General features: G+C 70.9%; 52 protein-coding genes and 1 pseudogene (1 of these 53 cut by a window edge). 22 read left to right on the forward strand and 31 right to left on the reverse strand.

All coding sequences use genetic code 11. From position 1 onward, the window contains the following. The first annotated feature begins 144 nt into the window (after positions 1-144). From BUS84_RS38990 to BUS84_RS10810, 4 genes and pseudogenes are all read left to right on the forward strand, one after another. Entirely contained in the window at positions 145-897 is a 753-nt protein-coding gene (locus tag BUS84_RS38990; RefSeq protein WP_074311016.1) for a hypothetical protein, read from the forward strand. Between the two features lie 42 nt (positions 898-939). Further along, positions 940-1,350: a hypothetical protein gene (locus BUS84_RS38995; protein ID WP_074311018.1), complete on the forward strand. Its 411-nt coding sequence runs from the start codon at positions 940-942 to the stop codon at positions 1,348-1,350. Positions 1,351-1,449: 99 nt separating this feature from the next. After that, positions 1,450-1,662 (forward strand): annotated as a pseudogene (locus BUS84_RS10805) (VOC family protein); the annotation flags it as partial. Between the two features lie 171 nt (positions 1,663-1,833). Then, positions 1,834-2,118, forward strand: coding sequence for a DUF6966 domain-containing protein (locus BUS84_RS10810; protein WP_143728319.1), 285 nt, complete (start codon positions 1,834-1,836; stop codon positions 2,116-2,118). A 225-nt stretch (positions 2,119-2,343) separates the two neighbouring features. Here BUS84_RS10810 and BUS84_RS10815 read toward each other — a convergent pair whose 3' ends face one another. The 5 genes from BUS84_RS10815 to BUS84_RS10825 form a co-directional block, all read right to left on the reverse strand. After that, the gene (locus BUS84_RS10815; RefSeq protein WP_074311022.1) at positions 2,344-3,054 is read right to left on the reverse strand and encodes a DinB family protein; all 711 of its coding nucleotides are present in this window, start codon (positions 3,052-3,054) and stop codon (positions 2,344-2,346) included. A gap of 801 nt (positions 3,055-3,855) precedes the next feature. Beyond that, on the reverse strand, positions 3,856-4,167 hold the full coding sequence (locus BUS84_RS39000) for an alpha/beta hydrolase (RefSeq protein ID WP_208869571.1): 312 nt from the start codon (positions 4,165-4,167) through the stop codon (positions 3,856-3,858). A gap of 9 nt (positions 4,168-4,176) precedes the next feature. Then, positions 4,177-4,899: an alpha/beta hydrolase family protein gene (locus tag BUS84_RS39005; RefSeq protein WP_208869572.1), complete on the reverse strand. Its 723-nt coding sequence runs from the start codon at positions 4,897-4,899 to the stop codon at positions 4,177-4,179. 57 nt (positions 4,900-4,956) lie between these two features. Beyond that, a complete protein-coding gene (locus BUS84_RS39010) occupies positions 4,957-5,631 on the reverse strand; it encodes an alpha/beta fold hydrolase (RefSeq protein ID WP_208869573.1) in 675 nt (224 codons plus the stop codon). Positions 5,632-5,742: 111 nt separating this feature from the next. Then, positions 5,743-6,729 carry a LuxR C-terminal-related transcriptional regulator gene (locus BUS84_RS10825; RefSeq protein ID WP_084757334.1) on the reverse strand — a complete coding sequence of 329 codons (987 nt, stop codon included), beginning with the start codon at positions 6,727-6,729 and terminating at the stop codon, positions 5,743-5,745. Between the two features lie 508 nt (positions 6,730-7,237). On the opposite strand from BUS84_RS10825, the gene BUS84_RS10830 reads away from it, so the two are divergent. Beyond that, entirely contained in the window at positions 7,238-8,707 is a 1,470-nt protein-coding gene (locus tag BUS84_RS10830) for an SLC13 family permease (protein WP_280175130.1), read from the forward strand. Beyond that, complete coding sequence (locus tag BUS84_RS10835; RefSeq protein ID WP_074311024.1) at positions 8,704-9,762, forward strand: tartrate dehydrogenase; 1,059 nt, start codon at positions 8,704-8,706, stop codon at positions 9,760-9,762. The genes BUS84_RS10830 and BUS84_RS10835 overlap by 4 nt, the downstream gene beginning before the upstream one ends. Positions 9,763-9,789: 27 nt before the next feature. On the opposite strand, the gene nhaA is transcribed toward BUS84_RS10835, so the two are convergent. From nhaA to BUS84_RS10850, 3 genes are all read right to left on the reverse strand, one after another. Further along, the gene (nhaA, locus tag BUS84_RS10840; RefSeq protein WP_074311026.1) at positions 9,790-11,724 is read right to left on the reverse strand and encodes a Na+/H+ antiporter NhaA; all 1,935 of its coding nucleotides are present in this window, start codon (positions 11,722-11,724) and stop codon (positions 9,790-9,792) included. Between the two features lie 159 nt (positions 11,725-11,883). Beyond that, positions 11,884-12,135, reverse strand: a complete 252-nt coding sequence (locus BUS84_RS10845; protein ID WP_074311028.1) for a hypothetical protein — start codon at positions 12,133-12,135, stop codon at positions 11,884-11,886. Beyond that, on the reverse strand, positions 12,132-12,434 hold the full coding sequence (locus BUS84_RS10850; protein ID WP_074311030.1) for a DivIVA domain-containing protein: 303 nt from the start codon (positions 12,432-12,434) through the stop codon (positions 12,132-12,134). The genes BUS84_RS10845 and BUS84_RS10850 overlap by 4 nt, the downstream gene beginning before the upstream one ends. Before the next feature lie 182 nt (positions 12,435-12,616). Between BUS84_RS10850 and BUS84_RS10855 the strand changes: the two genes are divergently transcribed. Next, a complete protein-coding gene (locus BUS84_RS10855) occupies positions 12,617-13,507 on the forward strand; it encodes a helix-turn-helix domain-containing protein (protein WP_074311031.1) in 891 nt (296 codons plus the stop codon). Then, entirely contained in the window at positions 13,500-13,700 is a 201-nt protein-coding gene (locus BUS84_RS10860) for a DUF397 domain-containing protein (protein ID WP_074311033.1), read from the forward strand. Before BUS84_RS10855 ends, BUS84_RS10860 begins: the two co-directional genes overlap by 8 nt. Positions 13,701-13,803: 103 nt before the next feature. On the opposite strand, the gene BUS84_RS10865 is transcribed toward BUS84_RS10860, so the two are convergent. After that, positions 13,804-14,847 carry a DUF6461 domain-containing protein gene (locus tag BUS84_RS10865; protein WP_143728320.1) on the reverse strand — a complete coding sequence of 348 codons (1,044 nt, stop codon included), beginning with the start codon at positions 14,845-14,847 and terminating at the stop codon, positions 13,804-13,806. Between the two features lie 68 nt (positions 14,848-14,915). Then, on the reverse strand, positions 14,916-15,503 hold the full coding sequence (locus tag BUS84_RS10870; RefSeq protein WP_074311037.1) for a DinB family protein: 588 nt from the start codon (positions 15,501-15,503) through the stop codon (positions 14,916-14,918). A 98-nt stretch (positions 15,504-15,601) separates the two neighbouring features. Here BUS84_RS10870 and BUS84_RS10875 point away from each other — a divergent pair, with 98 nt between their 5' ends. The 3 genes from BUS84_RS10875 to BUS84_RS10885 all read left to right on the forward strand — a co-directional run bounded on the left by BUS84_RS10875 (position 15,602) and on the right by BUS84_RS10885 (position 17,628). Beyond that, positions 15,602-16,105 carry a GNAT family N-acetyltransferase gene (locus BUS84_RS10875; RefSeq protein ID WP_244298468.1) on the forward strand — a complete coding sequence of 168 codons (504 nt, stop codon included), beginning with the start codon at positions 15,602-15,604 and terminating at the stop codon, positions 16,103-16,105. 119 nt (positions 16,106-16,224) lie between these two features. After that, on the forward strand, positions 16,225-16,683 hold the full coding sequence (locus BUS84_RS10880; protein WP_074311039.1) for a GNAT family N-acetyltransferase: 459 nt from the start codon (positions 16,225-16,227) through the stop codon (positions 16,681-16,683). A 540-nt stretch (positions 16,684-17,223) separates the two neighbouring features. Continuing rightward, positions 17,224-17,628, forward strand: a complete 405-nt coding sequence (locus tag BUS84_RS10885) for a hypothetical protein (RefSeq protein ID WP_143728321.1) — start codon at positions 17,224-17,226, stop codon at positions 17,626-17,628. A 43-nt stretch (positions 17,629-17,671) separates the two neighbouring features. Here BUS84_RS10885 and BUS84_RS10890 read toward each other — a convergent pair whose 3' ends face one another. Next, positions 17,672-20,200: an alkaline phosphatase D family protein gene (locus BUS84_RS10890; protein ID WP_074311043.1), complete on the reverse strand. Its 2,529-nt coding sequence runs from the start codon at positions 20,198-20,200 to the stop codon at positions 17,672-17,674. Between the two features lie 171 nt (positions 20,201-20,371). Continuing rightward, a complete protein-coding gene (locus BUS84_RS10895; protein WP_074311045.1) occupies positions 20,372-22,441 on the reverse strand; it encodes a phosphocholine-specific phospholipase C in 2,070 nt (689 codons plus the stop codon). A 248-nt stretch (positions 22,442-22,689) separates the two neighbouring features. On the opposite strand from BUS84_RS10895, the gene BUS84_RS10900 reads away from it, so the two are divergent. After that, positions 22,690-23,739, forward strand: coding sequence for an SEC-C domain-containing protein (locus BUS84_RS10900; protein WP_074311047.1), 1,050 nt, complete (start codon positions 22,690-22,692; stop codon positions 23,737-23,739). Positions 23,740-23,748: 9 nt separating this feature from the next. On the opposite strand, the gene BUS84_RS10905 is transcribed toward BUS84_RS10900, so the two are convergent. After that, positions 23,749-24,354, reverse strand: a complete 606-nt coding sequence (locus BUS84_RS10905) for a CGNR zinc finger domain-containing protein (protein WP_074311049.1) — start codon at positions 24,352-24,354, stop codon at positions 23,749-23,751. 89 nt (positions 24,355-24,443) lie between these two features. Here BUS84_RS10905 and BUS84_RS10910 point away from each other — a divergent pair, with 89 nt between their 5' ends. Then, a complete protein-coding gene (locus BUS84_RS10910; protein WP_074311051.1) occupies positions 24,444-25,190 on the forward strand; it encodes a metallophosphoesterase in 747 nt (248 codons plus the stop codon). Further along, on the forward strand, positions 25,187-25,882 hold the full coding sequence (locus tag BUS84_RS10915; protein WP_074311053.1) for a LysE family translocator: 696 nt from the start codon (positions 25,187-25,189) through the stop codon (positions 25,880-25,882). The genes BUS84_RS10910 and BUS84_RS10915 overlap by 4 nt, the downstream gene beginning before the upstream one ends. 65 nt (positions 25,883-25,947) lie before the next feature. Here BUS84_RS10915 and BUS84_RS10920 read toward each other — a convergent pair whose 3' ends face one another. Further along, positions 25,948-26,610: an HAD family hydrolase gene (locus BUS84_RS10920; RefSeq protein ID WP_074311055.1), complete on the reverse strand. Its 663-nt coding sequence runs from the start codon at positions 26,608-26,610 to the stop codon at positions 25,948-25,950. A 130-nt stretch (positions 26,611-26,740) separates the two neighbouring features. On the opposite strand from BUS84_RS10920, the gene BUS84_RS10925 reads away from it, so the two are divergent. After that, positions 26,741-27,241, forward strand: a complete 501-nt coding sequence (locus tag BUS84_RS10925; protein WP_074311057.1) for a DUF2231 domain-containing protein — start codon at positions 26,741-26,743, stop codon at positions 27,239-27,241. 20 nt (positions 27,242-27,261) lie between these two features. Here BUS84_RS10925 and BUS84_RS10930 read toward each other — a convergent pair whose 3' ends face one another. The 3 genes from BUS84_RS10930 to BUS84_RS10940 form a co-directional block, all read right to left on the reverse strand. Then, positions 27,262-27,702 carry a DUF1801 domain-containing protein gene (locus BUS84_RS10930; protein ID WP_074311059.1) on the reverse strand — a complete coding sequence of 147 codons (441 nt, stop codon included), beginning with the start codon at positions 27,700-27,702 and terminating at the stop codon, positions 27,262-27,264. 56 nt (positions 27,703-27,758) lie between these two features. Continuing rightward, on the reverse strand, positions 27,759-28,427 hold the full coding sequence (locus BUS84_RS10935) for a DUF998 domain-containing protein (protein WP_074311061.1): 669 nt from the start codon (positions 28,425-28,427) through the stop codon (positions 27,759-27,761). Positions 28,428-28,560: 133 nt separating this feature from the next. Then, complete coding sequence (locus tag BUS84_RS10940) at positions 28,561-31,914, reverse strand: S8 family serine peptidase (RefSeq protein WP_143728322.1); 3,354 nt, start codon at positions 31,912-31,914, stop codon at positions 28,561-28,563. Positions 31,915-32,152: 238 nt separating this feature from the next. Here BUS84_RS10940 and BUS84_RS10945 point away from each other — a divergent pair, with 238 nt between their 5' ends. Both BUS84_RS10945 and BUS84_RS10950 read left to right on the forward strand, forming a co-directional pair. After that, complete coding sequence (locus BUS84_RS10945; RefSeq protein ID WP_074311063.1) at positions 32,153-34,033, forward strand: Xaa-Pro dipeptidyl-peptidase; 1,881 nt, start codon at positions 32,153-32,155, stop codon at positions 34,031-34,033. Positions 34,034-34,236: 203 nt separating this feature from the next. Next, complete coding sequence (locus tag BUS84_RS10950; RefSeq protein WP_074311065.1) at positions 34,237-34,665, forward strand: hypothetical protein; 429 nt, start codon at positions 34,237-34,239, stop codon at positions 34,663-34,665. 30 nt (positions 34,666-34,695) lie between these two features. Here BUS84_RS10950 and BUS84_RS10955 read toward each other — a convergent pair whose 3' ends face one another. Further along, on the reverse strand, positions 34,696-35,628 hold the full coding sequence (locus BUS84_RS10955; protein WP_074311067.1) for a diacylglycerol/lipid kinase family protein: 933 nt from the start codon (positions 35,626-35,628) through the stop codon (positions 34,696-34,698). 753 nt (positions 35,629-36,381) lie between these two features. Here BUS84_RS10955 and BUS84_RS10960 point away from each other — a divergent pair. From BUS84_RS10960 to BUS84_RS10975, 4 genes are all read left to right on the forward strand, one after another. Continuing rightward, complete coding sequence (locus BUS84_RS10960) at positions 36,382-37,041, forward strand: C39 family peptidase (RefSeq protein ID WP_074311069.1); 660 nt, start codon at positions 36,382-36,384, stop codon at positions 37,039-37,041. A gap of 155 nt (positions 37,042-37,196) precedes the next feature. Then, positions 37,197-38,309, forward strand: a complete 1,113-nt coding sequence (locus BUS84_RS10965) for an RNA-guided endonuclease InsQ/TnpB family protein (protein ID WP_074311071.1) — start codon at positions 37,197-37,199, stop codon at positions 38,307-38,309. Between the two features lie 324 nt (positions 38,310-38,633). Continuing rightward, positions 38,634-39,527, forward strand: coding sequence for a DUF1996 domain-containing protein (locus BUS84_RS10970; protein WP_074311073.1), 894 nt, complete (start codon positions 38,634-38,636; stop codon positions 39,525-39,527). 71 nt (positions 39,528-39,598) lie between these two features. Beyond that, positions 39,599-40,276, forward strand: a complete 678-nt coding sequence (locus tag BUS84_RS10975; protein ID WP_074311075.1) for a DUF305 domain-containing protein — start codon at positions 39,599-39,601, stop codon at positions 40,274-40,276. On the opposite strand, the gene BUS84_RS10980 is transcribed toward BUS84_RS10975, so the two are convergent. The 12 genes from BUS84_RS10980 to BUS84_RS11035 all read right to left on the reverse strand — a co-directional run bounded on the left by BUS84_RS10980 (position 40,264) and on the right by BUS84_RS11035 (position 54,454). Then, the gene (locus BUS84_RS10980) at positions 40,264-41,085 is read right to left on the reverse strand and encodes an HpcH/HpaI aldolase/citrate lyase family protein (protein ID WP_074311077.1); all 822 of its coding nucleotides are present in this window, start codon (positions 41,083-41,085) and stop codon (positions 40,264-40,266) included. The two genes, BUS84_RS10975 and BUS84_RS10980, sit on opposite strands and share 13 nt — an antisense overlap. Then, entirely contained in the window at positions 41,085-42,272 is a 1,188-nt protein-coding gene (locus BUS84_RS10985) for a CaiB/BaiF CoA transferase family protein (RefSeq protein ID WP_143728323.1), read from the reverse strand. The genes BUS84_RS10980 and BUS84_RS10985 overlap by 1 nt, the downstream gene beginning before the upstream one ends. Further along, positions 42,269-44,239 carry an SUMF1/EgtB/PvdO family nonheme iron enzyme gene (locus BUS84_RS39790; RefSeq protein WP_074311079.1) on the reverse strand — a complete coding sequence of 657 codons (1,971 nt, stop codon included), beginning with the start codon at positions 44,237-44,239 and terminating at the stop codon, positions 42,269-42,271. The genes BUS84_RS10985 and BUS84_RS39790 overlap by 4 nt, the downstream gene beginning before the upstream one ends. Next, complete coding sequence (locus tag BUS84_RS10995) at positions 44,236-45,174, reverse strand: ribokinase (RefSeq protein WP_074311081.1); 939 nt, start codon at positions 45,172-45,174, stop codon at positions 44,236-44,238. Before BUS84_RS10995 ends, BUS84_RS39790 begins: the two co-directional genes overlap by 4 nt. 31 nt (positions 45,175-45,205) lie before the next feature. Further along, complete coding sequence (locus BUS84_RS11000; protein WP_074311083.1) at positions 45,206-46,558, reverse strand: ADP-ribosylglycohydrolase family protein; 1,353 nt, start codon at positions 46,556-46,558, stop codon at positions 45,206-45,208. Beyond that, complete coding sequence (locus BUS84_RS11005; protein ID WP_074311085.1) at positions 46,555-47,739, reverse strand: ADP-ribosylglycohydrolase family protein; 1,185 nt, start codon at positions 47,737-47,739, stop codon at positions 46,555-46,557. The genes BUS84_RS11000 and BUS84_RS11005 overlap by 4 nt, the downstream gene beginning before the upstream one ends. Positions 47,740-47,741: 2 nt before the next feature. Further along, complete coding sequence (locus BUS84_RS11010; protein ID WP_074311087.1) at positions 47,742-49,034, reverse strand: ABC transporter substrate-binding protein; 1,293 nt, start codon at positions 49,032-49,034, stop codon at positions 47,742-47,744. A gap of 35 nt (positions 49,035-49,069) precedes the next feature. Next, positions 49,070-49,909, reverse strand: a complete 840-nt coding sequence (locus tag BUS84_RS11015) for a carbohydrate ABC transporter permease (RefSeq protein ID WP_074311089.1) — start codon at positions 49,907-49,909, stop codon at positions 49,070-49,072. A 1-nt stretch (position 49,910) separates the two neighbouring features. Beyond that, positions 49,911-50,846, reverse strand: a complete 936-nt coding sequence (locus BUS84_RS11020; protein ID WP_074311091.1) for a carbohydrate ABC transporter permease — start codon at positions 50,844-50,846, stop codon at positions 49,911-49,913. Next, positions 50,843-51,934 carry a LacI family DNA-binding transcriptional regulator gene (locus BUS84_RS11025; RefSeq protein ID WP_244298469.1) on the reverse strand — a complete coding sequence of 364 codons (1,092 nt, stop codon included), beginning with the start codon at positions 51,932-51,934 and terminating at the stop codon, positions 50,843-50,845. The genes BUS84_RS11020 and BUS84_RS11025 overlap by 4 nt, the downstream gene beginning before the upstream one ends. A gap of 65 nt (positions 51,935-51,999) precedes the next feature. Continuing rightward, positions 52,000-53,655: an ABC-F family ATP-binding cassette domain-containing protein gene (locus tag BUS84_RS11030; RefSeq protein ID WP_074311093.1), complete on the reverse strand. Its 1,656-nt coding sequence runs from the start codon at positions 53,653-53,655 to the stop codon at positions 52,000-52,002. Positions 53,656-53,848: 193 nt separating this feature from the next. Continuing rightward, a complete protein-coding gene (locus tag BUS84_RS11035) occupies positions 53,849-54,454 on the reverse strand; it encodes a TetR/AcrR family transcriptional regulator (RefSeq protein WP_074311095.1) in 606 nt (201 codons plus the stop codon). A gap of 142 nt (positions 54,455-54,596) precedes the next feature. Here BUS84_RS11035 and BUS84_RS11040 point away from each other — a divergent pair, with 142 nt between their 5' ends. After that, a complete protein-coding gene (locus BUS84_RS11040) occupies positions 54,597-55,700 on the forward strand; it encodes an aldo/keto reductase (RefSeq protein ID WP_074311097.1) in 1,104 nt (367 codons plus the stop codon). Between the two features lie 43 nt (positions 55,701-55,743). On the opposite strand, the gene BUS84_RS11045 is transcribed toward BUS84_RS11040, so the two are convergent. Next, positions 55,744-56,108, reverse strand: the 3' end of a protein-coding gene (locus tag BUS84_RS11045) for an alpha/beta hydrolase (RefSeq protein WP_074311099.1). The gene runs 652 nt beyond the window's last position; only the last 365 of its 1,017 coding nucleotides appear in the window; its start codon lies beyond the right edge, outside the window — the gene reads right to left on this strand; it ends in the stop codon at positions 55,744-55,746.

A 56,108-nucleotide genomic window follows, 5' to 3' on the forward strand; every position in this document is an offset into this window, starting at 1 on the left:
CCCTCGGTCGGGACACCAGCATGCCTGCGGCTCTTCACTTGTGATCGACTTGGCTAGACAACAAGATGATCACTGAGAGCCGCAGGCCACCTCACATCAGGGGTCCACTCTGGATTGCCGGTTACGTCAGCCGAGGAGCCGACGATGGATGACGAGATTGAGCTGATCAGTGACGGCGATGGCCTGGCGGTCATCGGGAACCCGACGGCTGTCGAGCGCTTCCTCGACTCGGTCGGACTGCTGTCATTGTCGAAGGATCTCGGATTGGACAGGCTCGGATCTGTCCTCGGCGCCGGGGCTGGAGTCGCACAGGCAGCCTCCAAGATTGCCGCCAACTCAGGTCGGTACGTGAAGCTGACCAAGGAATCCGCGCAGCTTGTCAATGAGTTCGGGCTGATGAAGACCAAGACGCGAGGCGTCAGCCATGCGATGTTGGGGAAACCGGGCTCGATCAGTAGGTGGCTCCAGATCGAGAACGGGCCGGGATCGTTTGTGACCAACCCGGCGCTTCTTTCTGGTGCCGCGGGGATCATGGCGCAGTTCGCGAGGCAGCATGAGATGAACGAGATCACCCAGCTTCTCACCACGATCGACGAGAAGCTCGACGACGTGCGCCGCGCGCAGAGGGACGCCGTGCTGGCGAAGATGGACGGGGCCGCCTCCGCCATCAAGGAGGCCATGACCATCCGGGAGCATGTGGGCCGGGTCTCCGAGGTCGCGTGGTCGAAGGTGCAGGCCACGTCCGTGACGATCGCAGACACCCAGGCGTACGCGTTGCGTCAACTCGACGCACTCGCGGAGAAAATGGAGAGCAAGACCAAGGTCGGTGATCTCGCTAAGACGGCCAAGGAAACAGAGCGCGAGGTTGGGGTGTGGCTCGCTGTTCTGGCTCGTTGATTCCAACTGCAGGATGAGATTGCAGTCCTGGAACTCGACCGGGTGCTGGACGCAGCTTCGGCTGATCTGGACGGGCATCGCCTCGCACTGAGCGTTGCCCGGCAGGACCGGCGGAAACTCATCTTACTGAAGACCAAGTATCTGATGGACCGCATGGATGCGGCTGCTGGCACCGCCACCTCGAATGTGCTGCTGCACGCCACCACGTCCCGGGCTGTAGTGGACTCTATCAACCATGTCGGAATCGCCGTCGATGACTTCCACGGCCCACTCGGAATCGAGTCCGGTCGAGATTCATTGGAGGCGACCCGATGGTGGGACGCCGCTCGCGATCCGAGGCAGTTGAAGAACGCGGGCGCGGAGGCGGGGCGCATAGCGCTCGTAGGAGCCGTCGGGGTGGGCCTGACGGCCGCGTCGGTCGTGGTGGCGAAGATCGCGGCGAAGAAGCGGTGAGCGAGCATGGGTCATCAGTAGGTCGCGATACGGATCGGTTCTTGGTTCAACAAATGTGGCCCTCAGGTGAATGGGCAAGATGTCCGATTGTTGCGGTATGTGTCCGAGGGCAAGGTTGTCAAGAACCGGGTGCACGTGTGCCTGCAGCCCGCGGACCGGGACCGAGACAGGGAGGTCGAGCGCGTCCTCGCGCTGGGCGCGACCATGCTGGCCGATCACCGCACGCCCGACGGCGACGGCTGGGCCGTGCTGTGCGACCCGGCTGGAAACGAATTCTGCATGACCCGCTCATCTTCAGAGCGGCATTCCTGACGAGGCATCCGCCGCCATCCCCGTACGGCCCTCATCTCGGCAAAGTCGCGCGGTCAGCGGCAGATGAGTGATCCGGTCAAGCCGGCGACCTAACCCATGGGGCGGCAGCGTTGATGCCTACGCGGATCCGTGATGGTGAAGCGATGTCACAACGGCGGATATGGTCATGTCATGACGTCTCCACCTGGCCGCAACATCGATGATCTGCTGGCAGCCTTGACCGAGGCAATCGATCTCCTGCGGGTGCGTGGTGACGATCATTGGGCCGACTGGCTTGAGCGCGATCGCGCGCGAGTGGCTAACGGCGATGCATATGGGCTTATCCATATCAAGCAGGCGTTTGGCGGGATGGGGAGCATAAACGACAGCTACCCAGCAGACGACCCAGAGATCGGGCGGCTTCTCGCAGCCATCTACCGGATCGCGAGCCGGTTGCTTGCAGAGGTGGAGCGGTAGCAGGGACCGCACGGCTGACACAACGGCGGGCTGAATTGAGAGCGTGTCGCGGGCACCCCCACTTCGCGGTGTGACATCAGGTGCGAGGCTACAACGGCGCGAACCGCCGCAAATCGGCACCTATTACAGTCGTGGCAAGCTTCGAGCCCGCCCGCAGGGCGTACGAGCGTTATCCGCGGCATGAGAGTGAATCCTTGCTAGTCGCACGCAACCTCGTGGCGAGGGTCATGATCCGAGTAGATCGAGGTCACGAACGCAGAAACCGTGGTGCGCCCACTCCTCGTCCAGTACCACCTGAACGCACTCCAGCACCGACTTTCCCCTGGCATACGGCGGCCAACCCGGGCCCGCCGGCACTGGCGCGGGCGCCGAGAGCTGATCGGCCGTCACCGTCGACAGCCAACGCTCTAGCTCAGCGCCTTGCACGTCTCGCGCGGCCAGCACCTCGTCGAGACTGGGGGCCGCCGCTCGGTCCAGGCCCTGCTCCTCCTGGTCAGGGACGAACTCGGACGCCAGCCCGATCGCGGTGAACGGCTCGGTCGATCCCAGACAGCAGCGGCGGAACCACGAGTCGTGCACGAACACCAGATGGCGCTGGGTCTCTACCGCCGACCATTCGCCGCCGACGCGCTGCTGCTCCGAACCCCTGGGCATCGCTCGCAGCCGCTCGATCGTCTCCGCCCAGCCGGCCCGCAGCTGCCGGACAGCCTGCAGCAGGTCCGCCGGATCGGCTGAGCGGAGCAGCAGCCGCACCGGATACCGGCGGTCAAGCTCGGCTTCGACGTACGACGTCACCTCGACTCCGTTGACCACCAGATTGGTGACCAGCCCGTCGATCACAGCGTCCTGCATTACCACCCCGATCAGACGAGCGCGGGTCAAGTCACACTCGCGGAACTCGGCATCAGTCAGGTCCTGGTCCTTGAAGCTCGCCATGCCGGGCAGTATCCACCGGCGTACCGACAACCGCGCAGTTACCGCGGGTAGAGGGTGCTGTAGCCGGGCCTGGAGGCTGCCAGCGGAAACACGCCGAGCCGGCGACCTCGCACCATACGAGACGAGGTCAACGTTCGGCTAGGTACACGCGAGCGATCGTCGATGTCCGGATGCGCACGCGGGCGTGCCATAAGCAGGCACTCGCTGAACGTCCTCAATTCGGCAGAAGCGGATACGCCATACGGTCGATGCCGGCTCGCTGGTAACGGAACGTCACGATGGCCGCCCGCCCGTTCCTGTGGGTCGGCTGAATCCGCTGGCCGGCTCGTGGGCGATTGAAGGCTCGGACGTGCCTCCGCCATCTGCACGACGCTGTGCACGTTCAGCTGTACCTGGCTGTGCACGTTGACCCGTACGCCGACACCTCATGACCGCCGAGCAGCGCGCCGCCCACTACGAGGCGTTGTGGATGCTTCCGCCAGCCTGACCAGCGCCGCGATCGTCGGGGCGTTCGGGGTGATCCGAGCACCCCGCCGGTAAAGGCGGTGCCGGTGACGACGCACCCGCCCTGGTCTTCGTCGGCCGCCGACTCCGCAACGGCAGGAGGCCCACCAGCTGACCGAACCCAGGAAACACCCGCACCGGCGGTGACAGCACAAGCCTGGCACCACCGGCGCTGCTCATCGGGGACAGCAACGAGCTGGCGGTGTGCGTACTGAATAGTTGAGCGGCGGAACCCCGGCGGAACAGGCTCACCGAGAGATTTCACAGCGCAGGTCAGGAGCCCGGTCGCTGAAAAGCTCAGAGAGAACCGACATCGGTGCGCAGCATCCGCTTGAGCATGCGGTTCGCGTCCCGCATGTCATCGGTGACCAGGTGGGTCCGGACCGTCCCCTTGCCGGTCAACGTGCCACCCACCTCGAAGACCGCCGTGTCGCCCGGAAGCGGCACCGCCTGGCACCCGGTGTACCGCTCGGCGGGCAGTCGACCGTCCAGCAGGTAGGCGTACACCGGGTCGTCGACGCACGAGGTGTAGTACGGGAAGACCCCGTGGCTGCCCTCGTTGTCGACGCTGATCATCGACGCGCCGGGCAGCTTCTTCGACGCCGCCAACGCACCCTCCTACGCCGTGGCGACGTCGAGCTCGTCCTGCAGCATCAGTACCTGGGGGAACGTCCTACGGTCGGGCTCGGGCATCCGGTTGCTCGTGGGCCAGTACGCGCACGCCGGCGGGTTCTGCAGGTACGGGGCGACCAGCGGCGCGTCCCGGGTGAGCCGCCGGCTGAACGCGTTCCAGTGCGCGACGCTGTCGTTCCACTGCCCGTCCTGGCAGCGGATCACCTCGAAGACGTAGTCGATGTCGTACGTGTACTCGTGGGTGCCCTGGGCCAGCTGGGCCCGGTCACTCTTGACCTTGAGCGCAGTCTCGGCGGTGCGCCGGGACTGCTCGATGTGGGCCAGGTCGTCCGCCGTGATCCCCGGAGCGGCGCGCAGCTTCGCGGTGGCCGCGGCGAGGATCTGCTCCGGCGTCCAGCCGTTCCACTCCTCGTAGTACTGGATCACGGTGTTCACCGCCGCCGCCGCGGTCGGGTAGTTCTGGGTGTCGTACAGGGCGCCGAGGATGAACCAGCCGAACATGAACGGCCCCATACCGATCCGGGTGCCGCCGGCCCGCTCGAACATCTCCCGGATCGCCATCGGGTCGGTGCCCCGGCCGTACAGGTCGTCGTGGCGGGCCATGTACGGCAGAAGCTGCTCCTGGAACGCCCGGTCCCGGGTGAACGGTTGCAGGTCCCAGGTCTCCTGCAGGGTGGGCGAGCCGACCGCGGCCACCGAGTCGAGCACCATCCGGTTGGTGCGGCTCGGGAACGTGGCGGCGTACCACGTGCCCAGCCAGGTGCCTTACGAGTAGCCGAGGTAGTTGAGCTTCCGCTCCCCCAGCAGCACCCGGATGAAGTCCATGTCGTAGGTGGTCTGCTCGGTGGTGATGTACTTCGTCAGCTCGGTGCTGCGGCAGCCGGCCACATTGGCCTGGGTGATCAGGTCGTTGGTGACATCGGTGTCGCGGTAGGTGACCGAGCAGAGCAGCGGGGTGCTCTGGCCGACGCCGCGCGGGTCGAAGCCGATCACGTCGTAGTGCTCGGCGAGGGCGGGCGCGGACCGCGCCACGTACGGCGCCAGCGACAGGCCACTGCCACCGGGGCCGCCCGGGTTGACCAGCAGGATGCCCTTGCGGTCGCTGCCGGACGCCACGGTGCGGCTGATGCGGACCTGGATCGTCCTGCCGTCGCCGGGGTTGTGCCAGTCACGCGGCACGATGACCGTCGCGCAGGCCAACTGCAGCTGCGCCTCGTCCTCGGCGCTGACGTCGGCCAACCCGCACGACTCCCAGGACAGCTGCTGGGTGGCGAGCGACGCGGCCAGGGCTGCGGTGTCCGGCTCGGTCGCCTGGGCCGCGACGGCCGGGGTCGTGGCCGTACCGCTGCTCAGGACGGCCGCGACCAGGGTCGCGGCGAGGATGGCGGCCGGTCGGCGCACGCGGTGTTGGCGGCGCGGCCCGGTCGAGGGGTGAGACATCGTCCCGTCCTCTCATGGATCGATGATCGAATGGCCTCCACCCTGGACCAGGAGTGTTTCGCCGCTACGGTCCCGCGTTGACGAAGACCGGCCATGGCAGGATCCGGCCAGTCACAGCCACCCGCGTCGGCTGGCCTGTACGCCGAGCTGGAACCGGCTGCGTGCGCCGAGCAACTCCTGGAGGCGACTGACCCGGCGGTGCACGGTGCGATTGCTGATGCCGAGGTCACGGGCGATGGCCTCGTCGGTGAGGCCCGCGGTGAGCAGCGCGAGCAGCCGCTGCGTGGCCGCCGTCGGTTCGGCGTCCGGTTGGGCGGCGTCGGTGGTGGCGTGGATCGGCGCACCGAGCCGCCAGAACACCTCGAACAACTCGGAGAGTCCGTCCAGCAGCCGGGAACGGTGCACCAGCAGCGCGTCGGCGTCGTCGCCGCTGCCGCGCGGCAGGATGATGAGGCCACGGTCGGCGTCGGTCAGCATCATCTTCAGGGGAAGCTCCGGGAAGACCCGCGCCTGCTCACCGGCGGTGACCGCGGCGCGCACCGCCGCTAGCATCGCCTCGTCGTGCAGGAGTTCGCCCTCGTAGACGCAGCGGTAGCGCAGGCCACGACGCAGCCCGTCGTACTGGACCTCCTCCGGGACCCGGGTGGTGTCGCGCAGGTACGGCCCGCGCTCCAGGCCCCGTACCTGCGTGCGGGCACCGGACTGCAGCTGGCGGAACAGCTCGCGCGCGGCGTGCTTGCCCTCGATGACCTCGACGAACGCGGCACCGTGGCCGTGCACGGCGGTGTAGAGCCCGGACAACGTCTCCGCCGCCGCACGGGCTCGGGCGGCCTCCATCTCCCGTTGCGCGGCCCAGCTCTCCAGGGCGGTTCGTGGTGGCCGGACGTGCAGCACCCCGGCGGCGTCGCGGTGCACCGCCCCGCTGCTCAGCAGACCGGCGAGCGCCCGGGCGGCCTGCGGTGCCGCTATGGACAGGAACTCCCGCTGCGCTACCGGTGCCACCTTCAGCAGGTCGCGGTAGACGTCCGCGGCGTCCGGCGTGAGTGGGAGCGATCCCAACTCGGGGGCAGAGGCCACGCCGGGGGGCTCGGTCCGCATGCCCGAGATCGTAAAGCGCGTGGGGGCGACGGTCGACAGCCCCGTCCCGAGATCCAGTTGTCCGGCCCGGCGCCCGGGCGGTCGGTGTTGTGAGCGATATACCTCGGAGTCATACCTATGACTCTGAGGTATATCGCCTGTTGGCGACCCATGGCCGGCATCGCCTGTCGGCGGGGATCGGCGCCGATGTCGGCATGGCGGCGGCCGGCGGTGCCAGCGGCGGGTGTCCGGCGGCGCTCCGACCCCCGCCGGATCCGGCGTCCGCTGGCGCTCAGACCTTGTGTGACCCGGCCCACAGTCGGACCATCGACGGATGGCAGAAATCGACGCAGATGGACGTGATTCACGAGCGACCGTGCCTGAGCAACGACGCGACGACCGGGCGGACGACCCGGCTCGGGTCGACGTCGACGAGGCGCTGCTCGGTGGCGCCACCTATCGGGGACTCGCCGAATAGCGGCTCTCCGCGGGTGAGGAGCGGTTCGAGAAACGACGGCGCACGATCGGCCTGGTCCTCGCGCCCGTACTGGCGCTGATCTTCCTCGCTCTGCCGCTCGACATGCCGCCCAGCCAGCAGACCCTCGCCGGAATCCTGATCGGCGTGATCGCGCTGTGGATCACCGAGGCGGTGCCGATCCCGGTCGGCGGTCTGATCGGCGTCGGGGTGATCGTGCTGATGGGGGTCGCCCCGACCGCCGACGTCCTGCAGCCGTTCGGCTCGTCGACCGTGTTCACCTTCATCGGCGCCTTCATCCTCGCCCAGGCCATGCTCAAGCACGGCCTGGCGCAGCGGTTCGCGTTCCGCATCCTGTCGCTGCCCGGCGTCGGCAGGACGACCGGTCGGGTGATCATCGCCTTCGGCGTGATCACCTGCCTGCTGTCGGCGTTCGTCTCCAACACCGCGACGGTGGCGATGCTGCTGCCCACCGCGCTGGGCATCCTCGCGGTCATCGCCAAGCTGCTGCAGAACCGCGGCCTGACCAAGCCGGGCTGGGATCCGACCCGGCTGCGGGTCGGCTTCGCGCTGATGCTGATGCTCGCGTACGGGGCCAGCGTCGGCGGCCTGCTCACGCCCGTGGGCACGCCGCCGAACCTGATCGGCCGCGCTCTCATCGAGGAGGCCACCGGAGAGCGCATCTCGTTCGCGGGCTGGATGGCCACGGCGTTCCCCATCTGCCTGATCATGTTCCTGGCCCTGGCGACCATCCTGCTGCTGCTCAACAAGCCGGAGATCCGCCGGATCGAGGGCGTGGAGGAGTACGTGGCCGCCGAGCGGGCCCGGCTGGGCAAGCTGTCCCGGGCCGAGAAGAACACCCTCATCGCCTTCGCGGTGACGGTGACACTGTGGATTTTTCCGGGCATCGTCGCCCTGATCGCGGGCACCGAGTCCAGCGTCTACGAGACGGTCAGCGGCCGGCTCAACGAGGGCATCGTCGCCGTGCTCGGCGCGTCCCTGCTCTTCCTGCTGCCCACCAACTGGCGCAACCGGGAGTACACGCTCAACTGGAGCGACGCCGCCCGCATCGACTGGGGCACCATCCTGCTCTTCGGCACCGGCATCATCTTCGGGGCCCTGCTCGACGACACCGGCCTGGCCAAGACCATCGGCAACGCCAGCTCCGACTGGCTCGGCCTGACCAACGTCTTCGCGATCACCGCCTTCGCCGTGCTGCTCGCGATCATCATCTCCGAGACGACCAGCAACACCGCCTCCGCCGCGGTCGTCGTACCGATCATCATTCCGGTCGCCGTGGCTGCCGGCGTGGATCCGTTCGTGCCCGCGCTCGCGGCCACCTTCGCGGCGTCCTTCGGCTTCATGCTGCCCGTGTCGACGCCGCAGAACGCGGTGGTCTACGGCTCCGGCACCGTACCGATCACCCGGATGATCCGCTCCGGCGCCTCGTTCGACGTCATCGGGGCGATCGTCATCCTGCTCCTTCTGCCGCTGATGCTCGCTGTCACCGGGGTGGGCCGATGAGCCAGCGGATCGCCGTCATCCCCGGCGACGGCATCGGCTGCGAGGTCACCGCGGCCGCGCGCACCGTGCTCGACACCGTCTGCCGGCGGCACGGCATCGAGCTCAGCTACGACGAGTACGACTGGTCGTGCGAGCGCTACCTGCGCGCGGGCGCGATGATGCCGGCCGACGGGCTGGACGTGCTGCGGCCGTACGACGCGATCCTGCTCGGCGCGGTCGGCGCGCCCGGCGTGCCCGACCACGTCTCGCTGTGGGGCCTGCTGATCCCGATCCGGCGTGCGTTCCGGCAGTACGTCAACGTGCGGCCGGTGCGGGTGTTCGAGGGCGTCGACAGCCCGGTGCGGGGCGCCCGGGCCGGCGAGGTCGATTTCGTCGTCGTACGGGAGAACGTCGAGGGCGAGTACAGCGAGATCGGCGGCCGGCTCGGTCGCGGCCACCCCGAGGAGATGGCGGTGCAGGAGTCGGTGTTCACCCGGGCCGGGGTCAGCCGGATCGCCGACTACGCCTTCGAGCTCGCGCGCACCCGCCGCCGCCACGTCACCTCCGCGACCAAGTCGAACGGCATCGTGCACACCATGCCGTTCTGGGACGAGGTGGTGACCGAACGGGCGGCGGCCTTCCCCGACGTGCGGTGGCGCAGCGAGCACATCGACGCCGTGGCCGCGAAATTCGTGCTGCAACCGGGCAGCTTCGACGTGGTGGTGGCGTCCAACCTGTTCGGCGACATCCTCAGCGACCTCGCCGCGGCGGTGGCCGGCTCGATCGGGATCGCCCCCTCCGGCAACCTCGACCCGACCGGCGCCCACCCGTCCATGTTCGAACCGGTACACGGATCGGCGCCGGACATCGCCGGCAAGGGCGTGGCCAACCCGATCGGGGCGGTGTGGTCGGCGGCGATGATGCTCGAGCACCTCGGCCATGCGGCGGCGGCGCGGGGCGTTCTGGCCGCGATGGAGGCGACTCTCCGCGAGCCGGGCACCCGTACCCGCGATCTCGGCGGCACCGCCGACACAGCGGAGGTGACCGCCGCCCTCGTCGACCACGTGGCCGGGTGACGACAACGCGCGCGGTGCGTTCGGCGTTCAGCTCGCTGGTTCGCCCTCGCCGCGGCGCCCGGGGTCGCGGCGGTACTCGGGGCGAAGCTTCGCGCTGGCGAACGCCGCCTTCACCGCCGCCGAGAGCGCGGTGATGTCGTACGCGCCGTGGTGGCGCCGGCCGTTGATGAAGAAGGTCGGGGTGCCGGTGACACCGCTGAGGTCGGCGGAGTCGATGTCCTCGGCGATCCGGTCGACGCCCTTGAGCTTGACCATGTGCTCCCGGAACTGGTCGAGGTCCAGGCCGATCTGTTCGGCATAGCCGAGCACGTCGGTGGGATTGAGGGCGTCCTGGTGCATGAGCAGCAGGTCGTGCATCTCCCAGAACGCGTCCTGCTCGCCCGCCGCCTCGGCCGCCTCGGCGGCGAGTTGGGCATGCGGGTGGACGTCGGTCAGCGGCAGGTGCCGCCAGACGTACCGGACGTTGGCGAAGTCGGCCAGCAGTTCCCGGACCACCGGCTCGGCCTGCCCGCAGTAGGGGCATTCGAAGTCGCCGTACTCCACGACCGTCACCGGTGCCTCGCGCGATCCGCGCACGTGGTCGCGCTCCGGATCGACCGGCGGCATCAGGTCGACGATGCCCTCGGCGACGCCCAGCAGCGCGCGGGCACGCCGCGCCGGTGAGAGCCGGGCAGCAGAGCGGAACACCAGCCAGGTGACGACGGACGCACCGATCGTCGCGACGAGGATGCCGAGCTTCGCCTCTTCCAGGGCCGTGCCGCTCAGCGCATGGGTGGCGATCAGCAGGGCGACGGTGAACCCGATGCCGGAGACCGTGCCGACCCCGGCGACGGCGAGCCAGCCGACCGGTGGCCGGAACCGGTTGTGGCTCAGCCTGGCCACCAGCCACGAGGTGGCCACGATGCCGGCCGGCTTGCCGACAACGTACGCCGCCACGACGCCGAGCGTGACCGGCGAGGTCACGGCCCTGACCAGGAGCTCGCCGTCGATCACGATCCCGACGTTCGCCAGCGCGAAGAGCGGCACGACCACGTAGCTCGCCCACGGATGGTAGAGAGTCTGCAACCGCTCGTTCGGCGATAGCGCCGAGGTGAGCCCGGCCCGGGCCATACGGGCGAGCTGCGGGGTGGGCTGTTCCCGGAAGAGGCGGAACTGGTCACTCGCCCGCTGCAGTTCGCTGCGGCCGGGGGCGTAGGCGTAGGTCAGCAACCCCATGACCAGACCCACCACGACCGGGTCGACACCGGACTCCGAGACCGCGACCCAGGCCGCGACCCCCAGCAGCGCGTAGACCGACCCGAACCGCACGCCGCAGGCCCGGACGAGCAGGACGAGGGCGAAGATCGCCGCCGCGGCGATCAGCGCCCTCACCGAAGGATGTTTCGGATAGGCGATCGCCAGCACCGCGATCGCGACCAGGTCGTCGATGACGGAGACCGTCAGCAGGAAACCTCGCAACCGATCCGAGAAGCGCGGCCCGAAGACGGCCAACGCGCCGAGCGCGAGCGCGGTGTCCGTGGCCATCACCGCACCCCAGCCCGCGGCGGTGGTGCGCCCGGCGTTGAACGCGAGGTAGATCACGATCGGCAGGATCATGCCGCCGAGACCGGCCAGCATCGGCAGGGCCAGCCGACGTCGCTCCCGCAGTTCGCCGATGTCGAACTCGCGGCGCAGCTCCAGCCCGGCGACCAGGAAGAAGAACGTCATGAGGCCGCTGTTGACCCAGGTACGCAGGTCGTGTGACACGCGCCAGTCGCCGAGCTGGACGGAGAAGGATGTGCTCCAGAGCGACTCGTACGACGAGACGTGCAGGTTGGCCCACAGGAGAGCCACTACCGCGGCGACCAGCACCACCCGTGCGCCGCCGGTCTCGGTGCGCAGGAACGAGCGCAGCGGAGCGTTGAGCTGGCCGACCCAGGCGGTCCGGGCGGACCAGCCCCGGTGAGGGTCGTTGCTCGTCACGTCGACAATCCTCCTCGACCTGATCGCCACGTGGTCCGGATTCGGGCACAAGGCGACCGCTGGTCAGGGTGACGTGCGGCCCGCGCCGGAGCACCTTGTCGATCTTGTAGTGCGCCGGCAGCGGCCCCTCGGTGAGGGCTGACACGAGAAAGATTCCGGTCAGCGGCGCAGGCGGCGGGAGCAGTCGCCGTCGTGGCCGTCGCGGAGCAGGCAGCGCCGCCCGCCAGGCAGCCGTAGGTCGCAGAAGACCCGGTGGCGGAGGAACTGCTGATCCTCTTCGGAGACGGTGGTCTCCCCCGGATCGGCCATCGGCAGCACCAGCATCCAGCGGCCGATGACCCGGGCCAGGCGTTGCGCGGCCGACAGGTCGGTGGCGACGACGGGCAGGTGGATGACGTACCGCCGGGTCATCGGACCTGGCCTCGCCCGCGGCCGGTCGGGGGGTGGTCGAACCGGCACCGATGGAGCATGACCTCGATCCGGGCGGCCTCCCTGCGACTTTCCGCGAGGGCCACGTGCAGGGCAGCCATGTCGACCGCGACCCGGTCGAGGAAGGCATACACGCCGTCGGGGTCGAGACCCCGGCGTCCGAACCGGGCGGGCGGGAATCGGCGCTCGGCCACCTGCCAGGGCAGCAGACTCGGGTACGCCCCGGAGCGGCCGCTGTGGTCGCCGTTCGCCGGGGCCGGTCTCTGGCTGCGGACGCTCATGCCTGCCTGCCTTCCTGGGTCGGGGGTGATCCAGCTGTGGTCATCCTGCGACGCTCCGGAGTGGAGACGCAACGTTTCATAGCGCAATTTCGCTGTTATGCATTGACTTTCTTTGCCGGAACCCGTAGGAGCTGCAAGAGCGAATCACGCAGTGTTACGCGATGGAACCAGGGAGTGTGCGGATGGCCGAAGACATCGGATCGACCGTGCCGCGCCGGCAACTCGGCCGGCTGCTGCGCCAGTTCCGCAACGAGGCCGGGGTGACCCTCGACGCCGCCGCCGAGGCCCTCGAATACAGCCGGCAGAAGACCTGGCGCCTCGAGTGCGGCATGGGCTCAGTCCGGGTGCTCGACGTCAAGGCGATGTGCGAGCTGTACGGGGTGTCGCCGGAGATGACCGAGGCGATGCGCGGGCTGGCTGCGGACACGAAGTCGAAGGGCTGGTGGCACGCGTACGGCGACGCGGTGCCCAACTGGTTCGAGCTGTACGTAGGCCTGGAATCCGCCGCCGCCCACCTCCGCGAGTATGAGGAAACGCTGATCCCCGGCCTGCTACAGACACGGGAGTATGCGCTTGGCCTCGCTCGACTGGACCAACCGTCTGATAGTGAAGAGGATCGCGAGCGTTCCGTGGAGGTGCGGCTGCAACGACAGGGGTTGCTGACTCGCCGGCTGCCGCAGCCGCCCCGGTTGGATGCCGTGATCTCAGAGGCGGTGCTGCGTCGGGTTGTCAGCAGCCGGGGCGTCATGATCGAGCAGCTCACTCGCCTCTTGGAGGCCGGAGAAATGTCGAACCTGTCCGTGCGGGTGCTGCCCTTCGGCGCCGGGGCGCACTGCGGCGCGGTCGCGGGCTCGTTCGTGATCCTCGACTTCCCGGCCACCAACGGCGGGCGGACGCCCCCGGAGCCCTCGTTGGCGTACAGCGAATCACTGACCGGCGCGCTCTACCTCGACAAGCCTGACGAACTGGCTGCCTACCGGGGGGTGTGGCGCGGTCTGGAGCGCCTCGCGCTCGATGAGGCACAATCGACAGACATGATCAAGACCACGATCGCGGAGATGCGACATGACTGACCTGACCGGCACCGTCTGGCGTAAGAGCACCCGCAGCGGCGGCAACGGCGGCAACTGCGTCGAGGTCGCCACGAACCTTCTCCGCATCGTGGCCGTTCGAGACTCCAAGGACCGGCCGGGCCCCGTCCTCACCTTCCGGCCGCACGCCTGGAGTGAGTTCATCAAGGCCGTCGATCGCAACGCGTTCCGCTGAGTCCCGTCCCCCCACCACCGGCGACATCGAGAACACCGCATTGGACCTGGTGTGGCCGCTCGTCGACGGTGTGCTCGTTGCGCCGGACGCTGTAGCGGCGGCACTACAGCGTGCTGCGTTGGTGCCGTGCCCGCCGCCACAGTTCGGCGCGGATGGCGGGCCATCGCTCCTGAAGCGCCTGTTGGGCGTACCAGAGCGTGTCCAGTGGCTTCGACCGGTCGTTGGGGTCGATGACCGTCGCGGCGAAGGCTTGACCAGCGCGCATGCGGTAGTACCGTCGCCAGCGTTCAGGCGACATTCCCGGGCTGTTGTTGACTTCTTCGCTCAGTCGGATATTCATGGCGTGAGACTCCTGCCCCAGGTCCTTGCTGGCGGGCCAGTCGTGCGTCAACGTGTCGAGCACCGCGTTGACCAGTGGCTCGCCACGCAGGTCCTGCTCGTCGGCGAGCAGGTCGAGCACCCAGCGCAGTGCGGCGCGGTGTGTCGGCTCGTCGGCCATGAGGAGCATGGCCGCCAGGTCCGTGTCTGTTGCGGCGAAGCTGCCCGGTGGGCGTGGGTCGTCCGGGATCGGCTTGCGCAGCACGACTGTCGGGTGCGGCTGGTCCAACCAGGCGGCGTCCAGCCGGACCCCGGTGCGCCGCTCCACCAGGGCCAGCTGCGCCGGGTAGTCCAGGTCTGGATCGTCGGTGAGCCCGCGCAGCGCGGCGCGATCTTCGTCGAGGGCCTCGGGCTGCTCGCCGCCCGGCCGGTCGTCATCGAGATGCTGCAACTGGGTCATCAACCGGCCGAAGGCGGCGTAGCACAGGAAACTGCGTCCGTTGCCGGAACCCCACCACGAGCTGTGCACGACGGCGCCGTCGGACAGCCACCGCAGCACCTCCTCGCGGATGCCCTCGGCGTCCATCACCTCCGCCATGACCACGGCCGGACCGACCTGGTTGAGGTGCACCACCGATGTCGGGGCATCGGGGTCCCATCCGGTCCGGTGCTCGATCTCCGCTGGGTCCCCACCGAGCCGGCGCACCACCTCGGCCACCGTGACCGGCTTGGTCAACGGCTGGATGACTGTCCAGCACGGCACCTCATCGATCAGTTCGGGCTTCACTTCGAGCAGCCGCTGATACCACGCCACATCATCGTCGGCCATCGAGCTGAGCCTCTCCATCCATCGTCAACCAGCACTCAACGACGACCACCGGCTTACGAACACCCCCCTCAGGCAACCGCTGAATCGGCAGCCTTGGCGGCCCGCTCGATCTGCGCGCGCCTGGCTTCCCAGAAGGCCGCGTCGCGCTGGGCGTTGGTGTCCCAGGCTGCTGTCCCTGTCAATCCGTCGAGCTGTTCGCGCAGGATGTCGGCGTGTCCGGCGTGCCGGCTCGTCTCGGTGAGCACGTGGACCAGGATGGTGAACAGCGTGATCTGTGGGCGCGGCCACCAGGGCACGTAGCCGGGTGCATCGATGGCCAGGGCGGTGATCGTCGCGTCTGAGTGTTTCCACACGCGACGGTAACGGTCGATGATCTCCTCGCGCGTCTCGTGCTCTGTCGCCCACATGTCGCTGTCACCCGCCTCGGCGTCGTCCCAGCGGGCCAGGGGTTCGGGGAACGGCCGACCGAAGACCTCGCCGAAGTATCTGGCCTCGGAGGCCGACAGGTGCTTGACCAGGCCGAGAAGGTTCGTGCCAGTCGCGGTCAGGGGGCGGCGGATGTCGTACTCGCCGAGCCCGTCGAGCTTCCAGAGGATCGCCTCGCGAACCTCCCGCAGATCGCGGTGCAGGGACGTCTTCGCGAAGTCATCGATCATGGGGCATGAGCCTGCCACGTGCTCCCGGCGACCTCAACCCGCGACGCCACAAGGGGCCGACGCGTCAGAACCTCCTCGCCCTCGAAATGAGGTGCTTGATGATCCTGAAGCCTGCCAGGCTGCGCTGCATGGACGTTCGTCTTGAGCCTTGGTCGGAATCCGCGCTCGACCTTCTGCGCCGGATCAACACTCGGCAGATGCGTCGACATGTCGGCGGTCCCGAGCCGGAGGATCAGCTGCTCGCCCGGCACCGCCGATACCTTGCCATGCCGGCAACTGGCTGCGGCTGCATGTTCGCCGTACTGCTTGGCGACGAGATGGTCGGCAGCATCGCCTACCACCAGCGTGACTGGCAGGGCGAGCAGATCTACGAGACGGGCTGGAACGTCCTACCGCCCTACCAGGGCCGAGGCATTGCCATCGCAGCCGGTACCGCCCTGATCACCATCGTCCGCGAGGTTGCCCGCCATCCCGACGCGCCCCACAGCCTGCACGCGTTCCCCTCAGTCGAGAACGCCCCCTCCAACGCACTCTGCCACCGCCTTGGCTTCACTCTCCTCGGCCGCTGCAATTTCGAGTACCCGCCGGGCAGTGCTCCCTGATGCGCAGCAATGACTGGCGCATCGACCTCGCCAACTCCGGCCGGCCTGCCGTCACGGCGCGGCACGACCGCCTGTGATCAACGAGAGCGGGATGAGCCTGGCGCGGTAGCCTGCCGATCATGGCGGACTGGAGGATTCGGCCGGCTTCGGTGGCGGACGTCGAGGCGGTGGCTGAGTTGCGGGCCGTGGTACTGCGGGCGGATCTGGAGCGGCTCGGGCGGTACGACGAGCAGCGGGTACGGCAGCGACTGCGGGACGGGTTCGCGCCAGCGCACACCTGGGTGATCGAGGTGGGCCGCGCGTTCGCCGGCTGCGTGTCGCTGCGGCCGGTCGAGGACGCCTCCTGGCTGGAGCACTTTTACCTGGCCCCGCACCTGCAGGGCAGCGGCATCGGTGCGGCTGTGCTGCGCGGGCTGCTGGAGCAGTGCGACCGCGATGGCACCCTGGTCCGGCTGAACGTGCTGCAGGGCAGTCCGGCCCGGCGGCTGTACGAGCGGCACGGATTCACGCTCGACACCGAGGATCCAGTGGACGTGTTCATGGTGCGCGAGGCGGCCTTGGCCGTGCGTGACAAATGATCATCTGGCGGGTTCGCGGTGCCGGAGGATCAGGGATGCCATGACGAGTCCGGCGTGGCAGCCTGCCCCAAATCCCGTCTGCCTGCCAGCGGGCGAACCTCATAGATGGCCTGCCATGGTCCGTACCGTTCGGGGAGATCACGAATCCATTCGCTTTCACGCCGCGTCCGTCAACTCACCTCGACCCGTCAGAAGATCAATTAGCAGACCGGCCCCAGCCCGAGTCAGATCCGCGTCATCCCACCCACTTCCGTCGCCATGCCGGCCCGGCCGCGCCGTCGCACTGACCGCAACGCCGACCGGCGTTTCTTGATCGCGGCGGCCGGCCCGACGGCACCGCCGGGTCGGTCGGTGGATAGGGAAACGCCCGATTCCCCGCCCGGGGATACGGCATAGCGTCGATGCGTCGGGCCGGCTGTCGGCTGCGCCAGGCCAAGGCGGCACAGCGGTAGGCAGGTGACGAATGGGATAGCGGCGGTCTGAAACAGCGGCCATGAATGAACACTTGTTGCAGCAGCGGCATGATCGGAGAAGTCACGAATGAACAGGGTGAGGCTCCTCGCGTTGGCCTGTCTGTCGGCCATGACGCTCACCGCCTGCGGAGGCGGCACCGCCAGCACCACCGGCTCGCCGTCGGCCGGCCCGAGTGCCGAGGCGAGCGCCGCACCGGCCGCGTCCGCCACCACCGGTGCGGGCTCCGGGTCGGGTGGGGTCACGGCGAGCGCCCTCTGTGACTACCTGCGGGATGAGCTGCCCGCGCTGCGCAAGGCACCCGGCGAGATCGAGGTGATGGCGCGGCTCGCCACGGGGCTCAGCGGGTGGTACGACCAGCGGGGCGGGGTGCCCGACGGCACCGAGATCGACACGCTCACCAAGGAGCAGTGCGCGGACGTCCGCACCGAGGTGCTCGAGCTGGCCGGGGTGCAGAGCTTCCTACAGTTGTAGTGATGTGGGCGGGCGGCTTGCCGCCGCCCGCCCACATCAGCCGTCAGAGCTGGCCGAGCACCGCGAACGGGTCGGTGCCGGGGCCGCTGTCGATGGCGACTATCCGGCGCCGAAGCGTGAATGTCCCGCCCGGGGCGAGGGTCACCTGGCGCTGGCTCATCACCCAGTTGTACGCGGCGTACGCGACGAAGCCGGCGTCCTCGTAGAGCAGGCCGTAGGTCTGCCGGTCGGAGCCGGTCATGCCGATCCACGGCGCGGCGGGCGGGTAGTCGGCCGGGGTGCTGCTGGTGATGGTGCCGTGCCCGGGGATCCCGCTGCGCTGGCCGGCGCCGTCGTGGTCGAGCGCGTCGCCGGTCCAGAACGTGCGCGGCACCGTGCCGAGGTTGGTGAAGACGCTCTCCGCCAGCACCCACGGTTCGTTCGGCCGGATGGTGTACGTGGTGACGACCTGGAGGTCGGCGACCGCCGTGCTGACGCCGGTGGCGCGGACGGACGCCAGCGGGCCGGTCGCGGAGAGCACCTCGACGGCGCTGGAGCGAACGGTCCGCTGCTGCCACGCATTGGTGCCACGGGGCTGCGTCGCCGAGGCGTACGGCAGGTTGATCCAGTCGAGCTGGTCGAGGCGTCCGACCGCGGCCAGGTCCAGGGGCTTGCCGACGGTGACCCCGGCCAGTTGCGGGTCGTCGGTGCCGGCCGAGACGGCCAGGGCCACCAGGTCGTTGCCGAGGACCAGGTCGGACGTCGTCGCCTCGGCCTGTGGCCCGGGGATGACGCGGTCGGCGCCGGCTCTGGTCGCCGCCCGGGTCAGCCGTAGGTCGAGCTTCGTCGGCGTGCCCTGAGCGACCGTCACCTGACGGCTCACCGGCTCGTAGCCGACACCGTTCACGGCGACGGTGTAACTGCCCGGCGGCGCGAAGGCGAGGACCTCGCCCGACGGGTCGGTCGTGCTCGCCACCAGTCGGCTGCCGTCCGCCCGGACCACGGTCACCTGCACGTTCGGCAGGGCGGCGCCGGTGGCCGCGTCGGTGACCCGACCGACGATGCCGTCCCCGGCGTCGATCCGGTACGCCCCTGGTTCGCCATCGCGCACCTCGAACGCCGCGATCGTGTACGCCGGTGAGAGGGCGTCCCGCGCGTCCAGCACGATGCGCAGGTCGGCACGCCAGCGCCGCTCGGTGACGTCGCAGATCACGTAGCCGCGGTAGCTGCCGTTGTAGAACCTGACGTGCGGGTTGGCGGCGAGTCCGGCCCGGACATCGGCATCCCAGCCCGCGCCGGAGGAGATCGACGTGCCGACGAACTCGGTGGCGATCGTCTTCGCGGCGGGGTCGGTGAAGTCGGTCTTGAGGTCGTTCACCCAGTGGGTGTGCCAGTCTCCACCGAGGACGACGGGGTTCGACACCCGGTGCGTGGCGATGAAGTCGAGGATGCGGGAGCGGGCCGGCGGGTACCCGTCCCACTGGTCGAGGTTGACGATCCGCCCCGGCCCCAGGTCGTAGTCGAAGGCGGCCATGATGGTCTGCTGCGCGATGACGTTCCAGCGGGCCTTCGACCGGCGCAGCCCGTCGAGCAGCCAGCGCTCCTGCTCGGGGCCGGTCATCGTGCGGGTCGGGTCGAAGACCTCGCCGGTTGGTTCCTTGCGCCCGTCGCCGAGCGCCTGGTCACTGCGGTACTGCCGGGTGTCGAGAACGCTGAACTGGGCCAGCCGGCCGAAGTCGACCCGCCGGTACATGAGCATGTCCGGCCCAGTGGGACGCTGCTCGGGCCGGAGCGGCAGGTGCTCGTAGTAGGCCTGGTAGCCGTTGGCGCGCCGCTCCAGGAAGGGCCGGCCGTCGCCCGTCCCGGACGGCACCGCACCGGCGTAGTTGTTCTGCACCTCGTGGTCGTCCCAGGTCATGATGAACGGGAACCGGGCGTGCGCGGCACGCAGGTCGGGCGAGGTCTTGTAGAGCGCGTGCAGCCGGCGAAACTCGGTCAGGCTGCCGTTCGTGGTCTCGTAGATGTAGTCGCCCAGGTGCACGACGAAGTCGAGGTCCTGTTCGGCCAGGTCCCGGTAGGCGGGGTAGGGACCGCCCGCCCAGGACTGGCAGGAGACGAACGCGAAACGCATGTGGTCGGCCTTCGCGCCGGGCGGCGGCATGGTCCGGGTACGCCCCGTGCGGCTGGACACCCCGTCGGCGGAGAAGCGGTACCAGTACCAGCAGTCGGGGGCCAGGTCGTCCACGAGCACGTGCACGGTGTGCGCGGCCGTCGGCGTGGCCGTCACCTCGCCGGAGCGGACGACGTGGCGGAACTGTGGGTCGCGGGCCACTTCCCACCGCACCTGGACGGGCTCGGGCGGCATACCGCCGTCCGCCGCGTTGAGCGGGTCTCGGGCCAGGCGTGTCCACAGCACGACGCTGGTGTGGTCCGGCTCGCCGGAGGCGACGCCGAGGGTGAACGGCGCCGGGTCCAGGTCGTCGGCGTACGCCGCGGGGAGCTCGGCGACCAGCTGGCTCACCGCGATCACGCCGGCGGTACCGCCCGCGATGGTCAGGAACCGTCGACGGCTGATGGTGAATGGGTCGGGCACTGCCACACCTGCCTTGATCGAGACGAGATCGTCCCGACAGCCTCGGCAGTCCGTCCGCCCGATTCTTGAAGATCATGTGAAGGGCGGAGGTACGGCGGTGGAAAGCTGTCACTCGGCATCCGGGCACGGCGGGGTCGAAGGACGGACGTTGTCCCTCGACCCCGGAACCGCCTAGACGAGCCCGCCGAGGGACGGGTCGCTGATGCTGTCCTTGCCGTTCTCGACGTGGCCGGCGTAGCGGTACGCGAAGCCGGCGTCATCCGCGACGGTGACGGTCAGGTCGTACCAGCCGTGCGTGCGGGCGAGCGTCCACTGTGCTCGCTCGGACTCCCCCGGGCGCAGCGACACCGTGACCGGACGGGAGTTGTACCCGTCCCGGACGGTCACCTCGACCCGCTTCGAGGCGCGGTTCTTGAGCGTGAGGACCGCCTTGTAGTCCCGCTGGTCGTAGGAGGCGGTGATGTCGAGATTCGACCGGCCGCTTGTGAACCGGCGGAAGAAGCCGTTCGGCCCGTGGACCGCCAGGTCGTGGCCGGACCCGACCTCCCAGGTGTCCGTCAGGTGCTTGCCCGGTTCCACGGTGTAGCTGCGGGGCACGTCCGCGCTGCCGGCCTCGCGTACCTGGAAGACCGCGCCGGCGCTGCCGGCGTTGCGGAAGTCGATCCGGAACGAGCCGTCACCGGCACGACCGTCGGCGTGCAGGGTGTACGGGATCGCCCGCGCGGGCCGCACCCCGCGCTCCTGCTTCGGCAGCCGCTGGTCGACCGGCGGGACCGGCACCTCGTCGGGGTGCCGCACCAGGTCCTCGGGCTTGAAGTCGTCGGTGTCGGGCAGCGTGACCTGGTGCGACCGGTTCGGGTGCCGGAAGTCGAAGGCCGTGGTCAGGTCACCGACGACGGCGCGCCGCCACGGGGTGATGTTCGATTCGATCAGGTCCTTGCGGCCGTGCCCGAACCGCGCCTCGAGGAACTTGATCAGCGAGGTGTGGTCGAACACCTGGGAGTTGACCCAGCCGCCGCGCGTCCACGGCGAGACGATGACCATCGGTACCCGGATGCCGAGGCCGTACGGGCCGGCCGGGTGATCGCCGTCGCCGGGGAAGATCTCGTTGGTGGTCGGTACGGTCGACAACCCGTGGGCACGCGTCTGCGGGGGCGTCGGCGGGACCACGTGGTCGAAGAACCCGCCCTCCTCGTCGTACGTGATGAAGAGCGCCATCTTGCTCCACACCTCGGGGTTCGACGCGAGGATGTCGATGACCTGCGAGATGTACCAGGCGCCGTAGGCCGGCTCCCAGTTCGGGTGCTCGGTGTAGGCCTCCGGCGCGGTGATCCACGAGACCTCCGGCAGGCGGCCAGCCTCGACGTCGGCCCGGAAGTCGGCGAGCAACGCGTCGGGGCTGCGGCCCTGGGTCCTGATCTCGGTGCCGGTCTTGGCCTTGTCCGCCAGGGGCGTTCCGGGCTGCGCGTTCTGGTACTGGTGGAAGTAGAGCAGCGAGTTGTCGCCGTAGTTGCCGATGTACGGGTCGTTGGTCCAGCCCCAGGAGCCGGCGGCGTTGAGACCGGCGCCGATGTCCTGGTAGATCTTCCAGGAGATGCCGTTGCGCTCCAGCCGCTCCGGGTAGGTCGACCAGTCGTAGCCCGCCTCGGCGTTGGTGATGACCGGTCCCCCGGCCTTGCCGTCGTTGCCGACCCAGCCGCTCCACATGTGGTAGCGGTTGGGGTCCGTCGGCCCCATCAGCGAGCAGTGGTAGTTGTCGCAGACCGTGAAGGCGTCGGCGAGCGCGAAGTGGTAGGGCAGGTCCTGGCGCGTGTGGTAGGTCATCGCGGTGACGCCCTTGTTGGGCACCCACTGGTCGAACCGACCGTCGTTCCAGGCCGCGTGCCCGTCGTTCCAGCCGTGCGGCGGGTCCGGTAGGAAGGTCTGGCCGAGGTCTTTCACCTCGGGGCGGAACGGCAGCAGCTCGTCGGCCCCGTCGGCCTGGTGCCACACGTCCTTACCGGACGGCAGCGTCGCCGGATGCGGGTCCCCGAAACCGCGCACACCCTGCAGCGTGCCGAAGTAGTGGTCGAAGGAGCGGTTCTCCTGCATCAGGATGATGACGTGCTCGACGTCGTTGATCGAGCCCGTCTTGTTGTTCGCCGGGATGGCGAGCGCCTTGCTGAGGTCCAGCGGAAGCGCCGCGCCGATCGCCGGGACGCCCATCGCCTTGAGAAATGTACGCCGATCCACCATGCCCATAGCTCACCCTTTGTGCGGTGTTCCGAGTAACTGGCGACCGGACGCTACCGACGACGGGTTGACGGCAGATGACCATGATTGGTTGATCTTGCGACCTCTCGACGACGGGCGTCGGGCCCAACGGTCCGCCGAGGGTCAGCGGGACCCTGGCCGCAGCAATGAACATCATGTTCACCGGGAGCGGCGTGAGAGGGGCGTTACAGCTGATCTGCCGGCACACCGGGAGCACCCCGACGTAGCGTGAGATCGTGCCGACGAAAGACATACTCACCAAGGCCGACCTCGCCGAACTTCGCCGCTCGGCGCTCGGGATGGCCAACCCGCTCGGTGTCGCCGCCGAGATCGCCGAGGCGGTGGAGCAGGACCGGCTGGATGATCCGGACGACGCCGGGGACGTGCTGACCCTGGCCGCCGAGATCGCCGAGATCCGGGGAAGATCAGATGCCGCGCTCCGGTACGCGGAACGTGCCCTGGCGGCGTACCCGTCGGGGGACGACCCCCGGGCCGGGTTCGCCCGAGCGTTGCGGGCCCGGACCCTGTTCCAGGCCGCCGGCCGGGAGGACGAGGCGATGGCGGAGCTGACCGCGCTTCGCCCGCTCCTGCTCGTTCAGCCCGACGCCCCCGCGTACGTGAGCGCGGCGCTGGACTCCGGTGGTCGTTCGGCGATCGCGGAGAGGTGGTTGAGCGAGGCGGTCGACACCCTGCTCGGCGAGCGCGCCGCCGCCGCCGGAGCACCGGCGCAGGCCATCACCGCCGTCGAGCCCGCGGTCGAGGTCGGCCCGCCGGAATCGCCCGGTGTCCTCTTCTTCCTGCTGCAACAGCGACACCGGGTACGCCGGGACCTCAACCTGCCGCACGACCGCCACGACGATCTGGCGGACCGGCTGGAGTCGCAGCTCGTCCGTCGGGCGGCGCAGCGGGAGGGTGACCAGTCGGACCTGCTCTTCTGGCCCAGGGCCGAGTTCGACCGCCTACTGGCCGAACACCCCGACCTGACCGAGGTGTACGGGCCGGACTGGGACGCGCACCGGGCCCGGCTGGAGAAGGCGCTGGTCCGGCTGGCGAACGCCGGCGGGACCGGTCTGGGCGTACTCACCGCGACGGTGGCCGGCCTGGACGCCCATGCCAACCGACGCAACGGCGATCCGACCGACCCGCAGACCCGGGCCGGCTACGCCGGCGAGCTCGCGGCCCGACCCGAGGCGCGAATTCCCTGGCCACCGGAGCGCAACGACCCCTGTTGGTGCGGGTCGGGCCTGAAGTACAAGAAGGACTGCCTGCCACGCTCCCGTAGCTGATCGCGGCAGCTATCGACCTGTGGCGTGCCGCTGGTAGTGGCGGGCGACGCGGGCACGGTTGCCGCACGAGGGCTTGCACCATTCCTGACGCGGGTGGTCCTTGACGAAGTAGCGTACGCAGCGTGGCGCGGGGCAGGCCCGCAACAGGCCGCGGGCCGGACCGGCGATGAACTCGATGGCGGCACGTGCCAGCCCCGCGGTGATCGCCAGCCGCGTGTCAGCCGCTTCGCCGCGCCAGGCGAGGGACGGCGTGTCCTCCTCCGCCCAGCTCAGCAACGGCCGGACCGGCAACGCCCCGGCGGCCTGGTTGAGCCGGGCGACCGCCTCCTGTGGAGGCAGCAGCGAGGCGGAGTCGGCGCGGCTCGGCGGGCCCGGGCGGACCGCCACCGCGAAGAGGGTACGCGCGGCGCGGCGCACCGCCACCACGTCGCGCCGGGTCCGCTCGTCGACCACGCCGCCACGAATCTCGAACCCGCCCACGTACTCCCGCAGTGGCTCGGCCTGCTCATTGAGCCAGGCAGTCAAGCCGGCGAGGTCGGCGAGGTCATCGGCGACGCCGCCGTTGCCGTCGTGTCGAATCGTGCTGACCAGGGCGAGCGCGAGCTGGGCTGACATCGGTCCCCTCCTGTTCTGGCTTGTGTGGCCGGCGCCGCCCAGTGTAGCTTCCCTAATGCCTTTTCCGTCGGTAACCATTAGGGGTCGTCGTGTTGGTCATCGCGCACGTCAGTGACACTCACATCGACCATCACCCCCGATCGGCCGAACGGACCGCACGGGTGATGGACCACCTGCACGCCCTGCCACGACCGGTCGACGCGATCCTGATCACCGGGGACATCGCCGACCATGGCGAGGTGGCCGAATACGAGACCGCCGCGAGGCTCTTCGACTCCCCGCTTCCGGTCATGATCTGTCCCGGCAACCACGATGTGCGCGACGCGTACCGCAAGGGTCTGCTCGGCGACGGCGGTGGCTGCACCGGCCCGATCAACACCCGGTACGACGTGGCCGGCGCGGTCTTCCTCCTCGCCGACTCCTCCGTGCCCGGCCAGGACGACGGCCACCTGGACGAGGAGACCGTGACGTGGCTCGCCGACGAACTGGGCTCGGTGCCGGCCGAGACGCCGACGTTCATCGCCTTCCATCACCCGCCGGTCGTGCTGCGCCACCCGGTCATCGACCCGATGCGGCTACTGCCCGCCGACCCCCTGGCCGACCTGGTCAACGCCCACCCGCAGGTCGTCGCCGTGCTCACCGGGCATTTCCACACCGCCGCCGCGAGCACCTTCGCCGGCCGCCCGGTGCGGATCGCGCCGGGCGTGGTCTCCACCCTTCGGATGCCCTGGGAGGGCGAGGGACCGTTGACCACCCAGACCCAGCCGCCCGGCATCGCATTCCACGTGTACGACGACAGTGGACTGCTCACGACCCACTACCGGGTGGTGGTATGAGCACGCACGGGGTCGCGGTGCTCGGCTTCCTGGCCGCCGTCGCGCCGATCACCACCACGCCGGGAACGAGCATGACGCTGGTCGTCTCACGGGTGGCTACCGGCGGGCGGCGGCAGGGGTGGTGGGTGATCCTGGGTACGGTCACCGGGATCTACGTGCATGCCACCCTGGCCGCCGCCGGCCTGGCCGCGCTGTTGCTTCGCTCGTCGCAGGTGTTCTGGGTCGTCAAGCTGGTCGGTGCCGCCTACCTGATCGGGCTCGGGCTCTGGCTTCTCTGGTCCGCGACCTACCGCCGCACGGCGACCAGTTCAGGGGCGTCGGACGTGGCCGCGGCGGAGGCGACGCCGACGGCCGCGGCGGGCCGGCCGGCTCCGGTCCGCGCCCGGAGGCTGCCGTGGCGCGTGCACCATCCCTACCTTCAGGGACTGCTGGGCAATGTCCTGAATCCCAAGGCGGCCGCCGTCTACCTCACCCTCGCACCGCAGTTCCTCGAACCGGGCCGACCGGTGCTGGTGCCGATGTTGCTTCTCGCCACGACGCACGCCGCGCTGCACACCTGCTGGCTCGCGGGATGGACCGCCGTCTCCGGTGCCGCCGCCCGGCTGCTCCGCACGGCCAGCATTCGACGCATGCTCGATCGGCTGACCGGCGTGATCCTGCTCGGCCTCGGTGTGCGGTCCGTGGTGACCTGAGCCGAGTGCCCGCCGACTGAGCACCGGCGTCGCGCCGGCCACGACTGTTGCCGACCGGACGGGCGCTATCGGAGGATCTCGGCCAGCTCGGACAGGTCGGCGATCTCGTACGCGACCGGGACATCGCGCGGCGCGGTCTGCCCCCGGTGGTTGACCCACACGGACCGGATGCCCGCCGCGTGCGCCCCACCCACGTCGGCGGTGAGCGAGTCACCGACGTGCAGCACCTCGTGCGCCTCCAGCTCAAGCGCGGCGAGCGCCCGGCGGAACATGGCCCGGTCCGGCTTGTACGCGCGGGCGGCCTCGCTGGTCACGACCGCCGTGAAGGCCAGGCCGTGATGCGCCACCGCTGCCTCCAGATCGTCGCCGTCGACATCGGACACCAGGCAGATCGGCACGGTGACGCGGGACAGGAACTCGCGGGTGCCGGGCCGCAGCGGTGGCGATCGCCAGTACCTGAACTGCGCCGCGCACAGATGCGCCGGGTCACCGACGCAGCCGACCTCGGCCATCACCGAGGCGAGGCTGGACATCGCGCTGTCCCGCAACGAGCGGAACCGCGGCCCGGAGGCGACAGCCTCGAACTCCGCTCCCCAGGCCGTGACGACATCGCGGCCGGAGACCGGCACCGATGCGCGAGCGGCCACCTGGTCGGCGATCTCGGCCATCATGGCGTCGTCGTCCTCGACCACCGTGCCGTAGAAGTCGAGCAGCAGGCCCTTGAGCACCGTCGCACCCTACCCGTCGCCGCTGACCGCCGAAGCGCTCGCGGACCGGGGGCTGACACGCCCGGCCGGTACCGATAGCGTCCATCCCTGGACGATCACGGTCCGCCCGCCATCGCCGGAGGAGACGCCGATGTTCGAGGAGTTCATGGGCATCCCCGCTCATCCTCTCGTGCTGCACGCCGCGGTCGTGTTCGTGCCGCTACTGGCCCTCCTGGCGGTCGCCTACGCGCTCGTCGCGCCGGTGCGGCCGCACACCCGCTGGGTGCTGGGGCTGCTCGCCCTGGGCGCACCGCTCGCCGCGCTGCTGGCGAAGCTCTCCGGTGACGCCTTCTTCGAGCGCATGCGGGCCGCGAACCGGGTCACCCCAGAGTTCGTCCCAACGATCGAGGCCCACCAGCAGTTCGGCGACATCACGCTCTGGGCCACCATCGGGCTGGCGATCGTGGCACTGGCACTGCTCTGGTTCGTCCCGCCCCGTGCAGCCGAGGCGAGCGCGACCGGAGGCGGCGGAACCAGCCGGGCGCTGACCCTGTCGTTGCAGGTGTTGTCGCTGGTGGCCGCGGGCGTCGCCCTGTACTACGTGGTCCGCACCGGCGACTCCGGCGCGAAGGCGGTCTGGACCGGTCAGTGACCGGACCAGGCGGTGCAGGGTCAGCGTCGGCTGGCCCGGTCGACGCCCTGGTGCACCCGCGCGGTGCGCTCGATCAGCTCGCGCAGCGCGCTCTCGTCGACGGTGTCGAGCCGCTTCAGGTAGAGGCATCCCTTTCCGGCGCGGTGTGGGCCGAGCCGTTCGAGGATCCGGCCGTACCGATCCTCGAACCCGCCCATCAGGTAGACGACGAGGTGCTGTTTGCGCGGTGAGAAACTCACCAGTGGGGCGTCGCCCGTACGCCCGCTGTCGTAGGTGTAGTGGTAGCTGCCGAAGCCGACGATGCTCGGACCCCACAGCACCGCCGGCTCGCCGGTCACCTCGCCCATGATCGCGCGGAGCCGCCCAGCGTCGGCCCGCCGACGCTCATCGGGAACCGCGGCCAGGAAATCGTCGACGCTGACCTCGGTCGGGACCGTAACCGGCTCTTTCGGAGTCGCCATGACGGGATGCTCTCACGCCAGTACGACGAGGAGGCGCCACGCCGGTCCCGCCCTGATCAGGCCAGATCCGCACGCGCTCGCCAGGAGAGGGCGACGAGCCAACCCGAGATGAGCACCGCTCCGACGGCGAAGCGGATGCTCACGCTCTCCTCGCTCCAGGGCAGGGCGGTGAGCACGAACGCGACGGCACCGCTGGCGGCGCTGTAGATCGCCCAGCCCCGCCGCCCCTGCCCGGCGAACCGCCGGGCGAACAGCAGACCGGCCGCTATCAGCGACAGGAACGCCGCGGCGCCGCAGACCGTGTGCAGGATGCTGCCCGTGCTGGCCTGCGCGGGAAGCCCCGCCGGGGCACCCGACGGCCAGCCGAACGCGGGGTCGGGCACGAAGATGCCGCCACCGACCATCGCCACCCCGTAGACGGCGACCAGCACCGGCCCGACCGTGCCGGCCCGGCCCGGGCGCAGCGCCCGCCACAGGCCGACCGCGAAGGCGACGGCCAGCAGGCCGGTGCCCACGAACGCGACGACCTGCAACCAGCCGAGGTCACCGAGGGTGAGTGAGCTCAGCGCGTGGCGGCGCAGGTCGAACCCGGATCTGGTGAAGGCCTGCCCGAACGACAGGGCCGGAAAGAGAACACCGGCGACCGTGCCGCACAGCAGCAGGTACCGGGTTCGGTGCGGTCGGATTGACGTTGCCCCCTCGGGGACGGTGGTCAGGGACGTCATGGGCGTGCCTCTCGTGTCGGCGTCACGTTCTACCGTCACGACGAACGAGGCACGGCGGGATCGACACCAGCGGCCGGTCGGGGATGCTGGTGCGGCCCGGCGGAGGGCCGGGCCGCACCAGCTCCGGTGACGATCAGCCGGCGTTGTACGCCCGGATGATGGTCTGGTCGATACCACTACCGCCGTTCGCGGCAGCCGTCACCCGCAGCGAGACGGGCTTCCCGGCGGCGGCGGTCGGCAGTTCGGCCCGGTAGCTGTCCCCGGCGCTGGTGACCCGGGCCGTCTTCCAGGTGGCACCGTCGTCCGTCGAGGTCCAGACCTGGAACGAGGTCACCCTCTGCGGCTTGACGCCGTGCGCCTGACGAACGGCGAACTCCGCCGTTCCCCCGGTGGCGTGGTTGTTGGTGTCCATCGGCAGGGCGTAGTCGACCGCGAGCAACGGCAACGGCACGCTTGCGGTCCCGTCCGGCCCGGCGGACCGGAACGTCCACGAGGTGTTGACCTTGGTCGAGATCGGCAGGATCAGGCTCGTGTCGACATCGAGGGTCAGCCGGTAGTCCGCCATCTGCTGCGGGACGGTGAAGTCGGCGAGCGGGCGGTCCCGCTCCTCGACCAGCTTGCCGTTGCGGTACAGCGACAGCGTGCGCTTCACGCCGATCGCGCTGCCCTGGAGGCAGTCGGCGCGCTGGTGCTGGTCGACGAGCGACGCCAGGTCGACGTGCAGGTTGCCCCGCGTCCGCGACGGTGGGGTGGCACAGCTCCAATCGGCGCCGGCCGGATCGTCGTACCAGCCGGAGTGCAGGGGCTGCCGCGCCCAGATCTTGGACTGCCGGCTGCCCGGCTGGTAGCTGCGGGGCGCCTCCTGGGCCGACAGGCCACCGTAGACGCCCTCGTCGGCCCAGACAATGCCGGGCGAGAGGTAGTCGGTGCGGTACGGCGGCAGGTTCCCCTCGTGGGTCTGGGTCACGCCCACCCCGTCGGGAGTGAGGCCGGTGCGGACCAACTGGGTGACCATCCCCGGCGAGTCCATCTGGTGGAACCGCTCGTCGATCCGGGCCAGCTTCGCCTGCTCCGCAACGGTCACCCGGTACGCGGGATCGGCCGGCACGCCGTTCGCGTACTCGTGAACCAGGTTGTAGCGGTACGGCTCGGCCGTGCCGGCCGGCGAGTCCAGGTTGACGGCCGCCCAGGTGCGCCGCGATCCGATGCCGGGCTTCGGCAGTGGAGAGGTGCGGACGGTCGTCGCGCCCCCGTACCCGCTGATCTGGTTCCACCAGGACAGGCCGTTCGGCGCGGTCTGGAGACTGGTGAGGTCGACCCGGGTGGGCTCGGTGGCGACTCCGTCGACCGTCGCCGTCACCGGCCTGGCTCGCGCCGGGTCGAGCGTCACGCTCCGCGCGCCGTTCACGTTCAGGTCGGTCTCACCGACGAGCGTCGTCTCCAGCACGTCACTGTCGACGTAGTAGGCGACGGAGGAGCCGAGGATCGCGTACCGGCCGGCCGGTACCCGCGTGGTGAAGGTGTCTCCGGGCGCACCGCCGAGGCCACCGTAGTAGATCACCGGGTCGGTGAGGTTGGTGATCAGGATGTTGATCCAGCTCTCCGCGCCCTCCTTCAGGCCGGCCAGGGGCTTCGTGCGGATCGTCAGGTCGTAGCTGGGCACCTCGACGTAGAAGCTCACCGGAGTGGTCGTGACCAGCTTGCGGCCGGGGGCGCGGGCGGTGACGGTGGCCAGGTAGAAGCCCGGCCGGCTTGCCAGCGCCGCGTGGTTGAACCGGAGCGTCGCTCCTGCGGTTGTGCCCCGCTTCAGCGTCAGCCGGGTCGTCGAGAGCGACACCGCGCCACGCGGTACCGACTGCCCGTCGTGGTTGACCACCGTCAGGTCGAGGTCGAGGATGGTCGTCGCCGAGGTCGGCGCGCCGGTCCAGCTCAGCTTCGTCTCGCTGGTGCCGCCCTGCGGGTACGCGAAGGTGCCGAGGTTGACCACCGGCTGGTTGCTGACCGGGCCGCCCAGCGCCCGGGCCGCGTTGAGCCGACCGGCCCCGACGGCGTACGGGTCGACGCCGGTCAGCGGGTCGGCGGCACCGACGAGCGCGGCCTTGAGCTGCTCACCGGTCCAGTCCGGGTGCCGCTGGGCGAGCAGCGCGGCGGCACCGGCCACGTGTGGCGCGGCCATCGAGGTGCCGGTCGAGCCCTCGTAGTACTGGTCGATCGGGTCCTGCAGGTTGGTGCCGGCGGCCCGGGCGGCGACGATGTCGACACCGGGCGCGACCAGTTCGGGCTTGGCCACGTTGCTGGTGACCAGTGGTCCACGGCTGGAGAAGTCGGCGAGCTTGTCGTTGCGGTCGACGGCGCCGACGGTCAGTGCGCTGGCTGCGGAGCCGGGCGAGGAGATAGCGCCGCCGCTGTTGCCGGCGGAGATGACGAAGAGCGCTCCGGTCTGCTTGCTCAGCCCGTCGACGGCGAGTGAGAGCGGGTTGGTGCCGTCGTCCGGATCGCTGCCGCCGAGGCTCATGTTGATGACATCGGCCCGGCTGGCAGCCCACTCCATGCCGGCGATGATTCCGGAGTCCGCACCGGAGCCGTGGTCGTCGAGGACCTTCCCGATCACCAGCTGGGCGTCCGGCGCAACGCCGCGACGCTGGCCGCGAGCGGCAGCGCCGGTGCCGGCGATGGTCGACGCGACGTGCGTACCGTGGCCGTTGTGGTCGACGGCGTCGCCACCCTCGGCGGTGAAGTCGGCCCGTTCGACGACCCGGCCGACCAGGTCAGGGTGGGTGAAGTCGGCGCCGGTGTCGAGCACCGCGACGCGGACCCCCTTGCCGGTGTACCCGGCCTTCCAGGCGTCGGGCGCGGCGATCTGGCCCAGGTTGCGGTCCAGGTCACCATGCTGGGCGCCGCCGGTCAGCGCGGTGGCGCGGACCTTGCGGTCGAGCCAGACCTTCCTGGCACCGGCGAGCAGCGAGTTCGTCGCCAGCTTGGCGGTGGCCGGGCTCTTCTTGGGTACGTGGCCGGCGACGGCGCCGATGCTGGGCAGCGTGAGCACGTCACTGAGCGCGGCCACCCGGGCGGAGGCGGTGGCGGGCTGCACGATGACCGGCAGCTGCGAGGTGTTCTCGTCGTCGTAGCCGTCCGCGATCAGCGTGGTGACGTCGAAGAGGTCGGGGTCGAGGATCGAGCCGATCTGGGACGCGACGCGCGCGGGGACGACATGCAGGTGGCCGTCCGGACCGCAGGTCTGTCGGATCACCGCGTTCGGGTCTGCCGGTTGCACCGTGGCCTGCGGGCATCCCGTTCCGGTGCTTCGTACGGTCACCACGTCGCCGGTCAGCAGGGTGACGGTGTGCGTCTTGTCGTCGAGCGAGCCGCCGGGGGCGGCCGTCAGGGTGGCACCGCTGGGGCCGGCCGTGGCGGAACCGCCCGGCACGGCGGTCAGTGCCGTGGCCGTGACGGCGACGGCCAGCAGCCACCGCGTTTTCCTGAGCATCTTGCTCCTTGTTTGGTGTGGACGGACGCGCCCGTGGCGCGGCCTGACCGCAAGATCATATGTGTGTATGCGCGGTTTTCGCGGTCTCCGGCGGCGCTTTCACCGCAGGCGGAGAGGCTCACATCCCTACTCGCAGGGATCGACGTAACGTCGGCCCGGACCTAGCATGTGCAGAATGGATCTTCCGGATCCACCTCGGCCGACCCCCGGCGACCAGCCCGACCGAAGGGAAACGCGCATGCGTCGAACCCCCTTGGCACTACTCGGCGTCGGTGTGTCCGGCGCACTGCTGTTGAGCGCAGCACCGGCGGCGGCGGCGGCTCCGCCCGCGGCGCCCGCACCGACCGGCATCGTGGTCAGCGACGGCATGACCCAACCGGTGTTCTCACTCGCCGACGCGATCGAGGAGCGGGTCTTCGTCCAGACCCCGGTGGACACCGACCACGACGGTCACCTCGACCGGGTGGCGATCGACATCTCCCGGCCCCGGGAGACCGCCACCCAGGGCTTCAAGGTGCCGGTCATCTTCGAGCACAGCCCGTACCGCAAGGGCACCTGGGGCGACGTGCCCTACCCGAGCGTGCTGGTCGACGACCTGCCGCAGAACGGCTTGACCGACCGCTCCGGGCGCCGGGCGCTCGACGCGGAAGCGCAGCGGGCGCAGGCGAAGGCGAATCTGCCCGGCTCGCTGGACGACTACTACGTGCCGCGGGGGTACGCGGTGGTGCTCGGTCAGAGCGTCGGCACCGGCGACTCGGACGGCTGCCCGACCAGCGGCGACCAGGCCGAGACGCTCGGCACCAAGGCGGTCATCGACTGGCTGAACGGCCGGGCGAAGGGGTACGACGCGAACGGCGCCCCGGTCACCGCCGGCTGGACCACCGGCGCGGTCGGTATGACCGGCGTCTCCTACAACGGGACGCTGCCCAACCAGGTGGCCACCACCGGCGTCCGGGGCCTCAAGACCATCGTGCCGGTCTCCGCGATCAGCAGCTGGTACGACTACTACCGGGCCAACGGCCTGGTCGTCGCCCCCGGGACGTTCCAGGGCGAGGACACCGACATCCTGGCCCAGTACACGGCCGGGCAGGCACGGGCCGAGGGGCCCTGCGCCGACGAGATCGCGAAGATCACCGAGGAGCAGGACCGGGTCACCGGCGACTACTCGAAGTTCTGGCAGGACCGCGACTACCTCGACGCCCGGGACGTGGAGGCGAGCGTCTTCGTCGTGCACGGCCTCAACGACTGGAACGTGAAGACCGAGCACTTCGCCGGCTGGTGGGACGAGCTCGCCAAGCGCGACGTACCGCGCAAGATCTGGCTGCACCAGGGCGGGCACGGTGGCCCGGGCAGCAGCGCGTCGGTGACCCTGCCGGACGGTCGGACGTGGACGTACAAGCAGACCGAGAACCGCTGGTTCGACTTCTGGCTGTGGAACGTGCGCAACGGAATCATGGACGAGCCGACCGCGGTGCTGCAGCGGGAGGACCGGGCCTACACCACGTACGCCAACTGGCCGGACCCGGCCGCCCGTACGGTCGGGCTGAGGTTCGCCGCCACCGACGCGACCTCCCCGGGGGCGCTCACCACGGGTAAGCCGCCGAAGGCCCGGGTCCAGCAGGGCTTCGTCGACGAGGGCCGAACCATCCACCCGGACACCCTGGTGGCCAATCCGGACACCGCCAGCCCGAACCGACTCGCCTACCGCTCCCCCGTGCTGACCCAGAACGTCCGCATCTCCGGGCGCCCGGAAATGCGGCTGCGGATGGCGATCGACAACAAGCCGGACGCGAACCTCACCGCGTACCTGGTCGACTACGGTCCGGCCGGCTCGACCGCCGCGCCGACCGTGGTGACCCGGGGCTGGATGGACCCGCAGAACCGCAAGGGCCCGGCCCGCACCGAGCCGGTGAAGCAGGGCAAGCTGTACGACTACCGGTGGACCCTGGAGCCGAAGGACTACATCTTCCCGACGGGCCACCGGATCGGCGTGGTCGTCTTCTCCAGCGATCAGGAGTACACCCTGCTGCCGCTGGGTGGCACCGAGCTGCGGGTCGCGCCGAACGACAGCGAACTGCGGCTGCCGGTGGTCGGGGGTCGCGCCGTACTCGGGTTCTGAGCCACTGTTCCCACGCGGGTGGGGCGGTCCGACGTTTCGGGCCGCCCCACCCGCGCGTTCCGGCCGCCCCTGGCCCCTCCCCTTCCGTCCGGGGTTTGGCGGGCGGGGGCGCGGGAAGACCTCGCCGATCGGGCCGGGCGGCCCGCCGACACCTGCCGCCCGGCAGTGCTGGCGACGCCGGCGTTACCCGAGGAGGAGCGAGGATGACACGCAAGACGATCACCCCGGCGCGCAGGTCGGCCGGGCCGGCCAAGGCCACCGAGGCGAAGACGATGCCGCCGAGCCGGAAGGTCGCGGCGAAGAAGGTCGCCACCGCCACGAAGCGGGCCACCGGCGCGAGCGCGGCCAAGGCGGCCGGCGAGAAGCCCAAGACCACCACGCCCCGCGTCGCGCAAAAGAAGGACACCTCCGCCACCACGGCGACGCCCACCCGCAGGCCGACGGCGAAGGCGGCCACCGCCAAGAACGCTCCGCCGAAGAAGGCGCCCGCGACGAGGGCCGCGTACAAGAAGGCGCCCGCGAAGAAGGCCGCGTCGGCCCGGGCCCGCACCACGTCCGCCACCAAGGCGCCGGCCAAGAAGGCGACCACCATGGAGTCGTTCGGCAACCGGCGTACGCCCCGGAAGACCTGACCGCCGCTCAGACGCGTCGGTCCCGGTCGGTCAGGCGGGCGGATCGGGGCAGCAGACGGTGAGCGCGCCGGGCACCGAGCGCACCTTGAGCTTCCCGACCGCGGTACGCGCGCCACCGTCGAGCTCGTACATCCGCGGCGCCGCGAAGCGGACACGCACCCGGCGGCCCCGGGTGATCCGGACAAAGGGCGAGTCCGTCGAGCGGCCGGCGGCCATCCGGCCGAGGGTGCGGGCCCAGTCGATCGCCCCGCTCGCGGTTGACACGCCCACCTCCAGGCAGCCGTCGTCCGGGCGGGCGTCGTCGAAGGCCGGGATGCCGCCGGTGATCGTGCCGACATTGCCGAAGAGCACGCAGCTCGCCTCGCCGTCGAACCAGGTGACCCCGTCCACCCGGATCCGCGTGTGCACCAGCTCGCCCCGAACGTGCCGCAGCCCCGTCCAGACGTACGCCAGCCGGCCGAGCCGGCTCTTGAGGTCCCGGTCCGCCTCGCGGATCAGGTCGCCGTCGAACCCGGCGCCGGCCATCACCGCGAAGTGCTCGCCGTTGAGTCGGCCAAGGTCCAGCCGGCGCCGCCGGCCGTGCAGACCAATTCGCACCGCCTCCGCCAGGTCCTCCGGGATGCCGAGGTTGGCGGCGAAGAGGTTCGCGGTGCCGGCGGGCAGGATGGCCATCGGGGTCCCCGAGCTGGCCAGCGTGTCCGCGCAGCGCTGCACCATGCCGTCCCCACCCCACACGAACACCAATCCAGCGCCCTTCTTCAGCGCCTTGCGGATCTTCTTCGGCGCCTTGCGGCTCTTCGGCACCTCGTACCAGAGCAGGTCATCGACGCCGGCACCGGCGAGGGTCGCCCGCAATTCGTCGAGCCCGCCACCGAGGCTCTTGCGGCGGTGGGCGACCACCGCGACCGTGCCCGGCCGGGCGGCGGCCACGGGCGTGGCGGGGGCTGCGGCGCTCATGCTCATGGCCGCCGGTGTTACCCAGCCGGCCGATTCGCTACGCCTCGGCACCGCACCGCACGGTGTCGACCGGTCGTAGCATGTCGGCGCGGGCCATACGCGGATGGACTTTGATTTCCGGTTCGCCCGGATGCGTGCCGCACCCCGCCGTCGCTGGCCGCCGCCTGGCCGAAGGTCTGCGCTGAGCCGGTCACGGGCGGCACCCGCACCAGGGAGCTTCATACCTCAGAGTCATATTGATGCCTCAGAGGTATCAAGCTCCATGCCACCGAAGATGCGGTATCACGCACGGGGCTGACCGCACTTTCCCCGCGCCCGCGCGCGCAGTCGGCGTTCCCCGCCGCGCAACTTCCGGGAAAGTGTGGCCTCGCCGCGTCGGGAGGCGGCGGTTTCCCGGAAAGTGCGCGGATCTGGGGCTGGTCGGTCTGGGACGTAAAGGACTTGGTGTCCGATTCGCGAGCGACGCGGCTGGGCGCGGTGTCCGATACCGGGGCAGCCGTCCCGTGGGCGGGGCCACCCTGAGCGTGGAATCGGGGGCGGGCCGGGGTCGTTATACCCGGCAGACCACCGCGGCTTCACCGCCGTAGTGCACGGCAGCCGCCGGGAACACCCCGCCGGCCGCCGCGGTTACATCCCCCCGGACACCCGAGCAGGTCCCCCCGGATCGCCGGGCCGTCTCCCCTTTGAACTTCTTCGCGCGCGGCACACGCCCCCTTGTGTGTGTCGTGTGTATCCCCCAATGCAGAGGAGCACGCCATCATGCGTACCGATCTGATTCGTAAGACCGCTCTGACCGCTGCTGGGCTCGCGTTCACCGGCGGCGCCATCGCCGGCCCCGTCACCGCCGCCTACGCCGCATCCGAGGCGAAGCCCCCCACGCAGACCCACACCGACCGCAAGGGTCACGGCGAGCGGGAGCTCGGCGTGCGCTACGAGGCGCAGCCGAACTTCTACTACTGCGGCCCCGCCGCGGCCCGTAACGCCCTGTCCGTGCAGGGCAAGGACATCAGCGTCGACGCCATGGCCAAGGAGATGGGCACCACCGAGGCCGGCACCAACTCCATCAACGACATCACCCCGGTCCTGAACAAGGAAACCGGCAAGAAGAACGCCTACCACTCCGTCGAGATCAGCGGCTCGAACGCTGACGACAAGCAGACCGACAAGCTGCGCGCCGACGTCGTGCGCACCGTGGACGACGGTCGGGCCGTGGTCGCGAACATCGCCGGCACCACCACCGACACCGACGGCGGCGTGCACTCCTTCGAGGGTGGGCACTACATCAGCGTCGTGGGCTACCGCGACGGCGGGAACGTGGTGAAGATCGCCGACTCCGCCGACCCGAACATGGCCTCCTACGAGGTCACCGTCGAGCACCTCGCCGACTGGATCGCCACCCGCGGCTACGCCACCTCCTGACACACCCACCAACGACAAGGGCCGACCCCAACCGGGGTCGGCCCTTCGGCGTCGTCATCGATGTCGCGGCGTGGATACCTCCGCCTTCAGGCGGGGGAGGAAACGCCGCTCCCCTCAGGGATGGGCTTACGTGAACTACTGGTAAAAAGTGAGGTATGGGTGAGGTGGTGAAGCGTGCGTACAAGTACCGCTTCTATCCGACCCCGCAGCAGGCTGATCAGTTGAACCGCACCTTCGGGTGCGTGCGCAAGGTGTACAACCTGGCCTTGGAGGCGCGCACCCGCGCGTGGGCGGTTGACCGGCAGCGCAGCACCTACGTTCAGTCGTCGGCGTGGCTGACCGAGTGGAAGCGCACCGAGGATCTGGCGTTCCTTAACGAGGTCAGCTCCGTGCCGTTGCAGCAGGCGCTGCGGCACCTGCAAGCCGGGTTCGCCGCGTTCTGGGGCAAGCGGTCGCGTTACCCGCGTTTCAAGTCCATGCGTAAGTCTCGGGCGACGGCGGAATACACTCGCTCGGCGTTCCGCTGGCGTGACGGGCAGCTCACCCTGGCCAAGATGGAGACCCCGCTGGCCATCGTGTGGTCCCGGCCTCTGCCCGAGGGCGCGCAACCGTCCACGGTTACGGTGTCCCGCGACGCGGCCGGCCGCTGGTTCGTGTCCATGCTGGTGGAAGACCCGTCCGTCGGGGCCCTGCCGCCGGTGGGCGCCGTGGTGGGGATCGACGCGGGCATTACCAGTCTGCTCACCCTGTCCACCGGGGAGAAGATCACCAACCCGCGGCACGAGCGCGCTGACCGGCGCAAGCTGGCCAAGGCGCAACGCACCATGGCCCGCAAGGCCAAGGACTCCGCCAACCAGGCCAAAGCCCGCCTCGCGGTGGCCCGCATCCATGCCCGCATCGCCGACCGGCGGCGGGACCACCTGCACAAGCTGTCGACTCGACTCGTCCGCGAGAACCAAACGGTCGTGATCGAAGACCTCAGCGTGCGCAACATGCTGCGCAACCACTCGCTGGCCCGCGCCATCTCTGACGCGGCGTGGACACAACTGCGCAACATGATCGAGTACAAGGCCGCCTGGTACGGGCGGACCGTGATCGCCGTCGACCGCTGGCATCCGAGCACGAAGACCTGCTCGGCGTGCGGTCGGATCAACACCGCCATGACTCTCGGCGTCCGCGCCTGGACGTGCCCCGGCTGCGATGCCGTGCACGACCGGGACGTCAACGCCGCCCGCAACATCCTCGCCGCCGGGCTGGCGGAGAGGTGAAACGCCTGTGGAGGGCCGGTGAGACCCGACCCGCGCAAGCGGTGAAGGCGCGGCCCGGTGAAGCAGGAACCCCCTCGGGTGACCGAGGGAATCCCCGCCCTTCAGGGCGGTGGAGGATGTCAATTCCACCAACTGCGGCACACACACACACACACAACACACACGTATTGACAAGCGTCGACATCGGGGTGAGGCTGGGACGTGAGAGCGCTCTCTCGTTCCCGGGCTCAACAGACCACCACCAGTCTGGCCAGGGCAAACTCCGATGTCTTCGGCGGCGGCGCCGGAGCTGCCCCTGACCCCGCCCCCGACAGGAGTCACGAGATGGACAGGGCCGCACCCCTCTCCGGCATCCACCGCCGGCTGCGCCTCGCCACGGCGATCGGCGCCCTGCTGGCGCTACTCGGCACGTACATCGCTTCCACCACCGGCCGGGCCGATGCCGCCCCGGGCGTCAACGTCATCCGGGTCGCCGAGTTCCCCGCCGACTGCACGTACAGCCACCGGCTGCCGGACGACCCGATCATCTTCCCCGGCCTGCCCGGGGCCTCGCACATGCACAGCTTCTTCGGCAGCACGGTGACGAACGCCCACACCACGCTCCCCGACCTGGTCAACTCTCCGACCACGTGCAATCCGCGGACGGACGTCTCGTCATACTGGGTGCCCACCCTGTACAACAACAACGTGCCGGTCGAGCCGGCCATCTCCACGTTCTACTACCTGGGTGAGGGCGTACGCGCCGACGTCGTCGCGGCCACCCAGCCCATCCCGCAGGGACTGCGGATCGTGGCGGGCAACGCCAAGGCGACCGGGCCGAACGAGAGCATCGCCCGCTGGTCCTGCCTGCACGCGGGGCAGGTGCCGCCGTCGAAGAACTTCGTCACCTGCCCGGCCGGGACGATGCTGGAGTCGTACCTGGACTTTCCGCAGTGCTGGAACGGCCGCGACCTGGATTCGCCCGACCACAAGAGCCACATGGCGTACCCGGTGAATCAGGCCTGCCCGTCGACGCACCCGGTGCACGTGCCGAAGCTGCGGCAGGTGCTGCGGTACCCGGTCAACGGCAACCCGGCGCAGTTCCGGCTGGCCTCGGGTCCGGGCTACACGATGCACGGTGACTTCTTCAACGCCTGGCCGGTGGCGGAGATGGCACGCCGCGTCCAGGACTGCATCCGTCCGGTCATCAAGTGCGGGCACGACGGCCGGCCGATCTGAGCCGACTCGTTCGCACCCGAGGGCGGGCCCGGTCACGCCGGGCCCGCCGCCCCGGGCGGAAAGGAGGCCGGATGCGGGCTCTCGTCGCCGCACCGTCCGCTCTGCTCGTCGCGGTCCTGTTCGTCGCCGGCTGCGCTGCCGGGTCACCAGACGCCGCTGGCACCACCCCGCCGTCCGCGACGGCGCCACCGGCAGCCACACGGCCGAGCGCCGCCGCGTCACCCACGGGTACGGCCGGTCCGTTCAGCGCCACCGACATCGCCTGGCTCCAGCTGACCGTGGCCATGGCCGATCGGCTGCTGCCGGTGCTCGATCTGATGCCGGCCCGGACCACCGACCCGGCGTGGCGGCGTCTGGCCGCCCAGGTCGAGGCCACCCACCGCGCCGACCTGACCCGGTCCCGCCGGCTGCTGGGCGAATCCGGCGGGCCGGTGACCAACCCGCACGAGGGCCACGACATGCCGGGCATGATCACGGCCGAGGAGCTGGCCGCGCTGCGGGCTGCCACCGGGAAGCCGTTTCACCGGCTGCTCGCCGGGCACCTGCGTGCGCACCTGACGCAGTCGGTCCGGATCGCCGCCGCGGAGCAGCGGGGCGGGGTCCACCCTGCGACCACCGCGTTGGCCGCGGCCGTGGTCCGAGGCGGCACCGCCGAACTCGCGCGGCTCGGCCGGCTCGTCCCGCCGCCGACGGTCACCCCGGCGGCGCAACCGCCAGCGGGCATTGCCGGCGACGCTCAGGCGGCGTAGCGGGCGGCCAGGTCCACGGTGCGCCGGGCTGCGGCGACCATCGCCCGGTCGGCGAAGCGGCCGTCGGGCAGCACCACGGTGCCCGAATCCCGCCGTTGCGCCTCGGCCACCGCGGCCAGCAGCTCCGCGGCCCGGGCCACCTCCCGGTCGGCCGGCCGGAACGCCTCGACGATCACCGGAAGCTGGCGCGGGTGGATCGCCGTGCGGCCGAGGAAGCCGAGCCGTCGACCCACCGCGCAGGAGGCGGCCAGCCCGGCGACGTCGGCGACGTTCGCGTACACCGACATCGCCGGCGGGACCAGGCCGGCGGCGCGGGCCGCCACCACCACCCGGCCGCGCGCCCAGAGCAATCCGTCGTCGTCGCTCACTCCGAGGTCCGAGCGGAGGTCGGCCTCACCGAGCCCGATCGACGCCACCGCGGGGTGGGCGGACGCGATCGGGTACGCGGCCTCCAGCCCGAGCGCCGACTCGACCAGCGGGTGCAGCGGCACGTCGACCCGGTCGGCGAGCGCCGCCACCGTCGCCGCCGACTCCACCTTCGGCAGCCGCAGCCCCGCCAGCCCGCGACGACCGGACACCGCCGCCAGGTCGGCATCGACGTCCGGCCCGGTCAGCTCGTTGACCCGGACCTGCACCGGTACCGGGTGCGCCTCGGAGAGGAACTCGGCGACCGCGTCCCGGGCGTACGCCTTGCGCCCGGCGACGACGGCGTCCTCTAGGTCGAGGATGACGGCGTCGGCACCGGAGGCGACCGCCTTGGCGAACCGGTCCGGGCGGTCACCGGGCACGTAGAGCCAGCTGAGCAGCATCAGAGCACTCCCCGCTCGCGCAACGCGGCCAGCTCGTCGGCGCTGAGGCCGAGCGCGCCGAAGACCGCGTCGGTGTCCTGGCCGTGCCGCCGGCCGGCGTGGCGGATCTCCCCCGGGGTGTCCGTGAGCCGGAACGGCACGTTCTGCATCCGCACCTCGCCCAACTCCTCGTCCGGGACGCTGCGCACGGTGCCCAGCGCCGCGTACTGCGGGTCGGCGAGGATGTCCCGCACGTCGTAGACCGGCGCGACCGCCGCCTGGGCCGCTTCGAACGCGGCCACCACCTCGTCCCGGTCCCGCTTCGCCACCCAGGCGCTCACTGCGGCGTCCAACTCGTCGGCGTGCGCGGCCCGGCCGCTGCCGGTGGCGAACCACGGCTCGTCGATCAGCTCGGGTCGGCCGATCAGCCGCAGTACCCGCTCGGCGATGCTCTGCGCGCTGGTGGAGACGGCCACCCAGCGCCCGTCCGCGCACCGGTACGTGTTGCGCGGGGCGTTGTTGTTGGATCGGTTGCCCAGCCGGGGCTGGATGTAGCCGAGCTGGTCGTACCAGGTGATCTGTGGGCCGAGCATCGCCATGATCGGCTCGATGATGGCCAGGTCCACCACCTGCCCGGCGCCGGTGGCGTCCCGGGCCCGCAGGGCGAGCATCACCGCGTACGCGGCGGCGAGCGCGGTCACCGAGTCGGCCAGCCCGAACGGGGGCAGGGTCGGTGGGCCGTCCGGTTCCCCGGTGGCCGCGGCGAAGCCGCTCATCGCCTCGGCGAGGGTGCCGAAGCCGGGCCGGCGGGCGTACGGGCCGACCTGCCCGAATCCGCTGATCCGGGTGATCACCAACCGGGGGTTGACCTCGTGCAGCTCGGCCGGGCCGAGGCCCCACCGCTCCAGCGTGCCGGGGCGGAAGTTCTCCACCAGCACGTCGGCGTCGGTGAGCAGCCGGCGTAGCAGCGCGGCGCCGTCCGGATCGGACAGGTTGAGGGTGACCGTCCGCTTGTTGCGGCCGAGCACCTTCCACCAGAGCCCGACGCCGTCCCTGGCCGGACCGTGGCCCCGGGACGGGTCCGGCTTGGCCGGGTGCTCCACCTTGACCACGTCGGCGCCGAAGTCGCCGAGGAACGCCGCAGCGAGCGGCCCGGCGAAGAGGGTGGCCAAGTCGACGACCTTGATCCCGTCCAGGGGTGCGGTCACCGGGTCACCTCCGCCGCCGCATCCGGGTCGGACACCAGGTCCGCGGCGCAGCGGAAGCCCACCTGGTCGGAGCGGGTGAGCCCGGCACCGGTCAGCAGCAGCTTCACCGAGACGTCCGCCGGCTGTGGGCCGCCGTCGAGGTACCAGTCGGAGCCGTCCGCACGGTAGTCCGCGCCGCCCTTGAGGATGGCGAACCGGGTACGACCGTCGGAGTGCTCGCTCTCGGTCAGGTTCCAAACCAGCGGTTCGCGGCGGACGAGCAGCCCCGCCTCGGCGGCCACCTGCCACTCGTCCTCGGTGGGCAGCCGCAGCCCGGCCCACGCCGCGTACGCCCGGGCGTCGGCCAGCTCCACCCCGGTGACCGGCGCGCCGGCCGGCCCGCGCCCCGCGGTGAACCGTTCGGGGCGCACCGGGCGGTAGCCGGTGGCTCGCAGGAACTCGGCGTACTCGCCGTGGGTGACCTCGTGGGTCGCGATGGCGAACCGGCCGAGCCGGACGTTGCGGCGCAGCGTGCCGGTGTGGTGCAGCCGGGGCGGCAGCGGCTTCCACTCGTCGACGTAGGGCGCCTCGCCGTACAGCCCGCTCTCCCGTACCCGGTGCCGGACCGCCAGGTTCCGCCGGCCGGCCTCGACGGCTGCCATGCCTCGCGGCAGCTGCGGCCGGGGCGCCCACGGGGTCCGGACGCGCACCGCGGCGCGGGCCGGGAAGGACGGGTCGCCGGTCGGTGGCTCGTGCCGCTGTACGACGGCGTCGGTCACCACCACGGCGGCGATGGCGCCGGCCGGCAGCGGGCCGCCCACCGCCAGTCGACCGTCACCGGTCTCGGTGACGCTCAGCTCGGCGCCGGTGACCAGGTCGACGAAGCGTCGGCCGGCCCGGACGTCGGTGACCAGCCACGGCCCGTCGTGGTCCGCGCCCCGGTTCACCACCGTCCACAGTGGCTCGTTCTCGTGCGTCCAGCGCGACGCGTACACCTGGCCCGCGCCGGGGTGGTCGGCGAGAGGAACCCAGTCCTCGGCGCGCAACCACGCGGCGTGGCTGGTCTGCACCCGGCGCATCGCCCGCAGCACCGCCCGGTCCCGGTCGTTCCAGCCGACCCAGACGCCGAAGACGCTCTCCCACACCAGCATCCCGACGCCGTTGAGCCAGGCGGAGTGCAACTCGTCGAGGTGGTCGCGGTGCCAGCGGCGGGTGTGGTGCAGCACGTGTCGCCGCTCGAACCACTTCGCCCGCAGCACACCGGGGACCTCGGAGTCGGCGAACCACTGCGCCCAGGACATCGCGTGGTCGGCGATCCGGGCCAGCGGGACGCGGCTCTCGCCTTCGAGGACCATGCCGGGGCGAATTGCGTCCAGCGCGGCGCGCAGTTCGCCGGCGCCCTCCTTCAGGGTGTCCAGGAAGACCCCGTCGACGCCGAGCTTGCCGGCCAGGGCCGCGACCTCCTCGGCGTCGCTACCCGCCTCCCGGCGGGTGCCGGTGTCCCAGGGGTTGTAGTCGATGAAGACCCGCACCCCCCGCTCCTGGAACGCCCGCACCACCTCGGGCAGCTCCGGCACGTCCCGGTACCAGTCGAACTGGTTGCGGTCGTCCAGGCCGATCACGGGGTACGCGTGCCAGAGCACCACCCCGTCGAAGCCCCCGAAGTCCCGTCCGGCCGCGTCGAGGAACTCGTCGACGGTGAAGACGCCGCGCTCGTGGTCGTAGAGCGCCTCGTCCCAGAGCCACGCCAGGCACACGTTGAAGCAGTCGCCGGCGATCTCGTCGTAGTGGGCGCCGGTGTAGCCGATGCGCTCGCGGGCGTCGGTCCGCCAGCGGGTGAGCTGCTCCCGCCAGGCCGGCCAGTCGGCCGGCTGTGCCGGTGCGGCGAAGATCTTCGCCTCGTCCAGGGTGGTCAGGTCGGCGTGCCCGCCGAGCGGCACCTCGGTCGGCCGGTCGATCGGTCGCGGGACGTACGGATTGAAGCTCACGGGGTACCTCGGTAGGTCGCGTCGTAGAGGGCGTCGATGGCGGACCGCTCGGGCAGGGCGGTGGACGCGCCGGGCCGCTGGGCGCAGGCCGCGCCGGCGGCGCACGCCCAGCGCAGGCTCGCCATGACGGTGTCTTCGGTGGTGGCGCCGCCGCGCTCGGCCCAGCCGACGGCGAGCGCCCCGGTGAAGGCGTCGCCCGCGGCGGTGGTGTCCACCGCGTCGATGCGCGGGGCCGGGACCGCCAGGCGCAGACCACGCCGGTCGGCGTACGCGGCACCGCGCGCGCCGCGGGTCAGCACCACCCGGGGCACCAGCTCCAGCAGGGCGTCGAGCAGCACCGACGGGTCGTCGGAGAAGACCCCGGCCACGACCGCCGCCTCGTGTTCGTTGACCACCAGCACGTCGACCAGGTCGAGCAGCTCCGTCGGCAGGATCGCGGCCGGTGCGGCGTTCAACACGACGGTCGTCCCCTCGGCCCGGGCCCAGTCGGCCGCCCGGACCACGGCGGCCAGCGGCACCTCCAACTGGAGCAGCAGCACGTCCGCCGCGGCGATCGTCGCCCGGTTGTCGGCGTCCAGCTCGGTCAACGTGCCGTTGGCGCCGGGCGCGACGACGATGAAGTTCTCCGCGTCCCGGTCGACGGCGATCAGCGCGATGCCGGAGGGACCGGCGACGGTCCGCAGGCCGCGAACGTCCACCCCCGCGCCGGCCAGGCTCGCCCGCATCTGCGTACCGAACTCGTCGTCGCCGACCGCGCCCACGAAGTCGCAGGCGGCACCGGCCCGTGCGGCGGCGACCGCCTGGTTGGCGCCCTTGCCGCCGGGCACGGTCCGGAAGTTCTCGCCGAGCACCGTCTCGCCGGGGCGGGGCAGCCGCGACGCCGTCACCACCAGGTCCAGGTTGCTGCTGCCCACCACCGCCACTCGCGCGCTCATGCCGTGCTCCCTTCCGTCCCCCCGTGCTGCGTCATGACCCGCTCCCCGCCTGGGCCAGGGCCCGGGTCCGCTCCGCCAGCTCGTCGAAGCCGATCCCGTCGAAACCGGCGATGCTGCTGGCCAGCCGGTTGCGCAGCGGGGCGACCCACCGCGCCGGCAGCCCGCACGCCCCGGTGAGCGCCCCGGTCACCGCACCGACCGTCGCGCCGGTCGAATCGGTGTCCCAACCGCCGCTGACCACCGCGGTGATGGACCGCTCCAGGTCGCCGCGGCCGTACGCCAGCGCGGCGGCCACCAGCGCGGCGTTGTTGCGCACGTGCACCCAGTGCAGGTGACCGTGCCGGGCGTAGAGCTCGTCGACCACGCGTTCCCAGTCGTCGGCTCCCGCGCCGAGGGCGCGCGCTTCACGGACCGTGGCCGCGAACCGACTGCGCGGCGGCAGCACCGCCTCGGCCGCGTCCAGCACCTCGTCGACGGTGTCCGCGACCGGCGCGGCGGCGGCCAGGGCGGCGGCCCAGAGCGCGCCGTGCACGCCACCCCGGACGTGGCTGACGGCGGCGTCCCTGAGGGCCAGCTCGGCGGCCCGGTCCGGCCGGCCGGGGTTGACCCAGCCGTACACGTCGGTGCGGATCTGCGCACCGATCCATTCCCGGAACGGGTTGTGCCGGCGGGCGCTCTGCGGTGGCGCGAGCCCGAGCAGCAGGTTCCGGTACGCCACCCGTTCGGCGGTGAAGACCCGCCCACCGGGCAGCCAGTCCAGCCAGGCCTGCGCCACGTCGGCGCTGGTGAAGCCCCGCCCGTGGGTCTCCAGCACCCGCAGGGCCAGCAGCGCGTAGTTCAGGTCGTCGTCCTCCGGCATGCCGTCGATGTTCTCGGCGAGGCTGGTCGGCGCGCTGCGCCGGTTCCACGGCCAGCGGGCGGCGACGTCGGCCGGCAGCCCCTTCGCGGTGAACCAGTCGTGCAACGGCCACCGGCCGGTGGCGGTGAGGATCTCCCGGATCCCCTCCCGGGGGATCTTCTCCACCGGCTTGCCGAGCAGGCAGCCGACCGCCCGGCCGAGCCACGCGCCGTGCAGCCGGTCGTGCGTCACGTTCGTCGGCAGCGACCAGGTCGCCGGCCACTCGGCCCGGAGCGCGGGCAGGTCGTCCGGCTCGTCCTCGGTGGCGACGGCGGGCAGCGCGTCGGCGGCGTCCAGCAGCTCCGCCGCGAGCGCCCGCAGCGCGGGCGAGGCCGGGGTCGGCGACGCTCCGCTGACCGGTGGGGTCGGGTCCCCGCCGGCCTCCGCCCACCGCCGGGCGAGGGCCGCCACGTCGCGGCCCTCGTCCCGGCTGGCCGCCAACTCGTGGGGCAGCAGGTCCTCCGGCTGGACCCAGGTGATCCTCACCGGGCCGACTCCCCGTCCGCTGCGTCCGGCACGCCCCGCACCGCGCCACCGGCCAGGCCGGCGAAGCGCTCCGCGCGTCGGGTGAACCGGGCCTGGTCCCGCTCGAAGACCTCGCCGGCCACCGCCGCGAGGACCCGCGCCGGCTCCACCAGGTCGGTCCTGGAGGCGGTGGCGACCACCTCGGACCACTCCGCGGGCACCGCGGCGGCGCCGCCGAGCGCCCCGGCGATGGCGGCGGCCATGGTCGCGGTCGAGTCGGCGTCGCGGCCGTAGTTCACCGCGCCGAGCACCGCCGGGCGGAACTCGCCGCCGGCCACCACGAGCATGCCGATGGCCACCGGCAGCTCCTCGATGGCGTGCAGCCGGCTGGGCCGCCGCGCACCGAGGCCCGGACTCCGGTACTCCTCCCCCACCGTGTCGTAGGCGGCGACCGCCGCGCGCAGCGCCGGGATCGCCTGCTTCCAGTCGTGGTGGCTCCGGGCCTCCTTGACCACCGCGTCGATGGCCGCCCGGGTACCGTCGCGGGCCAGGTCCAGCGCCGCGGTGACGACATCCTCGACGCCCGCGCCGGGGGTGGCCGCCGCGGCGACCGCCGCCGCGAAGACGGCGGCGGCCTCCCGCCCGTAGCTGTGCTGGTGCGCCCCGGCGATCTCCACCGCCTCGGCGTACGCCCCGGCCGGATCGCCCGCGTTGACGATGCCGACCGGGGCCATGTACATGGCCGCGCCACAGTTGACGATGTTGCCGACCCCGGCCTCGCGCGGGTCCGCGTGGGCGTGGTGCAGGCGGGTGACCAGCCACCGCTCGGCGGCCGCGAGCCGGTGGAAGGTCACCCCCTCCCGCTCCAGGTCGGGGATGTAGACCACCCGCTCGATCAGATCGGGGACCAGCAGCTCCACCACGTCGTACGCGTCGAGGTGGTCGCGTTTGGCCGCGTAGGCGCGGACCAGGGCGTGGGTCATCAACGTGTCGTCGGTGATGTGCCCGTCGCCCTTGTGGTACGGCGCGAGCGGTCGCGCGGTGGCCCAGTCGGCGTGGTACGGGGGCACGATGCCCTCGACCCAGCCGCCGAAGCGCGCACGGATCTGCTCCGGTAGTGCCGTCTCGGTGGCGCCGCCGAGGGCGTCTCCGACCGCGGCGCCGACCAGGCAGCCGACCGATGTGTCGAGCAAGAGTGACATGTCTACCTCAGAACCTGCTTGCCACCGTCGACCAGCTGCGTACCGAGCTGATCGAGGGTGATCTTGTTGGCGAAGTACTGCTGGAGAGCCGGGGTGGCGTACTTGGTCTTCCACTCCGGGTAGCCGTCGGCCTGCTGGAACGGGGCGACGGTCAGGTCCGCGGCGCTGGCCGCGGCGACGTCCCAGCCCTGCTTGCCGGCGGTGAGCTTGACCAGTTCCTCGTTGGCCTGCTTGCCGGTCGGGACCAGCCAGTCACCCTTGGCCAGCGCGGCCATGTTCGTCGGGTTCAGGAAGTACTCGAGGAACTGCGCGGCCTGCTTCTTGTGCTTGCTGTCCTCGGAGACCGAGAGCGTCTGCGGGTTCGCGGCCTGCTTGGCGGAGAGGCCCTTGACCGGCGGCAGGGTGACCCACTCGAAGCCGGCCGGCGCCTGCTCGACCATCTGCTGACGCAGCGACACCGAGCCGGGCAGCATGGCGTACTTGCCACCGAAGAAGCCGGGCAGGGTGTCCGCGCCGCTCATGCCGAGCGCCTCCGGGGACGCGGACTTCGCGGTGTAGATCATGTCGTGGATCCGCTTCGGGATCTCCTTCTCGGCGTCACCGACCTTGACCTCGGTGCGCCCGCCGTCGGTGTAGAAGAACTTCCCGTCGTAGTTGAGCGCCAGGTTGAGCACCCGGTTGGTCGGCGACTTCAGCGCCCAGGCCACCCCGTACTGGCCGGGCTTGGTGAGCTTCTGCGCGTGGCCCTGGAACTCGTCCCAGGTCCAGCCGCCGTTGGCTGGCGGCACCGCGACGCCGGCGGCGTCGAGCATCTTCTTGTTGGCGATGACGACCTGCGACTCCAGCAGGAACGGCACGCCGGCGACCTTGCCGTCGAAGGTGGCGGTGTCCCAGACGCCCTGGTCGATCTGGCCCTTCAGGTCGCTTGAGACGAGCCCGGAGAGGTCGGCCAGGTAGCCCTGCTTGCTGAACTCGCCGATCGCGGACGCCTCGTAGTGCAGGATGTCCGGTGCGTCGCCGCCCTCGAAGGAGGTCAGCAGCTGGTCGTGCACCGAGTTCCAGTCACCCTGGACGTACTCGACCTGGATGTCGGGGTGCTCGGCGTTCCACTTGGCGACGAGGTCCTTGTTGACCTGCAGCGACTCCTTCTGCCAGGCGAGGCTGAGGAAACGCAGTTTGACCGGGCCGGACGTGGCCTCGTCGCCGCCGCCGTCACCGCACGCGGCGAGCGCGCCGAGGCCGACGACCGCGACCGCGGTGGCCGCGGCCAGTCGACGGAATCGGGTACGGAGCATTGGGGGTACCTCCTTGGTGGTGGTTGGGGGACGGTTCAGCCCTTGACCGCGCCGGCGAGCGACCCGGACGAGAGCCGGCGCTGCATGAACGCGAAGAAGATCAGGCTGGGCAGCGTGGCCAGCAGCGAGCCGGCGGCCAGCGGCCCGAGTCGGGCGGTGCCCTCGATGCCGACGAACCGGGCCAGCGCCACCGGCAGGGTGGCCAGCTCCGGGGTCTTGATCAGCACCAGCGCGAAGAAGAACTCGTTCCAGGCCGAGATGAAGGAGAAGAGCGCGGTCGCGACCAGGCCCGGGGCGAGCAGCGGGAAGACCACCCGGCGCAGGACCTGCACCCGGCTCGCCCCGTCCACCGACGCGGCCTCCTCCAGCTCGCGAGGAATGTTGCGGACGAAGCCCTGCAGCATCCACAGCGCGAACGGCAGCGCCCAGACCACGTAGATCAGCACCAGCCCGGCGTGCGTGTTGGCCAGGCCGATCTGCCGCAGCACCAGGAAGATCGGGATGATCAGCAGCACGAACGGGAAGAGCTGCGACAGCAGCACCCAGCCCAGCGCCGCGGTGCCGAGCTTGGAACGGAACCGGGCCAGCGCGTACGAGGCCGGCATGGCGACCAGCACGGTCAGCACCGCCGAGGCGAGCGAGACCTGGAGGCTGTTCAGCGCCGCCCGGCCCAGCTCCTGCTCGGTGAAGGCCTGGACGAAGTTCTGCACGGTCGGGTCGCTCGGGATCAGCGTGGGGTGCAGCCGCACCAGCTCCCGCGGCGGCTTGAACGCCGTCGAGAGCAGCCAGATCAGCGGGAACCCGAGGAAGATCAGGTAGCCGGTGAGCGCCAGGTACTGCAACGCCCGCCCGGTACGGCTCGGCTTTCCGAACATGTCAGTTCGCCTCCCTCAGCCGGCGCCGGAGATAGACGGCGAGCAGCGCGATGATGAGCACGACCATCACGTTGCCGAGCGCGGCGGCGTAGCCGTAGTTGCCGTAGCGGAACGCCTCCTCGTAGGCGAAGAGCATCGGCAGCATGGTCTTGCCGCCCGGCCCGCCCGCGGTCAGCACGTAGACCAGGCCGAACGAGTTGAAGTTCCAGATGAAGTCCAGCGACGTGATCGCGACGATCACCGGGGCCAGGGCGGGCAGCGTGACGTGCCGGAACCGGTGCCAGGTGCTGGCCCCGTCCACCGCGGCCGCCTCGTGCAGCTCGCGGCCCACCCCTTGGAGGCCGGCGAGCAGGACGACGGTGGTCTGCGGCATGCCGGCCCAGACCCCGACCAGGATCACGGCGGGCAGTGCCGTGCTGAAGTCGCCGAGCCAGTTGGTCCGTAGCCCGTCGGCGCCGATCCGGTGGAAGAACTCGTTGAGCAGGCCGGCGTCCGGGTGGTAGACGAGCTTCCAGAGGATGCCGACCACGACCGGCGGCATCGCCCACGGCACCACGGCGAGCACCCGGGCCACGCCCCGGAACCGCAGCTGCTGGTTGAGCAGCAGGGCCAGCCCGAGTGCGAGCAGGAACTGGAGCACCGTCACGCCGACCGCCCAGAGCAGCCCGATCTTGAACGAGTTCCAGAACAGCTCGTCGCCGAGGAGTTCCCGGTAGTTGGCCAGGCCGGTGAAGCTGACCTCGACGTTGCGCCCGGCCCGGGCGTCGGTGAAGCCGAGGTAGATCCCCCGCAGCAGCGGAAACACCGACAGCACCAGGATCGGCAGCAGCGACGGCAGGAGCAGCAGGTAGATGGCGGTCCGGTCGGAGCGGAACCGGTTCGGCCGGCGGGCCGGTCCGGCCCGTTCGACGTCCGGCCGCTCAGCCAGCGTGGTCATGCGGTCACCCCTTCGCTGGACGGGTGGGTGGTCGGTGGGCCGGCCGGCCGGGGCGCCGGCAGCGGTGTGCCACTGGACGCGCGGATGGCGAGGCTCGGTGGCACCTGCTCGCGCCGCGGCGGCAGGGTCGGGTCGGCGATGCGTTGCAGGAGCAGCTCGGCGGCCCGGCGACCGCGCTCGGTGGAGCCGAGCGAGACGCTGGAGAGCTGGGGAAACATCATCCGGGCGAGCTCGGTGTCGTCCATGCCGACGACGGCGACGTCCTGCGGCACCTGGCGCCCGGCGGCGAGCAGGGCGTGCAGCGCCCCGACCGCGATGAGGTCGTTGGCGCAGACCAGCGCGTCCGGGTCGGTGCGGGCGAGCAGCCGCTCGGTGGCGGCCCGGCCGGCGGCGTACTGGAAGTCGCCGACCTCGATCAGGTCCTCGTCGAGAGTGATGTCGTGTCGCGTCAGCGCTGCCCGGAAGCCGGCGTCACGCGCGGTGCCCGGGACGGTGTCGAGGGGGCCGTTGACGAAGCCGATCCGGCGTCGGCCGCTGGCGACGAGGTGGTCCACGGCCAGCGCCACGCCGTGCCGGGAGTCGGTACGCACGTTGTCGACCGCGGCGTCCGCGCCGAGCTGGCCGACCACCACCACCGGCACCGGGCTGTCCACCAGCGCGGTCAGGTGGTCGTCGGTGACCCGGATCGGCGAGACGATCATCCCGTCCACGTAGCGGTTGGCCAGCCGGCGCAGCAGGGCGGTCTCGTTGTCGATCCGTCCGCCGGTGGCGTGCACCAGCAGCTGCCGCCCGGAGGAGGCGACCACGGCCTCGATGGCGCGCATCATCTCGACGTAGACCGGGTTGCCGATGTCCTCGACGGCGAGCGCGACGAGGCCGGTGCGCTGGGACTGCAACGACCGGGCGATCGCGTTCGGCACGTAGCCGACCTCGGCCGCCGCGGCGCGTACCTTGCGGATGGTCTCCGGGCTGCCGCCGATGCCGTTGAGCACCCGCGAGGCGGACGCGATGGAGACACCGGCGCGGGCGGCGACCGTGTGCACCGTGGGCCGGCCGTCCGCCGGTTCCTGTAAACGTTTACGACCCACGTCCGGCACCTCCACCCGATAGCTGTAAACGTTTCCGGGAGTCTGCGCCGCCTGCGGCGGAGAGGTCAAGGGCTCGTTACGAAAACGTTTCCAACAGTGGACGGCTCGACGGCGAGAGCGACCTCACGACCCGGCCACCGGGATCTGAGTCGCCGGTCGTGACTGGCGACGACGATGGCGCCCGGACCGGTGCCCAGGGCCTCCTCCAGCTCGTCACAGAGCCGCGGGGAGAGATGATTGGTCGGCTCGTCCAGCAGGAGCAGGTCCGGCGGGTCGGCGACGAGCACCGCGAGGGCGAGCCGACGACGCTGGCCGACCGACAGCTGCGCCACCGGTCGGTCGAGGTCCGCGGGCGCGAGCAGCCCGAGCGACGACAGCGGCACCTCCTCCGCCCGCTCCGCACCGACGGCCCCGCCGAAGACGTCCCGCGCGGTCCGTAGCGGTTCCTCGAAGGTGGTGTCCTGGGTCAGCAGGCCGACGCGCAGGTCCGGCCGCCGCCAGAGCACGCCGGTGCCGCTGACCCGCCCGGCGAGGACGGCGAGCAGCGTCGACTTGCCCGCACCGTTCGGGCCGCTCACCAACAGCCGATCGCTGGCCGTGACCTCGAGGTGCGCCATCGACAGCCGGCCGGCTATCCGCACCCGGTGCATCGTGGCGATCACGTCGTCGCCGGCGCCGGTGGCGAGAACGGGTGCGTGAAAGCGCAACGGCTCCGGCGGCGCGGCGACCTGATCGCGCTCCAGTGTCTCCAGCCGGCGGGTGGCATCGCGGACGCGGCGGGAGATCTGGTTCTGCACCCGGCCGGCGGTGTGCCCGTACCCCATCTTCTCGCTGTCGCGCGGACCGCGGCCGGGTGCGACCTGATGCCCGGTCGCGGCCGCGGCCTGACGCAGGTCGGCGAGCCGCGCCTGCTCGTCGTCGTAGCGTCGGCGCCAGCGCTCGGCCTCGGCGCGTTTCTGCGCCAGATACGCGCTGTAGCCGCCGCCGTAGCGGACCGGACCCTCGACCGCCGGGTCCAGATCGATGACGTCGGTGCACACCGCGTCCAGGAACGCCCGGTCATGGCTCGCCACCACGACCACTCCGGTCATCGCGCGGAGTTGGTCCTCACAGAACGCCGCCGCCGCGTCGTCGAGATGGTTGGTGGGCTCGTCGAGCAGCAGCGCGGCCGGCCGACGGATCAGCATCGCGGCCAGCGCGAGGCGGCCACGCTGCCCGCCGGACAGCGCGCTCAGCCTCCGATCGTGCGCCAACCCGCCGAGGCCAAGGCCGGCGAGCACCGTCATGGCGCGCCGGTCGGCGTCCCAGGCGTCACGGTCCTGCGCCCGCTCCAGGGCCTCGCCGTACGCCGCCAGCAGCTGGGCGTGCCGCTCGGTGCCCTCCGGCGCGTCGCTCAGCGCGGGGCCGAGCCGGTCCAGCTCGGCGAGGTCCGCTCGGACCTCGCGCAGCGCGTCGTCAAGGATCGTGGCGACCGTCGCGGACGGGGCGTAGGGCATCTCCTGCTGCAGGAAACCGAGGTCCGGCGGACGCGCGACGGTGCCGGAGTCGGGTACGTCGACGCCGGCCAGGACCCGCAACAGCGTCGTCTTGCCGGTGCCGTTCTCGCCGATCAGGCCGATCCGGTGCCCGGGCGCGGCGGTCAGGGAGACACCGTCGAGCACGCGGCGGTCACCCCGGACGCGCAGCAGATCATGGGCGATGAGGGCGGGTCGAACAGACATGAGGACCTCAGAGAAGGAAGATCCGGGCGCACACAAGTGACCCGGCGGGAGCAGGGCATGACGACAGAGGCCGCGGCGACGGCGGCGCGATCACGCGCCCGTCGGCGGCCGGTCCGGGCTCTCACCCGGAGATGTCGTCGTCACCTGCCACGCTTGCTCCGATCTCCCACAGCTCCGCGGAAGGATAGCTCGATCAGGCGGTGCGGGCACCCGCCCGCAGGGAGTCGATGGTGAGGTCCAGGGCGGCCTCAAGATGATCGATCTTCCCGGTGGTGAGCAGCAGCAGCACGCCGCCCTGGATGCCGGCCAGCAACGCCGCGGCGGCGCGGTCGGCGTCCACCTCGGAGGCGATGTCCCCGGTCGACTGCATGTGCCGGATGCCCTCGGCGATCGCCTTCTGCCAGCGCCACATGAGCCCGGTCACCACCGCCTGCGCCCCCGGCCCACGCCGGCCCGCCTGGCCGAGCAGACCGTTGAGCGGGCACCTCACGCCCTGCGCGAGGTAGCGCTCGATCAGCCGGTCGCGCCACGCCAACCATGCCGGCCAGGACGTCAGGTTGCTGAGCATCGGCTCCTGGTCGATGAGCACCTGGTCGGCCTCGTGCTGGGCCACGGCGAGCAGCAGCTCCTCCTTGCCCTCAGGGAAGTAGTGGAAGAGCTGGCCCTTGCTGGTGCCGGTGCGGGCCATCACGTCCTCGAGGCGGACCTCGTCGACGCCGCGCTCACGGATCTCGGCGGCGGCACCGGCGACGATCCGCGCCCGGGTCGCCTCGCCCTTGCGGGTCAACGCGCGCGTCATGAGACCTCCGACACCGATTCTCGTCTGGACCTGCCAGGCCAACCCTAGCTCGCTCTTTGGACTTGCCGGTCCATTTCTGGCGAGCAAAAGTCTGGGCCACGCGGTCCACTCCGGGCCGACGAGCGATCGGAAGGACGCAACGATGAACCAGTACTACCTGCTCGGGCGGTCCGGTCTGCGGGTGAGCCGACTGGCGCTGGGCACGATGAACTTCGGCGTCGACGGGTTCCACGCCGCGTACGGCAGGACCGAGGAGCAGGCGGAGCCGATCTTCCGCCGGTATCTGGAGGCGGGCGGGAACTTCATCGACACGGCGGACTTCTACACCGCCGGTGAGAGCGAACGCATCCTCGGCCGCCTGATCGACCGGGCCGGTGTCCGGGATCGGCTCGTGCTCACCAGCAAGGCCACCAACACCATCGACCCGACCGACCCGAACGCCAGCGGCAACGGCCGCAAGCACATCGTGCGAGCCGTGGAGGCCTCGCTGCGCCGGCTCGGCACCGACTACATCGACCTGCACCTGCTGCACACCTGGGACCGGATCACCCCGGTCGAGGAGGTCGTGCACACCCTCGACGACCTGGTACGCGCCGGCAAGATCCGGTACGCCGGCCTCTCCGACGTACCGGCCTGGTACGCGGCGCGGGCGCAGAGCTACGCCGAGACGCACGGGCTCGCCCCGATGATCACCGTGCAGCTTCCGTACTCCCTGGTCATGCGCGACATCGAGGCGGAGTACGTGTCGATGGCCCAGACCCTCGGCATGGGCCTCACCGCGTGGAGCCCGATCGGCGGCGGCCTGCTCAGCGGCAAGTACCGGCGGACCGGCGAGGGCATGAGCGGGACCGGCCGGTTGACCAATCCCGACGCCCCGGGTCGCGAAATCAACCCCAGGGACTGGCAGGTGATCGAGGCGCTGGAGGGCGTGGCCGCCGACCTGGGCCGCAGCATGGCCCAGGTCGCGATCAACTGGGTGGCCACCCAGCCGGCGGTCGCCTCGGTGGTCATCGGGGCGAGCAGCCCCGAGCAGCTGGACAGCAACCTCGCCGCGCTCGACTTCGAGATCCCGGCGGACGCCCGCCGCCGGCTCGAGGAGGCCAGCGCACCACACGTCGGGATGCCCTACGGGATGTTCACCCCGCAGTACCAGTCCTGGGTCGTGAGCCCCGGCCTCGGCATCGGCGACAAGCCGGCCGGATATGCCCCGCCGGTGTTCAACGGCGCCACCCAGCCCACCAACTGAAGGAGCACGACAATGGCACAGGGCGCCGACCTCCGTCCGACGGCTACTCGCCTGCGCTGGTCGTCTGGGCACGCCTGGGCGTCGGCGCCGGGTCGCCCTCGTACAGCGCGACGTACAGCCGGTGCAGGTCGGATCCGTCGGCGCCGAGCGCGGCGAGGTCGAGCACGTCGTGGCGGAGGCCCAACGACTCCGGCAGCTCGCAGACGCCGAGCGGGATTCCGTTCGCCTCTGCGATCCTGGCCGGCACCCTCACCGCCGCCCGGCGGTCCACCACCCCGTCGAGCGGGCTGATCGCGACCGCCGCGGTCAGCAGTCCGGTCCGGCGCGGTGGATCCGGGAGACTTCGCGCGATCGTCAGGTACTGCGTGACGGCGGACAGCGAGTAGCCGCGCGAGGTGACGCGGTCGG

It is taken from the genome of Micromonospora cremea (assembly GCF_900143515.1).
GTDB classification, from domain to species: domain Bacteria; phylum Actinomycetota; class Actinomycetes; order Mycobacteriales; family Micromonosporaceae; genus Micromonospora; species Micromonospora cremea.

What these genes read in the sequence shown, in the direction of transcription:
- BUS84_RS10995 (WP_074311081.1), bottom strand. Translation starts at nt 45,174, where the DNA reads ATGAGCGCGCGAGTGGCGGTGGTGGGCAGCAGCAACCTGGACCTGGTG.
- BUS84_RS10930 (WP_074311059.1), bottom strand. Translation starts at nt 27,702, where the DNA reads ATGGCGACTCCGAAAGAGCCGGTTACGGTCCCGACCGAGGTCAGCGTC.
- BUS84_RS10975 (WP_074311075.1), top strand. Translation starts at nt 39,599, where the DNA reads ATGCGGGCTCTCGTCGCCGCACCGTCCGCTCTGCTCGTCGCGGTCCTG.
- BUS84_RS10905 (WP_074311049.1), bottom strand. Translation starts at nt 24,354, where the DNA reads ATGTCAGCCCAGCTCGCGCTCGCCCTGGTCAGCACGATTCGACACGAC.
- BUS84_RS11035 (WP_074311095.1), bottom strand. Translation starts at nt 54,454, where the DNA reads ATGACGCGCGCGTTGACCCGCAAGGGCGAGGCGACCCGGGCGCGGATC.
- BUS84_RS11005 (WP_074311085.1), bottom strand. Translation starts at nt 47,739, where the DNA reads ATGTCACTCTTGCTCGACACATCGGTCGGCTGCCTGGTCGGCGCCGCG.
- BUS84_RS10940 (WP_143728322.1), bottom strand. Translation starts at nt 31,914, where the DNA reads ATGCTCAGGAAAACGCGGTGGCTGCTGGCCGTCGCCGTCACGGCCACG.
- BUS84_RS39010 (WP_208869573.1), bottom strand. Translation starts at nt 5,631, where the DNA reads ATGTCTCACCCCTCGACCGGGCCGCGCCGCCAACACCGCGTGCGCCGA.
- BUS84_RS11015 (WP_074311089.1), bottom strand. Translation starts at nt 49,909, where the DNA reads ATGTTCGGAAAGCCGAGCCGTACCGGGCGGGCGTTGCAGTACCTGGCG.
- BUS84_RS10970 (WP_074311073.1), top strand. Translation starts at nt 38,634, where the DNA reads ATGGACAGGGCCGCACCCCTCTCCGGCATCCACCGCCGGCTGCGCCTC.
- BUS84_RS10835 (WP_074311024.1), top strand. Translation starts at nt 8,704, where the DNA reads ATGAGCCAGCGGATCGCCGTCATCCCCGGCGACGGCATCGGCTGCGAG.
- BUS84_RS11030 (WP_074311093.1), bottom strand. Translation starts at nt 53,655, where the DNA reads ATGTCTGTTCGACCCGCCCTCATCGCCCATGATCTGCTGCGCGTCCGG.
- BUS84_RS10955 (WP_074311067.1), bottom strand. Translation starts at nt 35,628, where the DNA reads ATGAGCATGAGCGCCGCAGCCCCCGCCACGCCCGTGGCCGCCGCCCGG.
- BUS84_RS10915 (WP_074311053.1), top strand. Translation starts at nt 25,187, where the DNA reads ATGAGCACGCACGGGGTCGCGGTGCTCGGCTTCCTGGCCGCCGTCGCG.
- BUS84_RS10965 (WP_074311071.1), top strand. Translation starts at nt 37,197, where the DNA reads ATGGGTGAGGTGGTGAAGCGTGCGTACAAGTACCGCTTCTATCCGACC.
- BUS84_RS10935 (WP_074311061.1), bottom strand. Translation starts at nt 28,427, where the DNA reads ATGACGTCCCTGACCACCGTCCCCGAGGGGGCAACGTCAATCCGACCG.
- BUS84_RS10875 (WP_244298468.1), top strand. Translation starts at nt 15,602, where the DNA reads ATGATCCTGAAGCCTGCCAGGCTGCGCTGCATGGACGTTCGTCTTGAG.
- BUS84_RS10945 (WP_074311063.1), top strand. Translation starts at nt 32,153, where the DNA reads ATGCGTCGAACCCCCTTGGCACTACTCGGCGTCGGTGTGTCCGGCGCA.
- BUS84_RS10885 (WP_143728321.1), top strand. Translation starts at nt 17,224, where the DNA reads ATGAACAGGGTGAGGCTCCTCGCGTTGGCCTGTCTGTCGGCCATGACG.
- BUS84_RS11010 (WP_074311087.1), bottom strand. Translation starts at nt 49,034, where the DNA reads ATGCTCCGTACCCGATTCCGTCGACTGGCCGCGGCCACCGCGGTCGCG.
- BUS84_RS10845 (WP_074311028.1), bottom strand. Translation starts at nt 12,135, where the DNA reads ATGACCCGGCGGTACGTCATCCACCTGCCCGTCGTCGCCACCGACCTG.
- BUS84_RS10865 (WP_143728320.1), bottom strand. Translation starts at nt 14,847, where the DNA reads ATGGCCGACGATGATGTGGCGTGGTATCAGCGGCTGCTCGAAGTGAAG.
- BUS84_RS10860 (WP_074311033.1), top strand. Translation starts at nt 13,500, where the DNA reads ATGACTGACCTGACCGGCACCGTCTGGCGTAAGAGCACCCGCAGCGGC.
- BUS84_RS10850 (WP_074311030.1), bottom strand. Translation starts at nt 12,434, where the DNA reads ATGAGCGTCCGCAGCCAGAGACCGGCCCCGGCGAACGGCGACCACAGC.
- BUS84_RS10980 (WP_074311077.1), bottom strand. Translation starts at nt 41,085, where the DNA reads ATGCTGCTCAGCTGGCTCTACGTGCCCGGTGACCGCCCGGACCGGTTC.
- BUS84_RS10815 (WP_074311022.1), bottom strand. Translation starts at nt 3,054, where the DNA reads ATGGCGAGCTTCAAGGACCAGGACCTGACTGATGCCGAGTTCCGCGAG.
- BUS84_RS10895 (WP_074311045.1), bottom strand. Translation starts at nt 22,441, where the DNA reads ATGGGCATGGTGGATCGGCGTACATTTCTCAAGGCGATGGGCGTCCCG.
- BUS84_RS10950 (WP_074311065.1), top strand. Translation starts at nt 34,237, where the DNA reads ATGACACGCAAGACGATCACCCCGGCGCGCAGGTCGGCCGGGCCGGCC.
- BUS84_RS10925 (WP_074311057.1), top strand. Translation starts at nt 26,741, where the DNA reads ATGTTCGAGGAGTTCATGGGCATCCCCGCTCATCCTCTCGTGCTGCAC.
- BUS84_RS10880 (WP_074311039.1), top strand. Translation starts at nt 16,225, where the DNA reads ATGGCGGACTGGAGGATTCGGCCGGCTTCGGTGGCGGACGTCGAGGCG.
- BUS84_RS38990 (WP_074311016.1), top strand. Translation starts at nt 145, where the DNA reads ATGGATGACGAGATTGAGCTGATCAGTGACGGCGATGGCCTGGCGGTC.
- BUS84_RS11040 (WP_074311097.1), top strand. Translation starts at nt 54,597, where the DNA reads ATGAACCAGTACTACCTGCTCGGGCGGTCCGGTCTGCGGGTGAGCCGA.
- BUS84_RS10810 (WP_143728319.1), top strand. Translation starts at nt 1,834, where the DNA reads ATGACGTCTCCACCTGGCCGCAACATCGATGATCTGCTGGCAGCCTTG.
- BUS84_RS11020 (WP_074311091.1), bottom strand. Translation starts at nt 50,846, where the DNA reads ATGACCACGCTGGCTGAGCGGCCGGACGTCGAACGGGCCGGACCGGCC.
- BUS84_RS10855 (WP_074311031.1), top strand. Translation starts at nt 12,617, where the DNA reads ATGGCCGAAGACATCGGATCGACCGTGCCGCGCCGGCAACTCGGCCGG.
- BUS84_RS10870 (WP_074311037.1), bottom strand. Translation starts at nt 15,503, where the DNA reads ATGATCGATGACTTCGCGAAGACGTCCCTGCACCGCGATCTGCGGGAG.
- BUS84_RS10960 (WP_074311069.1), top strand. Translation starts at nt 36,382, where the DNA reads ATGCGTACCGATCTGATTCGTAAGACCGCTCTGACCGCTGCTGGGCTC.
- BUS84_RS10825 (WP_084757334.1), bottom strand. Translation starts at nt 6,729, where the DNA reads ATGCGGACCGAGCCCCCCGGCGTGGCCTCTGCCCCCGAGTTGGGATCG.